This is a genomic window from Streptomyces sp. NPDC001933 (assembly GCF_042890955.1).
In the GTDB taxonomy this organism is placed as follows: domain Bacteria; phylum Actinomycetota; class Actinomycetes; order Streptomycetales; family Streptomycetaceae; genus Streptomyces.
Genome location: NZ_JBIASS010000009.1, coordinates 1 through 57,329, shown reverse-complemented (window position 1 = coordinate 57,329; position 57,329 = coordinate 1). Strand labels below are relative to the sequence as shown.

The following is a 57,329-nucleotide window of genomic DNA, read 5'->3' as shown; positions in this document are numbered from 1 at the left end:
ACTCCCGCGAAGTCTTCCTCCCCACGCGCGTGAAAGGTTCCACCAAGGCCTCGGCAGAGATCACTGTCGTGCCCACCGCCTCGGAGACCTTGCTCGTCCAACGGCAGCATCCTCGGGAACGGCCGGCAGCTGCATCCGGTCAGGGGCGAGGACACCACGCAGCGGGAAGCGGGGCCGCCCGCTTTCATCCCAGCCGGTCCCGTGGGACCAGCGGCAGGAGAGTCCCCATCACCTTCTCAGGATCGGGGACGGAGATCGCCAGCCGGCTGAACGGCGCGCTGCGGTGGAATTCCACACACAGCACCTGTGTGCCAGCCCGCACCAACGTGAAGTCCTGACCCTCCCGTAGGTGCCGGACACCCGCGCACACCTGTCCGGGGATGCAGATGCCCCGATCATGCTCACCACGAAGCGCACGCCACCAGTCGGGCTCGATATGAACCTGGCGCAGCGCCGACACCGGAACCCGCACATTGCGGTGGTGTGCCAGCGCCTTCTCCCGCCAGGACAGGTGTACGACGATATCGGTCCCCTCGACTGTCAACCTCGCCATAGCCTCTCCCTCATGGTCGGAGCGCCCCGGCACATCCCGATGCTTCGGAACCCGCTCCAGTCCTGCGTCGTCGGCCAGATTTACATCGGACCGTCGGATTTCCCTCGGCGCGACACCCCTGCCTCCACGGGACAGTTTCAGGTTCACGGAGGTGCGAACGGCGAGGAGAGCGATGTCGTCGGCGCTTCCGGTGCCGAGTTCGGCGAGGATCGCGTCACAGAAGGTGCTGCGCAGACCGCACGGTGCTCTGCGCTGCCCCGCCTACAGCTCGTTCCCCGACTCCTGGGCGCGCTTGCGGGCCTTGACCCAGTTCTTGATCCGGTAGCCCGGGGGTGTGTTGTTGCCCGGCCGGGGCGGGCTCAGGGTGCGCACGCCGGCGCGGTCCGGGGTGAGAGCTCGTCCCGGCCGTCCAGGCCGAGGCGACCACCACGTGCGCACCGCACACCACCGGCGTGTGCAGGGCCGGCAGCGCGCACCTGGCGGGCGCGACCGCCGAATGCAAGGACGGGACCACCAGCTGCGCGGCGAAGTTCCGCGGCACCTGCAGCCACCATGGCGGCGTCCGCTACTGGTACAAGTAGGCCACGTCCGCCAGCCAGGCGGCACGGCCGGAACATTTGGAGGCCCGGCCACGGACTCCAACGCGGCCGTCCGCCCGCCGCCGGTGGATCGAACGGACCCTCCCGCATGGCGCCACCAGCCTGCACGAGCCGAACGGCCCCGTTTACAACGGAGGCTCCTCAGAACCACCCCCCGCCGACCGCCACCGGGACAGAGCATCACGAGCAGAACAAGTGTCGGGGTGTTCGTTGCCGAGTAGTCGTTCGCGTTCGGCAAGGACGTGCTCTTCGATGGCGTCGTTGGTGCGCCCGGCCTGTCAGTAGGAGACGGCGAGGTTGGCGCGGGCGGTCAGGGTGCGGGGGTGTTCGTTGCCGAGTAGTCGTTCGCGGTCGGCGAGCACGCGCTTTCGCCCGGCGTGTGCCGACGTGTGACTCGGCGGCACGCCAGGAATGCGATCGCGACGGCCACCAGGTACAGCGGTACGAGCAGCACCGCGTTATCGGACGCCTGCTCCACCGTCACGCCCGCGTCGCGGGCCTCACCCTGCAGCATGATGCGGTTCACGGTCAGGACGGTCAGGTGCGTGCCGATCGCCGCCCACAGCTGGGCGTGACACACGGCCGCACGGGCGGCGATCAGGGTCAGGCTGAAGACCGTCAGGAGGATGAGGTAGTCGACCGGGTGCTGCCCCTCCGGGACTATGCCGACGTGGCCCGGCTCGTCACCGGCCAGCCGGGCGATGCCAACCGTCACCAGCGTCGAGGTGCCCGGTACGAGAAGGAAGACCGCCGTGGTGCCGAGCGCCGCCAGTGCGGGCCCGAATCGTCCGCGCAGCGATGTCCACGTGTAGCCGCGCAGCGTCGTCTCCTCGGGCAAGGCTTCAAGCAGGAACGCGACGACGGCGTTGGTGACGAGAAAGCCGACCAGGGTGACGAGGTCCAGCTGCTGCCAGACGAGTAACCCCACGGCCGTGCCCGCGCCCAGGACCAGCGCCGCTGCCGCGGCCGTCACCCCAACGCCGGTGAGGAACGCCCGTAGGCTCGCGCCCGGACTGCCGAAGCCGACCGTCCGGGGGTGTGACAACCGCAGGACGAACGGCACGGCCACGACGGTGACGAGGGCCGCAGCGATCAGCCGGGCGGCCAAGCCACTGGCTCCGGTGGCGTTCGCCAGTACGGGTCCGAGGCCGTTGCCGACACCGAGCGCCACCGCCATGATCAGGCCGCCAGCCAACGCGCGGCCCATGGCCCCGGCGGCCGTGGGCGCGGGTAAGGGGGCGGGTTGTCGTAGGTGTAGCTCGGTCATAGCGCTCCTGGTGACGGTGAGGGCCGACTCCTATCGACAACCCCGTGTGCTTTCCAGGCTCGCCCGACCACCAGTCAGGGGCGTCGTCCGCGCGGACGACCCCCCTATACATCCTTCGACGCAGTGGACGATAAGGGTCGACTGGCCGTTGGCCACCGGCTCCGGGAACACCCAGAGGCCGAGTGCCCGCGCTCATGCGACTGCCGCTCCACCGCCTGGGCGATCGACGGGGCAATGCGGCTCGGAGAATGGTCCACTTTCTTTAGCCACGGAACCGGCAACTCGTACGTGAGGGCGGGGAGCATGACGCCCCCTCCCTCACCCCGAACGAGGCACTGACACTTCCCGTGGCAGAGCGACTGGCGTTCTCGTGGCAGACGACAAGATCGGTGCGACTGAGCCGGACTCGGGCACCGGGAATGCGCTCGCCGGCCCGTGGTCCAGGGGGTGCGTGGCGGAGGGCCAGGGCCGCCGTGCGGCACGCGGAAGGTGGCTTTATCGAGCAGTAGTGAAGTCGCTTGAAGCGGGTCGTCACATGATCGGGGTCCGTCGGCTGTGGCCGCTCGGCCTGTATCCCGGAGCCGGCAACAAGTGGCTGTGCGAGTGCATGGTGTGCGGCAATCGCGTCGATCCCCGATTCCGCTACAAGGGGGGCGCCTCGGCTACCAGGCCGCCCACGGACACCTGTCCCCGCGCGGTATTCGTATGGCTGGTTCAGCAGTCCCATCAGAGTGGTGCGGCTTGGCTTCGCCGGGTGGTCGGTGGATTCACCGGAGGATAACGGTGACGCCGCGGCTCTCGAGGAGTTGCAGGACTTCCTCGAAGTAGGTGAGCTTTCCGCCATGGTCGAGGGTGAAGTTCAATGTATGGCGAGCGATGTCGGCGTCGTGCCAGATCAAGGTGAAGGGCCCGCTGACGCCGCGTTGGCCGCCCAGGCAGTCATTGAGATCGTCGAGCCCTCGGCCGAACCAGCGGCCGGGACTGATGAGTGCTTCGCCCAGCGCGCAATAGAGGCCGGGCTTGTCGGTGATGAATCGTCCGTCAAGGTGATGGGTTCCCCCGGTGCGATCCGGCTCGCCGCCTGGATGAGGGCGTATCAGGTCGAGCCACTCAGCTCGGCCCCGCGTGTCCAGTGAGGCCCACTGGTTGGGCGTCGTTGGGAAGCCCTGGTACCAGGTCTCCCAGATGCGTCGGGTACCCAGCGAGGGTCGATCGTCGTCCCCGCCGTCGGCGAGCGTGATGTCGACCAGGGAACCGCCCAGCACGGACGGACTGACCTTGGCGATCTCCAGACGGACCCAGTGGGACCCCATTTCCCGCCCGAACCGGTCCAGTGCCACCAGTACCCCCCGCTCCTGGGTCCAGGCTTGCGGGTTGCGCAAGGCAGCGAGCAGTGGCTCGCCGGGCTCGCACCCAATGAGCTGCAAGGGGATGGCTGAGCGGACCTTGCGCGGGGCGACGAGACCGTCGATGCTGCGGCATTCGCCGACAGGCCCGCCCCTGTAGTCCTCTTCTGCTACTGCAAAGCACGGAACGGCAGGCATGGTGCCAGGGCCGGCGCCGGGCCAGACCTCGCTGTGTTCGATCACGCCAGTGCCGACGACGACGTCGACGAGGTCCGGATCGGTCGCATTGGGCGAGTGCGAGATGACGACCGTGTCCACCAGGGTCCACGCGAACTGGGGGCCCTTCTCATCTGAGATGTCGACGTCCAGATTGCCCAAAGACCGCGTGGCCTCGTCGGGAAAGGCGAGCACATCGTGCCATGGGCCTGCGGGCGTGCACCCGCGCAGAGTCAGGAGTTCACGTGGCGGCGGCACCGGGTCGGCGAACAGTCCCTCGGCATCGGCGCACCGCCTCCAGAAGTAACTCTCAAGGTCAGCATCCTGGCGGGTCAGAAGGTATCTGACCGGAAAGATGTGATCCCACGTGGCATGGTCCTCGGCCCGCACGAAGCCTCCGAACAGTTGAGCCGACTTGGCGGGTCAACGATACGGAGCAACGTTCCCCGGCCCGACGGAAGGGGCAGTCAGTCTTCCTCAGGATCAACGGTGAGCTGAAGTACCTGTGGCGGGCCGTCGACGCCGACGGTAACGTGCTCGACATTTTGGTCCGGGACCGGCGGGGCACCGCTGCGGCCAGGCGGTTCTTCCACAAACTGCTCAAGAAGACCTGCTGGGTGCCGAGGGCGATCGTCACCGACAAGCTCCGCTCCTACGGCGCGGCCCACCGCGAGATCATGCCCTCCGCAGAACCGCGCCCACAAGGGTCTGAACAACCGGGCCGAGAACAGTCATCAGCCGACGAGGCAGCGCGAACACGCGATGAAGGGCTTCCGCAGTACCGGCGGGGCCCAGCGGTTCCTGTCCGCGTTCAGCGGCATCTCACCGCACTTCCGACCACGCCGCCACCTGATGACCGCCACCCGATACCGCACCGAGACGACCACCCGCTTCGCCATCCGGGGACGAGATCACCGGCGCCACCGACCAGCCCATCGCAGCGTAAGCCAGGCCCCCACCCGACCCCTGCACACCCTGACGCGCCCTCAATCGATCAACACCGCACCAACGTGACAACGTCCTCGCGGGGGCTCCCTCTACTGGCCGTCGAGTTCAGCGAACGCTTCCGCGAACCCCCTTCGCATCCGACTTGTTCGTCGTGCAGGCGCCGGTCCCCCGGCGGAAGACCCGGCAGGTCCACCTCCAGCACCGTGCCCAGGGCAGGTGATCCGATAACGTTGCTGCGGGAACGGGGTTTGTGAGGGATCTTGTGAACCATCGCCGCATTTCAGAGGCACACCCGCGCTGTTCTGCCAGCGGAGAACACCGGCCCGACCGAGCTCGACAACCGCTACGGTCCAGTCCCATGACGATAACGACGCGCACGGTCGAGTACCCGGCCGACGGCCTAACGATGATCGGACACCTTGCGCTCCCGGCCGGTGTCGACCGCCGGCCCGCGGTGCTACTCGGACCCGAGGGCACGGGGCTCAGCGACGTCGAGCGCCGCAGGGCCGATGCTCTCGCCGAGCTGGGATACGTAGCGCTGGCCTTCGACATCCACGGCGGGCGCTATCTGAGCGACCCCGAGGAGATGCTGGCCCGTTGCATGCCGCTGCTCGCTGATCCCGACCGGATGCGGGGCATCGGCCATGCGGCGCTCGACGTGTTGCGCACCGAACCGCGGACCGACCCCGACCGGATCGCCGCCGTCGGCTACGGCACCGGGGGCGCCATCGGGCTGGAACTCGGGCGCGACGGCGTCAACCTGCGCGCGATCGGGACAGTCAACGCAACCACCACGGGCCGACCGGGCGAGACGGTACGCATCCGCTGCCCGGTGTGGGCCGGGGTCGGGTCGGAAGACCCGATCATGTCGCCCGCGCAACGGGACGCGTTCACCGCCGAGATGCAGGCCGCGGGCGTCGACTGGCGCCTCGTGATCTACGGCGGAGCCTTGCACGCCTTCCACCACCCGCCGGTCGACCACCCCGCGGTCCCCGGCGTCGGCTACCACCCACGACACGCGCAGCGAGCCTGGCGCGACGTCATCGACCTGCTCACCGAGTGCCTGCCCGTAACGGGGTGATCTGGTCAGCAACCGCGAGTGCGGAGTCACCTGGACGACCGGCACCGACCGACGTCATGACGCTCGCTACTTCTCAGGGCGCTGCCGTCAAGCCGCCTTCCGCCGACGCACAACGGTCGAAGACGACTGACCGACAACATCAAGTGAGACAACCCCGTGGAAGTGCTGCTGGGAGACAACACCAGCTGAGACTCCGCCGAAGATCTGTCTCACCCCTCTCTGCATCACCCCTGGTCACAGCTGCGGCACGGGCAAGATCAAATGGGACGGGACAGAGATCCGCCCGGCGCTGCTCGGGGAGTTTCGCGGCGCGTTTGCGGACGTTGTCGAGCCACGTCCCGAGCCTGACCACCACGGTCCCGTCAGCGCCGCCCTGACGGCCTGACAGCGCGTCCTCCGTCTCCAGGGTGCTCGGCATGCTTGCGGGGGACTTTCAGGTGCCTTCACGGGCGTAGAACTGCCGTGCCGCCGCGAGATTGAGGGCCCACATGGTGTCCTGTGTCCGTTTTACTGGTCGCTCCTCTTCCCCGACCGGCGTGACCTTGAGGGTGTTCTCCAGGATCCACTGCTGTACCGGCAGCAGCTGCTCCCACCCGAACCGCTGCGCGTTCACCCACCGGCCGAGGTCCTCGCCTTGGACGACGACGTCGCCGTCAAGCGTCCTGGTGGCATGGCGCAAGGCCGGAGTTGCCTGCTGACAAGCGCACCGCGCCTGATCCCGGTGGGCCCGGCTGGCGGCCCACCGGCGAGAAGCTTTCCTGGACATCCGTCAGGACATCCTCACTGCCGCTGCAGCAGTGGACGGCTGACGGAGCATCGGCTGAAGTGTGGTGTGCTCAGTCTGTGAGGAAGGCACCTTCGCGGCAGGCGCGGCAGACGAAGACGTAGCCCAGCTGGCCGCCGAGGTTCATCGCGGTCTGCGTGGAGATCCCTTCCTCCAGATGTGCCGCGAATTCCGTTGTGCCGGTGCAGGAGGGGCATGCGGGCAGTCGGTCGTCCTCGAGGTAGGAGGGGCTGCCTCCGAGTGACCCGAGCACTTCGCGTTGCTTCCCGAATCGTTCTCCGGGTTCCCGCTTCCATCCCGAACGGGCAAGGTCGTATGCGTCAGGCGCGAGTTCGTCGTGGTCGTCGTTCTCTTCGGGATCGAGCGTCACGACGTGGGTGCGGATGGCTGAGGTGGCGGGCAGCAGCGTCGCTCCGGTCTCGGGCACGGCTACCGGCTGCAGTCCCTCCCGGGGAAACAGGTAGACCCGGTTCGCGCCGGAAGCAGCGTCCCAGGATTCACATGCGCCGGGGTCGTTCTGGCACACAAATACCGACAGGACGCCGTCCTCGACAGGGAGATGGGCGAAGAACTGCAGCGGACCTCCGCAGTAGGAGCCGCACATGGGCCAGGTGAATCCTGCAGGAGCCAGCGGCACGCCCCCGGTACGCGGTACGTCGGAGTCGGCCGGTGCGGTGCCGTCGTAGATCATCAGAGTTGTCTGCATGACGCGAGGCTACGGGCGGCCTATGACATAGGAGCCTGCATGCCGTCGGCAATGCGGGCGATCAGGGTGTCGATCACGTCCAGGGCGTCACCCACCCCGGCGGGAGCAGCCCTGGGTGTCCGCGGTGTGTTCAGGACAGCGATCGCGGCATATCGTCACCAGCCGAGTCCTGCGCACCGCTTGTGCATCCCGTCGCTGCGACGACAACTCCGGCCAGTGCCGCATATGCCGGCATGCGCAGTGAACGTCCCCGACCCATCCGTCCCCAGGCTCTCGTCACAGGAAGCACCCCTAACGTTAACGCTCACCTGACGAGCTCACAGATGAGAAACAAGCACCTTGCCGTTTAACGTCCGGCGGCCAGCACCAGCAGCCTGGGAAACCGTGCAACCGTCACTGTCGCTCGGTAGCGAGCGTCAGGTCATGGATCATGAAGTGGAGTTGCACGTCGTCCAGCGACTCCGCCCACAGCCCCTCGGCGTCGAGCACGGAGGCCGCGACCATCCGAGCCTCAGCGACGAGTTCGGGGTCGTACTTGAAGCCTGACCAAGGAAGGACGGGGTAGTCGTTCTTCTCGCCGAACTGCCGCACCCTCTCCATGTCGCCCAGGACGGCGTGCGGGAGTGACTCGTTCGCCCAGGACCACAGCCAGGTCTGCTGGGCAACGCTGACACTGCCGATCACTGTGAGTCGGCCTGTGAGGAAAACCTTGCCGTCGCGCGACCACGTGATCTGCGCGTCGTCCATCGACCAGTCGTATTGCACGTCTCCGGACAGGCCGAAGCGCTCGACCATGAGTGCCTGCCGCGAGCGGGCACGCTCCCGAGCCGCGAGCACGACCGCCTCCCAGCCGGAGTGGTCATGCTTCGAGCGGTCGTCCACGTTGCCTCCTCGTGCAGAACTGTCGGCAAGATCCTGCCACCCCGGCGTGTGGCCAGGACTACCCGGTCCGGACTTGCCAGTGTCCGGATGGCCATGTGTCGCTCATCCTGTTCGTCGGGGGCTTGGTTCCCTTCTGGTGATGCGCGGGCCGGGCGTGTGCCTCACCCGTGGCTAGGACTCTGCCGACATCGTGGCGGGGTGCTGGGTGGCGGTTCTTCGACCCGGGCGGCCTGCCGGGGCCGGGGCGGGTCGGTTTCGGTGCACCGGCTGGGGTGCCGGTCTCTGCCCGCAGGTTCCCGAACCCGCGACGGACCCGGGCAGGGCGAGTCTGTTCGGTTCCGCCGGCCGCTCCCACGGCCGACGCAGATCCCGCGCGAGCGGGCGGGCGAGGCGGAGCTGAGCGTGCGCGGCCAGGACGAGCCATGTCCAGCGGTCCGCGGCCTTTGAGTCCCGCAGTTTGGGCCGGGTCCAGCCGAGAGTCTGCTTGAGCAGTCGGAAGGTGTGCTCCACGTCGAACCGGCGAAGGAACGCCTGCCAACAGCGGTCGACGTCCTGAGGATCGGCGCCGGTGCCCGACCACCACAGCCAGACGGGCTTGTTCACACCGCCGCTGGGCAGCTTCTCGACCGACAGGCGGATCACGGTGCCCTCGATGATCGGCAGCGGCCCTTCGTGATCGCACCATGCCGCCCGGCGGGTGAGACGGGGATGCAGCCGGTCCCACGCTTGCGCCGTCGCCGTCCCATACCTGTCGGTGTCCGTGACGGTGACCGCGTCTGGATCACCCCAGGTCTCGGGCCGGCCGAAGACGAACTCATCGCCATGCTTGGGCGGGCGGCCGCCCTGCGGCAGGCAGATCCACGATGCGGGGCGCGTCGTACCCCGCGTCCAGCACGACCAAGACCTTCGGGTTCCCGTCGCGCCACTGGCCGGCGTCCACGAGACGTTGGACGACGTCTCTGACTTGGTCGGCGGTGACCGCGGCCAAGTCGGCGCCGGGCTCCAGCCGGATCGCGTCCAGCAGTGCGGTCCACGAGGTCCGGCCGGTCTCCGGCGCGGCGACGATCGAGTACGGCCAGCCGGGCACCATCCGGTGCTTGCCCAGGCCCCGGCCGAAGGTATGGCAGAAGGAGCGGTCTGAGGAGGTGTCGGCGTCCGGACGCAACCAAGGGGAGACGTCTACCGCCAGCACCAGCCGACCGTCACCGGCTCGGGGAAGCGGGACACTGGTCAGTGCCTGCCGCAGCCGGGCGACGTCGATCCGACCGTGGTTGATCCCGGAGTACAACGCCCCGTGCCCGCGCCGATGCTCGGGAGCGAGCGCCAGGTCCACGAGGGTGCGGACCGGACCGTCGGCGCACAGCAGCGCGTCGCACAGCTCGAACAGGGCGTCGCTCCGCGCGGTCAGGCATGCGTACAGCTCCGACCGGAACTCCGCCATCACCGTGAACGCGTCTCGTTGAACCTCATGCTGCGGCCACAGCTACGAGCACACCTCGGCCGGCCGCCCGGACGGCCGCTACCAGGGCACCGCCACCGCGACCTGGACCGTCGAGTGGACCGCCCCCGCCCTCGGCGACGGCGGCGAGTTCACCGAGACCCGACAGACCGTGTTCAGCGTGCGCATCGGTGAGGTCCAGGTCCTCAACCAGGCGACCGGGCCCGCCCCGACCACAGCCCCGACCACGGGCCGACGTAGACGGACCACAGCCCCGACCACAGCAGGCCAGGGTCAACACGCTGCTCCTGGACCACGATCCCGGCCGCCGTGTCGTGCACGTCGTTGTTGCAGCGGGCGTGGAACGGTGCCGGACCCCGGGTACGGCCTGCCGGTCGGGGGTACTTACGCTCCCCTCTATGAGATTCCCCAGAATTCTGACAAGCGTGGCCGCGGTGACCCTGCTCAGCGCGGGCTGCGGCACTTCGGAATCCGCCCAGGGCGGCGGCACGGACGACGCGGCGAAGGCCCTGCCGGTTGCCATTACCGGCCCTCAGCCGGACGTGCACATGCGTGGCGGCGACAAGCTCCGGGTCACCCCGGCCCCCGATCTCGGCGCTCCCTTCGTGAAGAAGGTGGAGCACGCGCTGCGCGAGGACGTACTCAGCACCGCCAAGGTCGTCGGTGAGACCAGTGCCAAGTGCCCCGCCGGAGTGACCCAGAAGGCCGGTGCGGTCAGCCAGTGCGTGGTGACGTACGCGGGGGCCGAGATCCCCTACGACGTCAAGATCAGCGACAGCTACACAGCAGGCAGCAGCATCATCTCGTACACCAAGGAGCCCAAGAAGGCGCTCCTGGTCGACAAGCTCGTCTACCAGATGATCAACGAGAAGTACGGCGCCGAGTCCGGGCGCACCGACGCGAGCAAGGTCGCCTGCGACAAACTCCCCGCCGCGAAGGCGTTCGGCTACGGGGCCGACACCGGCTTCACGTGCCAGTACTGGGGCGAGCACGCCAAGAACGGCGAGCCGGGCTACCGGACCGTGCAGATCAAGATCGGCAGCAATAGCTACAGCTACAACTTCGAGGAAGTCGAGTAACACCTGCCGGAGCCTAGGCCGAGGCCCGTGTCTGTCAACGACACCTCTGCGTTCGGGAAGCCGCCGACTTCCCGAACGGGCCTGTACCGGGAGCCGTGTCGAGTGTGTCGAGCCCGGTCGGTTCACGGCACCGAGCCCTTCTGCATATTGGACACGGTTTTCGACCCGATAGACGAGTAGTCGCCGGCCAGGTGCGCCAGCAGGCTCTCGGAGACAGCATCAATCCGCCACCCCCGCGGTGGTCCGCGACACCTGTCGCGCACCCGACACCCAAGAGAAGGGCGGGGTGGAAGGCCGGATCGGCTGGTTCCGCCGAAACCACCTCGTCCCCGTCCCGGAAGTCGGCTCCCTCGCCGAACTCAACGCGATGGTCGAGCGGTGGGATGCCGAGGACGATGACCGCCGCATCCGGTCACGGCCCAGGACGATCGGCGAGTACTTCGATGTCGAACGCCCGCTGCTGCAGCCGCTGCCCGACGAGCCGTTCGGGACTGGACGGCTGTTCAGTCTGCGGATGGACCGATACGCGCAGGTCAGTGTCCGCACGAACCGCTACTCGGTGCCGGTGGGACTGATCGGCCGCACCGTCCGGGTGATGCTGCACGCATCCGAAGTCGTCGTCTACGACGGCCGCAAGGCAGTCGCCCGGCACGAGCGGCTCATCGCTAAGGACCAGGCCCGCCTGGAACTGGACCACTACCTGGAGGCCCTGGTCCGCAAGCCTGGCGCCTTTCCCGGTGCGACTGCGCTGGAACAGGCCCGCTCCGCAGGCAAGTTCACCCCCGTCCACGACGCGTGGTGGGCGGCTGCCTGCAAGGCCCACGGCGACCGGGACGGCACCCGCGCTCTGATCGAGGTCCTGCTGCTGGGGCGGCATCTTCACCACGAGTACCTCGTGGCGCTGGCCGAGGCCGCCGCCCGTGACCAGATGTCGTATCGCGGCTTCCTCGCCGAACTGCTCATGGCCGAATGCGACGACCGGGCCCGCCGCCGTTCGGAACGGCGGATCAAGGCGGCAGCCTTCTCCCGCGAGAAATCGCTGCGGGCCTTCGACTTCGACGCGAACCCCAGCGTCGACCCGGCGGTCATCCACACCCTGGCGACCTGCGAGTGGGTCAAGAAGGGTATGCCGCTCTGCCTGATCGGCGACTCCGGCACAGGCAAGTCGCATCTGCTGATCGCACTGGGCACCGAAGCCGCGATGGCCGGCTACCGAGGCCGCTACACACTCGCCACCAAACTCGTCAACGAACTGGTCGAGGCCGCGGACGAGAAAGTGCTGACCAAGTCCATCGCCCGCTACGGCCGAGTCGATCTTCTCTGCATTGATGAGATGGGCTATATGGAGCTGGACCGCAGGGGCGCTGAGCTGCTGTTCCAGGTCCTGACCGAACGCGAGGAGAAGAACAGCGTCGCCATCGCCTCGAACGAGAGTTTCAGCGGTTGGACCAAAACCTTCACCGACCCCCGGATCTGCGCGGCCATCGTCGACCGGCTCACCTTCGGCGGCAACCTGATCCAGACCGGCACCGACTCCCACCGTCTCGCCCTCACTCAAGCCAGGGCCGCCGCTCAGGGCACTGCCGCAGGCTGACCCGTATGCCGCGCCCTACTGGTGGAGTTCCAGCAAGGGCTACCGACGGTCGGCAGAGAGGCTCTTGATCATCTCGCCGTTGACCAGGATGACGAGACAGCCGCAGCCGCCGATGCAGTATTCGACCTCACCTTCAGATGTGCGGTGGTGGGACCTGAGCGTCCACAACTGCGTTTCCGCCGGAGTCGGCTCGTGACAGACGGGGCAGCGGTCGTCCGACGGCGTGACCGCGGATGCGGGAGTCATGCCACCAACATGGCGTCACTGTCTAAGACACTTCAACCATTACATGGGGCGGGACTCACGAGGGACGAGTGCCGGGGCGATCGGCAGGTCCGACACGCTGAGCGGCGCGGCGCACCGACCAGGCGCCGGCCAGGACTACCAGTGCCATGGCACACAGTTGACGTGCCGTGAGCTGCTCGTGCAGCAAGACGAAACCGACCGCCGCCGCCACGGCGGGGCTCAGTGCGAGCAGCACGCCGAAGGCGCGCACATCGATGCGCCGCAGGACCGTCATATCCAGTGAGTACGGGATCAGGGAGGACAGGAGGGCCACCATGAGCCCGGCGCCAAGGACGGCAGGGTGGGCCGCCACCGTGCCACCGTCTGTGACGGCGGTGATCGGAGTCAGAACGCAGGCACCGCAGGCCAGCGCCAGGGTCAGGCCCGTCCAGTCGGGGAACAGGCGCCCGACCCGCTGACTCAGGACCACATACCCGGCCCGGCACAGCCCGGCGGCGCCTCCCAGCAGCAGCCCGGCGGCGGAGAGCGAGGCTCCCGGGGTGGTCAGCAGGAGTACACCCGCAAGTGCCAGCAAGGCCACCGCGAGGTGCTCAAGCCGACGGGACAGAACGATCGACAAGGTGAGCGGCCCGAGCAGCTCTAAGGTTGCGGCCACCCCGATCGGCAGGCGGCTGATGGCCTGGAAGTACGCCAGGTTCATGGCCGCGAAGACCAGACCCAGTGAGATCGCCGCCCGCCACTGCACAGCCGTGATGTCCCGGAGCCGCGGCCGGACCAGTATCCACAGGGTCGCGGCCGAGAAAAACAGGCGCATACCGGCCAGCGCCGTGGGACCGACGGTCCCATAGGCATCCTTGGCCACGGCCGAACCCGCTTGAAGGCTGACGATCTGAGCCAGCATCAACGCCGGAGCCGTCGCGGCGCCCTGCCACGGTGCGCGGGGGGTCTTCACCGTCGTGCTCCTCCGGGTCCTCTCCGTGGTCAGCGCCGCCAGGCTCTGCCGTGACTGCCGTGCTGGCCACCCGGCCTGCCGCCGCGTACCACCATGGCTCGGACGCCATACGATGGTGTAATTACCTTATGCATTTCAACCATTACGGCGGCGAGGCCGCCCGGCTGGCCGCGGACCTGGTCAACCTGACCGCGCCACCACCCCCCGAGCACCTGGAACCACTACTCGCCACGCACGGCGTGGTGCACCGCACACTCACTGCCGCGCAGGCCGAGGCGATCTGGACATGGAGCCGGCGCCTGGCCGTGTGCTTCGGGCGGCAGGACCTCGAAGAGCGGTGCCAGGCAGTCAATACACTTCTCGCCGACGCCTCCAGCAGTCCCCGGATCTCCCTGCACGATGGCCGACCCCATCTGCACTACAGCGCCACTGGCGCCGACGCAGCCGCGCACATCCGAGCCGTCACCGCAGCCGGACTCGCCTACGTCGTGTGCTCCGCCAGTGCCGAACGGCTGGGGCGCTGCGCGCGCCACGACTGCGGTCTGGCATTCGTCGACACCTCCCGCAACGGCCGACGCGTCTACTGCTCCGTGCGCTGCGCCAACAACGACGCCGTGGCGCGTCACCGCGAGCGGCTCCACCGTGACGCCCGGCCGTCAACTGCACGGAAGACCCGGTGAACGTGACCGTCCAGAACGCCATTTCACTTCCCACGGCAAACGGCGCCACTGGCCTCACCCACCGACATCACACCCCTTCCCAGAGCGGGTGATGTCACTTCTCATCAACATTTTGCGGTCCGGTGATCGACAAGTGCTGCTCGAAGTTGGGTTCTGGTCCAACTTTTGTGGAGCGGTGACGCTCAGTGCTGTTGGACGGCTCTGCGATGGTGATGTGCCACTGCGACCGAGGGTGTGTCGGTGGGGCAGTCGATAATGCCGGTCATGGCAGATCGCAGTCCGGTGCTCCGGATCATTACCTCGGCGGCGCGGGAGTCCCTGAAGCCGCTCGGCCTGGCCCAGCGCGGGCGGTCGCGGCTGTGGATTGATGATCACGGGTGGTGGCTCGGGGTTGTGGAATTCACCCCGCCGCGGATTGCTGGCAGCGGTCTGTACGTCGGTGCGATGTGGCTGTGGCACGACGTGGACCACCTGGCCTTCCATGTAGACGCAGTCCGGATCGGCTTCGAGCTGTTTCGCACCGAGGAGCAGTTCACGCCGCTGGCACTCGAACTCAGTCGGCAGGCGGCTGCGAACGTGACCGCGCTGAGGGAGAAGTTCCCGGCACTGCCGGACGTCGCCCGGTACCTGACGTCGAGGCCGGTGCGGCGGGGATTCTTCTGGGACAGCTTCGACTCTGGGATCGCGGCCGCTCTGGCCGGGGACCCGGACGAGGCCCGCGATCACTTCGAGCGAATCCTTCGAGAGGACGCGCTGGCCCCGTGGATGGTCGAAGCCCAAGAGAAGGCGCGTGAGCTTCACGCGATTGCGGCAGATCGCGACGCTGTGACCGCCTGGGTCACGCGGGCCGTCGACGCATGCCGGAACAAGCTGGGCCTAGATCCCGCGCCGCTCGCGATCAGCTGAACGGCCCCGCTCGTCGAGCGACAGAACTGTGGTCAGGCAAGGAGCACTCGCTTCCGCAGCAGGCCGAAACCGGCCTGGCCGTACATCTGGCGCTTGATCACTTTGATCCGGTTGGCGTGGCCTTCGACGACGCCGGAGCTCCACGGCAGCGTGAGGCCGGCGGTGACGGCGGCCAGGTCCGGGTCTGTCAGTCGCCCCGCTCAGTAGCTGATTCTGATCCATCCTTCTTCAGGACCGCTCTCGGCAGGAAGAAGTGGATGGTCACGAGCGTGAGGCGGAGAGTGCACCCACGAGTGGTTTATGAAGGCAAAATGCGCCCTATGGAGTGACGGTGAGATATACCGGCGTGATCTTTGGGGCTCAGTAGGAGCGCCCTGCGGATCATGTGACCTCCCTGCGCTCATGGCGTTAGGCACACGCAAGCGGGCCGGAGGAAATGACCGCCGGCCATTCAGCTATGAGCAGTGGGAGGCGTACATCGTGTTGACCGGTGACAGCTTCAGCAGTAGCACCTTCGCCATCGAGCTCGGCAAGTTCCAGGTCGAGACCGTCCAGAGCGTCTCGGGACTCCAGTTGGAGCAGGACGTGGCGGCGGTCCGGCAGGTCTCACCGACCGGTGAACTACTCATTCGCAAGCAGCCGGGGGCGCAAAAGACCGGCGAGATCACGATCACCCGAGGCATGGACAAGAGCACCGCGTTCACCGACTGGATCAAGGCCACCCTGGTCAACGCTGACCTCGACCCTGCCCGCCAGAACATCACCATCGCATTGAAGGACGCGAAGAAGCAGACCGTCCGCCGCATCCACCTCACCAACGCCTGGACGTCCCGCTGGGAAGGGCCGTCGCTGGGAGCCTCTGATTCCGGGCCCGCGACGGAACAGGTGACGATCACCTACGAAGACATCACCGTCGAGTAGCAATCGGCTTCTGTCCGGCAGATCACCGCAGGCCTTCTCGACGCTCTCCCCGGAGAGCACCTTTCCGACCTCGACGAACTGCGTGCCCGAGGCGTGCTCGGCACGCGCCCGGGGGCGCCTCCGTCCCCGCGGCGGAGCCTCGGAACCGGCGGCGACGCCACCGACAGGCACTCCGCGACATCGACGGAGCGAGAATCACCGCCATCTCCGAAGACCAACTCGTTCTCGATGACAGGGACTTGTGCCGCGAACGCCAGCACGGTCGCGCCGGATGTCTCGTAGAGGGCGCCGGTCAGCTCGCCGGGGATGCCTTTGCCGCGGTCGGCCTGCTCCCGTTGGACCCAGTTGCGCAGAATTTCCGGCTGCCGCCGAGCTCCCGGGAAATCTCGGTCACGGTCCTGCCGGAGGAGCGGACGAGCGCGATGGCGTCCCGCTTGTACTCCTTCGAGTACCGCTTCGTGTACTTGCTTCTCACTGAGGGGAAGCTTCAACACCCACACGGAAGTAGACGCAAAGTGTTGCCTTGCCCGAACAAGCTGATCTACCAGGAGCCCCGTTCGCTGCTTGCCAACGACTCAGGATCCCTAATGCAACGGTGTTGACGAACACGAAGATGAACGATCGTGGACAGGCGCATGTGGGTGGGTTCGGATACCGGGGTCAGTCCGCAGACGGGTCCATGAGCTGCTCTATCTTGCGCTGGGCGACCAGGTCGAGGCTCTGATCGAGGTCATCACCATAGGTACGCAGGGCCACCTCGAGGTGAGCGGTCATGGCGTCGCTCGCGGCCTTCGGGTCGCGGGCCATGATCGCGTCGAGGATCTCCCGGTGGTACGGCACGCCCTCGCGGAAGACCGAAGGATCGCCCAGGCTGCGGAGCATGAGCTCGAAGGTGAGCGTGGCGATCGACCCGAACATGGCCTCGATCACAGGGTTGCGCGACGCCGCCGCGACCGAGGCGTGGAAGGCGACGTCGGCCCTGGCCCGGGAGACCAGGTCGCGAGCCTCGTCGAAGCGCAGCAGCATCTCCTCGATGAGGCGCAGGTCCTCGGGGGTCGCGTGCTGGGCGGCGAGCGCGGCGGTCTCGCGCTCAAGCATCATCCGGGCGCTGATCACGTCACGCGAGGTTGGCTTGCGCTGCCGGTAAAGCGCGTCGAGCGGGCGGACCGCGTCGGTGATCCGCACGTCGCGGACGAAGCTGCCCCGCCCCGGGACGACCTCGATGATGCCCTGCTGCTCCAGCCCCCGGAGCACCTCCCTGATCATCGGGCGGCTCACGCCGAACCGCTGGGAGAGCACCCGTTCCGACTCCAGCTTCGATCCGGCCGGGTGTTGTCCGGACAGGAGTTCCAGCTCGAGTCGCCTGGCCACGGTCTCCTTGGTCGGCGGGCGTCTGTCGCGCGCGGAGGCGTCTTTGCTTTCCATCATCCCTGCCACGCTACCTTCAAGATCGAGGGGCCGATGCCCTTCGGTAAAATCGATCATTCCTGGTTGAACAACGAACAGCCACCGTCGGCGAGCAGCGTCGTACCGGTGATGTAGTCGGAGTCCGGCGAACACAGGAAGGCTGCTGCCTTGGCCACCTGCTGCGCGGTCTGCGGCGCCCTGAGGGGGATCGCCGTGCTCGCCCGCGCGGCGTAGGCAGGCTCGTTCTCGAACTGCCACTTGGCCAGGCCCGCGGCCACGATCCCGGGTGCGAGAGCGTTGACCAGGATGCCGTGCGGCGCCAGCTCCTTGGCCATCGAACGGGCCAGCATCGCCACCCCCGCCTTGGATGCGCTGTAGGCCGCGATCTCCAGCCAGGGAACCGTGCCTACCCAGGACCCGGTCAAGACGATGCGGCCCCCGCCGCCCTGGGCGACCATGCGCCGGGCGGCGGCCTGGGCGGTGTGGAAAGTGCCGGTGAGGTTGATGCCCAGGTGGCGTTCCCACTGCTCGGCGGTGATCTCCAGGAAGGGGGCGGATTCGACGGTGCCCGCGTTGGCGATCGCGATATCCAGCCTGCCGAGTCGCTCCAGCGCCGCGTCCAGAGCCGGCCGATCCCGTACGTCGGCTCGCACGTAGCTCACCTCGCCATATGCGGAGGCCGTAGTGATCCACTCTTGTGCCTCGTCCGGAGACTTGACGTCGAGCAGCGTGACATGGGCGCCCCGGCGGGTCAGCTCGGCGGCCATGGCGGCGCCGATGTCGCCGGCACCGCCCGTGACCAGTGCGTTTCTTCCCTCCAGGTCCGACATGGAGACCTCCTCAGATCTGGTTAGGCCGGTAAGACCAGAACCACCATACCTGCATGGACGCCACCGCCGCGGCCTGGGCGTCCGTTGCCGATTCGAGATGCGGGAAAGGGTTGACGAACCACCCTTCGGGGCGGAAATCTCACTTGGCATGACTGGTCTTACCAGTCATGCCAATCAGGGATTCGGAAGGGAGAGAGCATGCCACTGTTCGAGGCCGTAGGCGTACGCAAACGCTTCGGCGGGGTCGAGGCCCTCCGCGGCGTCGACTTCAGCGTCGAACCCGGCGAGGTGGTCGGCCTCATGGGCGACAACGGCGCCGGCAAGTCGACGCTGATGAAGGTGATCTGCGGTGCGTACCGGCCCGACGAAGGGGAGATCCGGATGGCCGGCCGCCCGCAGGTCTTCCGTAGCCCCCGTGACGCCGCGGCCTGCGGTATCGCGGTCGTCTACCAGAACCTCGGCCTGGTCGACCAGCGTAGCGTCGCCGCCAACGTGTTCCTGGGGCAGGAGCCGCGCAGGTACGGCCTGGTCGACACCCGCAGGATGCGGGCCGAGGCGCGAGAAGTGCTCACCACCCTGCGTATCCGCATCCCGTCCGTACGGATGCCCGTGGCCGGGCTGTCCGGTGGGCAGCGCCAGTGCATCGCCATCGCCAGAGCCGTGCACCAGGGCGGAGAGCTCGTACTGCTGGACGAGCCGACGGCGGCGCTCGGCCCCGAGCAGCAGCAGAACGTGCTCTCGCTGATCCGTGACCTGCGGGAACAGGGCAAGGCCGTCGTCGTCGTCTCGCACAACGTCGACCACGTCCTGGAGGTCGCCGACCGGGTCGTGGTGATGCGCGGCGGTCTGGTGTCGGGCATGCGCGATGTCGCGGCCACCACGGCGGCCGAGGTCGTCGGACTCATCCTCGGCAACGCGCCGGCGGCTGCGCATGACGGCGCCCCTCACATCTCCGGAGAACTCGCATGACCATCCAGCAGCAGATCGCGATCGCCTACCGGGTGGACGACTCCGGTGGAAGCCTGGCAAGCAGGCTGTTCGGCGCCAGGGAGTTCGGCGTGCTGGCCGCGACCGTGGTGATCTTCCTGGTCTGCGCCGTTGGAGCCGACGGCTTCCTCGCTGCCGACAACTTGCTGTCCGTCGCTCAGCAGATCGCCATCCTTGGCATCGTCGCCACCGGCATGACCTTCCTGATCGTCGTCGGCGAGATCGACCTGTCAGTGGGGTCGCTGCACGGACTCCTCGCGGTGGAGCTGGCCTGGCTGGTGACGAAGGTGGGCGTGCCCGTCGGGACAGCGGCCCCGCTGGCCGTCCTCACCGGTGTGACGATCGGTGTGATCAACGGCCTGATCACCACCCGGTTCAAGATTCCCTCGTTCGTGGTCACGCTGGCCGCGTTGGCGGCACTGCGCGGTGCCGCACTGCTGCTGTCCGACGGTGTGCCGATCCGTGGCTCGCGCAACGAGACGTTCATCCATCTGTTCGCGGGCAGCCCGCTTCCCAACCTTGCCGCGCAGACGCTGTGGATGGCCGCCGTGGTCGCCGTCGGGGCCTTCGTCATGGCCAGGACCAAGTTCGGCTACGACGTCTACAGCGTGGGCGGCAACCCGTCCGCCGCAGCCGGGGCAGGCATCGCCAGTGACCGGGTCAAGGTCATGTGCTTCGCCCTCACCGGGGGGCTGACCGGCCTGGCCTCGGTCATCCTGGTCGGCTGGCTGGGCAGTGCCAACCCCCTCACCGGCAACGGCTTCGAGCTCAGCGTCATCGCCGCGGTCGTCGTGGGCGGCGCCGGTCTGGCCGGCGGTACGGGCAGCGTCCTCGGCACCTTCCTCGGCGCGGTGATCACCGGTGTGATCACCAACGCCCTCGTCCTCTTCGGTGTGGACGGCAACTGGCAGCAGGTCGCCACCGGCCTGCTGATCCTGGGGGCCGTCATGCTCAACCAGTTCGTCGCCAGGCGTTCGGCACACGGCCTGAACGCCTGACCCCCATTCAAACAGGAGAGAACATGGCAACGAACAGCTCGATGTCACGCAGGGGCCTGCTGCTCAGCGGCTCCCTGGCCTCCGCCGGCATCCTGCTCGCCGCGTGCAGCAGCGAGAAGGAACCGTCCGCCGACGCCTCGTCCAGAGGCCGCGCTGCCGACGGCCCGCAGAAGGGCAAGAAGGTGATCTTCGTCGTACACGACAAGAACCCCTTCTTCGCCCCCGTGCAGCGCGGCTTCGAGGACTTCGGCGCGACCATGGGATGGGAGACCCAGTTCATCGGCCCGCCCGCGCCGGACGCCCAGAAGACCGTCGAGCTCCAGGCCAGTGCGCTGAGCGCCAAGCCCGATGGTGTGATCTTCACCCGGATCGACGAGACCTCCTTCGACGCCAACATCAAGCGGGCGACCTCCTCCGGGGTGAAGGTGATCCTCTCCAACGTGGCCAGTGACGGTTACGAGAAGCTCGGCGTCGGCTTCGTCGGGCAGAACTTCGTCAACGCGGGTGACGCGTGCGGCCGTGAGATCGCCAGGTGCGCCAAGAAGCGCACCGGCAAGTCCGAGGGCGTCATCGTGTGTGGCAACTTCGCGCCCGGCAGCACCGCCCTCGAACAGCGCATCCAGGGGATCAAGCAGGGGATCGAGGCGTACAACAAGGAGAACGGCACCTCCTTCAGCACCGAGGTCCTCATCACCAGCACCGACGAGTCCAAGGCCGTCGCCGCCATCGACGCCAAGTACGCCTCGAAGAAGGACAAGATCGTCGGCTGGGCGATGGCGGCCTTCGACCACCAGTACGTGGCCACCTGGGCGAAGAGCAAGAACCTCGTCGGCAAGTTCGCCGTCGGAGGCTTCGACCTGATCCAGCCGGTCCTGGACGGGGTCAAGGACAAGTCGATCGATTTCTCCCTGGGGCAGAACCCGTACGCCCAGGGCTGGATCGCCGCGGCCCTGCTCGCCGAGGAGTTCGACCCCGGCTACCCGGCCAGGACGTACGACACCGGCGCGGAGGTCGTCAACGCCGCCAATGTCGACGCGGTAGCCAAGCGTGAGGCCCGTTTCGCCTGACCCGTACGCCCGCGCGTCCCATGTCCCCCGCAGTTCAGTAACCTTTCGGAAGATCTGGATGAAGATCACTAGTCTTGAGACAATCCGTCCGGCCATTCAGCCCAACCTGCTGTTCGTCCGTCTGCACACCGATTCCGGACTGGTCGGTCTGGGCGAGGCGTTCTTCGGCGCCCGTACGGTGGAGGCCTACCTGCACGAAAGCGTCGCTCCGGTCCTGGTCGGGATGACCGATCCCACGCCGGAGCGGGCCGCGCGAGCGCTGGCACCCTACGTCGGATTCCAGGGATCGGGGGCCGAGACGCGCGGCAACGGTGCGATCGACATCGCCCTGTGGGATCTGCTGGGGCACGCCTCGGGGCTGCCGCTGGTCGACCTGCTCGGCGGAGCCGTACATGACGGGATCGGCATCTACAACACGTGCGCCGGACCCGGTTACGTCGGCACGTCCACCCGGCAGGAGTCCGGCAACTGGGGGGTGAGCACCGCCGAGCGCTACGAGGACCTGCACGCCTTCCTCAACGAGCCCGCGCGGCTGGCCCGCGAGTTGTGGGACGAGGGCATCCGAGGCATGAAGATCTGGCCCTTCGACACCGCCGCCGAGCGGACCGGCGGCACCGACATCTCCCTGGCCGAGCTGGATCGGGCACTCTCGACGGTTGCCGCGGTCCGCGACGAGGTCGGCATGGACATGAAACTGATGATCGAACTGCACGGCCTGTGGAACAGGCCCGCCGCCGAAAAGATCATCTCGGCACTCGCGCCGTACCGGCCGTACTGGGTGGAGGACCCGCTGCGCTCGGACGCTGCCGACGCGTTCGGCAAACTGGCCAAGGTCGACGGCGTGCCGATCGCCACGGGAGAGACCTGCGTGGGACGGCGCGGCTTCAAGCCGCTGCTCGACTCCGGCGGCGTCGACATCCTGACCCTGGACGTCCAGTGGACCGGCGGACTGACCGAGGCGCGCAAGGTCGCCTCGCTGGCCGATGCCTACGGCGTGCCCGTCGCCCCGCACGACTGCACCGGCCCGGCCACCCTGGCCAGCTGCGTGCACTTTGCGTGCAGCCAGCCGAACGGGCTCATCCAGGAGACGGTCAGGGCGTTCCTGCGTACCTGGTACGACGAGCTGGTCACCGGCCTGCCGGAGATCCAGGACGGGCAGGTGCGGCCGGGCCGGGCTCCCGGGCACGGGGTCACCCTGCGCGACGGGGTCGCCGAACGGGACGACGTGGAACGGCGGGTGTCCCGGCTGTGAGAGCGGCCCGCTGGCACGCGCGCCGGGACGTGCGCGTGGAGGAGATACCCACCCCAGTTCCGGCGGCCGGGGAGGTGCTGGTCCGCGTCGAGCTGTGCGGGATCTGCGGCACCGACGTGGAGGAGTACCGCGAGGGACCGCTCGCCATCGACGTGGAGAAGCCCCACCCGCTGACCGGCACCCAGGCACCGTTGGCGCTCGGACACGAAGTGGTCGGCGTCATCGCCGGGCACGGCCCGGGAACGGACGCGAGCCGGCTGCCCGTCGGCACCCGGGTCATCCCCGATGTCGTGCTCGGCTGCGGCATGTGCTGGTGGTGCCGCAGGCACCAGGAGGGGGTCTGCGCGCAGCAGGCGGTACGCGGCCTCAACCTCGACGGAGGGCTGGCCGAGTACATGGTCGCCGACGCGGCCACCTGCGTCCCCGTTCCCGACCACGTCCCGCCGCGGATAGCGGTGCTTGCCGAGCCCGCCGCCGTCGCGGTACGCGCGCTGCGCAAGGCCGGTGACGTGACCGGCGGCACCGCGCTGGTGCTCGGCGCAGGTGCCATCGGACTGCTGCTGACCCGGGTGGCGGTGGCCGCCGGAATCCAGGTCGTGACGAGCGAGACCGCCGATCTCCGCCGGGAGGCGGCTCGCCGAGCCGGAGCTGTGGCGGTCCGGCCGGAGGAGATGGCCGCCACGATCGACCGTCTGACCGAGGGCAGGGGGGCGGACGTGGTGTTCGAGTGCACCGGCCTGCCCTCCCTGCTGCCGGAAGCGATCCGGCACTGCCGGGCCCGGGGCACCGTGGTGATCATCGGGTTCTCCGGCCGGGACGCCGCGGTGCCGCTCGCCGACATGGTGCTCAAGGAGAAGCGCCTGATCGGTACGGCGGCGCACCTGTGGGACGAGGATGTCACCGCAGGAGTACGGCTGCTTGCGTCCGGGGTGATCGACCCGGCCCTCGTACCAGTGCGCGTGGCGTCGCTGGACGAGGTGCCCGCGCTCCTCGCCGTACCCGATCAAGGTGTCTTGAAGGTCGCGATCGATCCGCGCGGCCAGGAGGAGGTCTGATGATCACCGAACTTGACGGCGAACTCGTGCTGCGGAGCAACGCGGACGTGGGGGAGGGGCCGGCCTGGGACACGGTCCGGCGGAGGCTCGTCTGGGTGGACGTCACCGGATGCACGGTCCACACGTTCGACCCCGTCGGCGGCGTGGACCAGGTCGTGGACGTGGGCGTGCACGTCGGCGCCGCGGTGCCTGCGGGTGACGACGGCCTGATCCTCGCGGTACGCGACGGGCTGGCGATGCTGTCGCCCGACGGCGACGTCCGCATGGTCGCCGAGGTGGAGGCCGACCTTCCGGGCAACCGGATGAACGACGCCAAGTGCGACCCCTCCGGGCGGCTCTGGGCAGGCACCATGCCGTACGAGGCCGAACCCGGCGCCGCCGCCCTCTACCGCTACGACGGCCGGAGCGTCGCTCGCGTCCTGACCGGGGTCACGCTGTCCAACGGTCTGGGATGGAGCCCCGACGGGACCGTGATGTATCACATCGACAGCGGAACCCAGCGGGTCAACGCCTACGACTTCGACCCCGCGACGGGCGAGCCGCGTTCGCATCGCGTGGTCGTGACCATCGACCCCGCCGAGGGGATGCCGGACGGCATGACGGTCGACGACGACGGCTGCCTGTGGGTGGCGCTGTGGGGCGGCGGAACAGTCCGCCGCTACACCCCCGACGGCGTCCTGGACCGGATCGTCCGCCTCCCCGTCACCCAGGTGACCAGCTGCGCCTTCGGCGGCCCCGGCGGTGACGTGCTGTACGTGACCTCCGCCGCCCACCGGCTCACCCCCGGCGAGCTGATCGCCCAGCCGCTGGCCGGGTCGATCTTCGCGGCCGAACCCGGAACCACCGGCCGTCCCGCCACCCCATTCCATGGAGCTGACCGATGACACATATCCTGCGCTACGCGAAAGACGGCGAGATCCGGGCGGGGGTGCGAGCGGACGACGGCCTGATCCATCCGCTGCCGCTGCCGCTGGCCGAGCTGTTGCGCCTGAACCTGGACGACCTGCGCGAACTCGTCGAGCGGGCCCTGACCGAACCCTCGGACGGCCCGGCCGAGCCGCTCACGCCGGTCGAGGGCCGGATGGAAGTGTGGGCCGCCGGCGTCACCTACCGTCGTTCCCGCCAGGCGCGGATGGCCGAGAGCGCCGCTGCCGCGGATGTCTACGAGCGGGTGTACGACGCGCCACGGCCCGAGCTGTTCTTCAAGTCCGTCGCCTGGCGGGTGGTCGGCGACGGCGGCACGGTCGCGGTGCGGGCCGACTCCACGATCGACGTGCCCGAGCCCGAGCTGGCCCTGGTGCTCAACACGCACGGCAAGATCGTCGGGTACACGATCTGCGACGACATGAGCTCACGCACCATCGAGGGCGAGAACCCGCTGTACCTTCCCCAGGCCAAGATCTATCTCGGTGGCTGCGCAGTCGGCCCGGCCATCCGCCCGGTGTGGGAGATCGCCGACCCCTACGCGCTGCCGATCCGCATGACGATCCGTCGCGACGGCGCCGTCGCCTGGTCCGGTGAGACCAACACCGGGCAGCTGAACCGGCGACTCGACGACCTGGCCGGATACCTGTTCGCAGCCGACGTCTTCCCGGACGGCGCCGTACTGGCGACCGGCACCTGCCTGGTGCCGGACCTTCCCTTCACGCTCGCCGGGGGAGACATCGTAGAGATCGAGATCGGCGAGATCGGAACCCTGACCAACAGCGTGGTCCGCGGCCTGGCACCCATGCTGGAGTCCCTGGAAGGACCGCTGCAATGAACACTGCGACGAACCACGCCACCCCGGCCGTCGTCTCCGTCGACCCCCGCACCGGCGAAGCCGTCGAGGTGGTCGGCGCCGAGTCCACGCCGGCCGAGGTGGCGGCGCGCTGCGCGGCCGCCGAGTCGGCCGTATCGGCGCTGGCCGCCCTGGGCGTCGCGGGCCGGGCGGCGCTGCTGCGCGACATAGCCGCCGAGCTGGAGAAGGACGGCGAGACGATCCTGGCGCTCGCCGACCGGGAGAGCGCGCTGGGCTTGCCCCGGCTCACCGGGGAACTCGCCCGCACCTGTGCCCAGCTCAGGTTCCTCGCCGACGTCGTCACCGAGGGAAGCCACCTCGGGGTCGTGATCGACCACCCCGACCCGGCGGCCGTACCGCCGCGCCCGGACCTGCGGCGGATGATGGTCCCGCGCGGCCCGGTCGCCGTTTTCGGCGCCAGCAACTTCCCGCTCGCCTTCAGCGTTCCGGGAGGCGACACCGCCTCCGCCCTGGCAGCCGGCTGCCCCGTCGTGGTGAAGGCGCATCCGGCCCACCCGGCGACCTCGCTGGCGACCTATGGCGCGCTGCGCAGGGCCGCCGCCCGCGCCGGGGTTCCAGACGCGGTGAGCCTGGTGCACGGGCAGGCCGCCGGAGTGGCGCTGGTCACCGACCCGTGCGTCACGGCCGTCGCCTTCACCGGCTCGGTGCGCGCTGGGCGGGCGCTGTTCGACCTGGCCGCCGCCCGCCCGGAGCCCATCCCGTTCTTCGGAGAGCTCGGCAGCGTCAACCCACTGGTCGTCACCCCGGCCGGGGCCGCGGAACGCGGTGCGTCGATCGCCGAAGGACTGCTGGGCTCCTTCACCCTCGGGATGGGCCAGTTCTGCACCAAACCGGGACTCGCCTTCGTACCGGCCGGCGAGCACGGGACGGCGCTGCAGGAGGCGCTGGCCGCACGCGGTGCCGACGCGTCGGCCGGTACGTTGCTCACCAGGAACATCCTGGCGGCGTACGCCGAAGGCGTGCGGGAGCTCGCCGCGCAGCCGGGCGTCCAGATACTGGCCGGAGCCGAGGAGCCGCGCGACCTCGCCGGCAGGGCGATGCCCACCGTGCTGAGGGTGCCTGGCGCGATGTTCGGCGAGGCGCTGACCGAGGAGTGCTTCGGCCCGGTAACCGTGCTGGTGGAGTACGCCACGGAGGAGGAGCTCCTCGCCCTGCTCGGCCGCCTTCCCGGCAGCCTCACCGCGACGCTGCAGACGGGACAGGGGGAAGAGGAACTCCCGCGTCGTGTGATCGACGTCGTCGCCCGGCGCACCGGGCGGGTGGTGTGGAACGGTTATCCGACAGGGGTTGCGGTGAGCTGGGCGATGAACCATTCGGGACCGTACCCGGCAGCCACCGACTCCGCACACACCTCGGTCGGCGCCTCCGCCATCCAGAGGTTCCTACGCCCGATCGCCTACCAGGACACTCCGCAACGGCTGCTCCCGCCCGAGTTGCGTGACGACAACCCGCTCGGTGTTCCCCGCCGCGTGGACGGAGTCCTCGCTGTGAAGGGGACGGACACCGCTGATCACGGCACGGAGTTCGGCTCCGATGGGTTCCGGTAGGCGTGATCCGCACAGCAGGCACGGACACCCCGGCGATCACTGATCGCAGAGAACTACATGGTCTGGTCACTCCGTTCGTGCCTGTTCGTGTCTTCACGTCGAACCGCGGGCGAACTCTCTGGCCGGGGCGGAGCTGAAGGCGGTCCAGGAAACTCCCGGCCACGTCTCCTCGATGTTCACCCGCGACACGTACACCAGCTCCGCCCCGTCTCACCGAACGCTTCGGTTTCAGTGAGACGGCGTACCTCGACTCGTGGGAACACTTCGAGTACCTGCGCGTGATCGTCCAGCAGGACGATGCTGTCCCGGGCTGCGACATGTGTTCCATCCGGCGTCTGCACCTGGCTGAAGCTGGGGAAGTTCCCCGACGAACGGATCGAGCGCGTGCGGGGCGTGCTTGCACCCGCCCGCGCCCGTCAAGTTGACACACCCGCCGTCATACGGATTTGCAGCGGCTATCCGAACGCGGCTCCGAGTGAGGTCCAGTTGGTCCAGCCGCCTGCGGTGGTCCAGGTGCGCTGCCACAGCTTGTTGCCGGTGCCGCGGACGAAGACGTAAGTACGACCGTTGACCATGGTCACGGCCGGGGCACCGACGAAGCTGCCGGCATGTCGTCCGCCCAGCGCAGCCCATTCGGTCCATGACGTGCCGTCGAAGACGCGTTGCTGCAACTGGTTGTCGGTGCCGCGGACAAGGACGGTGATGTTGCCGTTGGCATCGGTCGCAGCGCCGGGGCTGTCGAGGAGGATTCCGCCGAGTGAGGTCCAGTTGGTCCAGCTGCTCGTGGTGGTCCAGGTGCGTTGCCACAGCTGGTTGTCGGTGCCGCGGACGAAGACGTCGGTACGGCCGTTGGTCATGGTCAGGGCTGGGGCGCCCGCCAAGGTGCCCGCGTTCGGTCCGCCCAGTGGAGCCCAACCGGTCCATGAGGTGCCGTTGAAGGCGCGTTGATACAGCTGATTGTCGGTGCCGCGGACAAGGACGGTGATGTTGCCGTTGGCATCGGTCGCAGCGCCGGGATCGTCGACGAGGATTCCGCCGAGTGAGGTCCAGTTGGTCCAGCCGCCTGTGGTGGTCCAGGTGCGCTGCCACAGCTGGTTGTCGGTGCCGCGGACGAAGACGTCGGTACGGCCGTTGATCACGGTCACGGCCGGAGTCCCGAAGAAGGTGCCGGTGTTCGGTCCGCCCAGCGCACCCCATCTGCCGGTCCATGAGGTGCCGTGGAAAGCACGTTGAAACAGTTGGTCGTCGCTACCGCGGACAAGGACGGTGACGTTGCCCTTGGTGTCGGTCGCAACGCCTGGGCCGCTCGGACTCGGTGTCCGGCCCCAGGCGTCGGTGGTCGGCACGACTCGTGACCACACCTTGAAGGAGTTCGTACCGCCGGCGGTCTCGAACGGGCCGGGGAACGGAACGCGGGTGTTTCGTTGGAGTCCGAGGAAGTCTGTCGATACCGACATATCTGATCCATCAGGATATGTAAACGTTTGGTTCGGGGTCGGCGCCTTGGCGAGTGATGCGGTGCTCACGAGTGCTTGAGATGCTCGCCACGAATTGTCGCGCGGCACCTTGAGGTACCAGCCGTGCGACGTCTTCGTGAGCGCCGGCGCGTATGCCACCGAGGCAGCGTCTACGCCATTCTGTTCGAGGGCCGATTTCTTTGCGCCCTGAGTGTAGACGTTCGCCTTCATCGTGCTCGGGTAGCCCGGGGTCCCGGAATCCCAGGCCGAGAGGTTGGTCCGGCTGCCGAGGATGTTGTTGATCCACTGCTGAGCGCCGAGTGGGACGGCTGCCAAGTCGGCTGTTGTCGTTGAGTGGGGTTGCATGTAAGGCGTCTGTCGCGTGTCCGGGTTCACTCTCATGGTCCCGGTCACGAGGTTGTGGGCCCAGGCCAACCCGTCCGACGCGGACCAGAGCCCTTCGGGCGACAGCATGACGTTGTTCGCGATGAACAGTGGACCGTGGTCAACCTCGGCAAAGATGTCGCGCACGTTGCCGTGAAAGAGGTTCCCCACGACCCGGGTGCCTTGCGCCATCCAGTCCAACCAGACCCCGGCGAACTCGCCGGCGTTGTAGATGTGGTTCCCGGAAATGACGACATCGATGGCGGCATGGAGCTTGATGCCGGCCATTTCCGCTCCGCCCCAGATCCCCTGGGTGTTGGTGTGGTAGATCTCGTTCCCGGTGATCGTGCTCCCGATCCCGCCAAGAGAGCCCACGACGCCGGTCTGGCCACAGTGGTGGATCGTGTTGTTGCGGACGACGTGGCTGCCGATGTTCGCAAACGACCATCCGCCCGTATTCTGCGCGTCGGAGATCGTCAAGTAGTAGCCTTCCGTCGTGCCGCGGGTGCCGTCGTACTTGTCCGAGTACTTTCCCAGGGCGATGCCACAGCACCTGGAGTAGGCGATCTCGTTGTCTTCGATGATCCAGCCCTTGCACCAGTGCGCACTCACGAGCCCCCACTGCCCCATGGTCGGTGCGGCCCAGTTCGTCGCGGCATTGCGGAGGTTGAAGCCGCGGATCGTGATGTAGTCGTAGTTGGTCGCGGCGGGCTTGAACACCGTGCCTCGAATGCCGACCTCGACCGCCCCTTGGTTGGGGTTGACTCCAGGGAACTTTGCGGTGAGTGTCGTGGAGCCATTCGCGTCGTAGCTCGGCTGGTAGCGCGGCGCAGTTCCCTCCACGAGACCGTCCACGTCTGACCACCAGGACGCGCTCGCCTGCGAGCTCACCGCGGCCAGGTTCGTCGCTTCCGGCAACCAGGCACCGTCGAGGTACACCATTCCCACGCGATGGATTCGTCTCCTGCCGTCGAACCAGTCACCATGGACCTGCTCCGCATACGGGTTGAACCCGTTGAAGTACGAGTTCGGGATCTTGAGCTGCCAGACGTCACCGGAGACCCGGGTCCAGCTCGTGAAGAGGTCGGAGCCGGTCACCGTCACCGAAGCCCCGGCGGCGGCCGCGTAGGTGATCCGCATGTCATCGCCGGTGCCGCCCCGCGGAAGGACGACCTCCTCCCGATAGACCCCGCTACCGACCAGGACAACGTCGCCGGGCCGGGCCTTCTTTGCCGCGGCGTTGATCGTCATCAGTGGAGCAGCCCTCGTCCCGGCCGCGCTGTCACTACCGCTCTTGGAGACGTAATGGGTGGTCCCCGTTGCCGCAGCTGCGGCAACGGGCGAAGCTCCCCGGAGACCCAGGGCGACCCCGGCCGAGGCTGCGGCGCCGACGGCGAGGAACGCCCGACGCGAGACATCCCGGTGTCTGGCGGAGTCTGGTTGCGGCTCGATCATGTTGACCTTCCTGTGGTGAGCTCTGCACCTTTGGTGCTCCCGACTCGCGGGTTTCGCTCTGAGGCAGAAGATGCGGTTGGACCGGTCAGACCAGTAATACTGCTGTGAAATCCCGACTGTCAACGGTTCTCACAAGAGGGGGGCAAAGGAGTTCGTCTTGGCAGTCATCCCGGGCCTGTCGGTCCCACCCCGTGGCCGGGAAAATCGGGGCTGGTGCCCGTCCGGAGGACGTCGATAGAGCCTGGTGCCGAACATTGAGCCCGTTTGGTAGTCGGACGTGGGGGCCGAGCGCAGGAGTCCACTGGGCACTGTCACGTTGCCCCGCTGACAGGGTCGTCCGCTCTCCGGACTCGTCTCCCAACTGCTCAGGGCCGTGCCTCGGGCTCGGTGACGACGAACCCCTCGCCGGTCCAGCGCACGACCAGTTCCCGTCCTCCGTCCGGCCCGCTCCCGGCTGCCCGGTACAGCTCGACCCAGCCCACCAGACTCCAGCCGCGCTCCGCCCAGCACGGGTGCGAGTTGATCAGGCAGGACAGCCGGATCAGCTCCCGGCGCAGCGTGATCGTCTGAGGGCGAGCGGGGGCCGGGGCGGCCTGTTGTTCAGACCCTGGCGGGCAGGCCGGTGCTGCCGGTGATGTGGTTCCGGGTGGTGAAGCGGATGGTCATCTCGAGGCGGTGGCGGCCGGCGGTCATGTGGTGGCGATCGGGTCGGAAGTGGGGTGAGATCCCGGTGAACGCGGACAGGAACCGCTGCGCCCCGCCAATGCTGCAGAATCCTTTCATCGCGCGTTCACGCTGCCTCGTCGGCTGGTGGGAGTTCTCCGCCCGGTTGTTCAACCCCTTGTGGAGCGATGTTCCAGCGAGGGCATCACCTTACGGTGCGCGGCGCCGTGGGCACGGAGTTTGTCCGTGATGAGCACCCTGGGCACCGCCCCGGTCGTTTTGAGGAGCCGGCGGAAGAAGCGCCTGGCCGCGGCCTTGTCACGACGGGCCTGCGCGAGGATGTCGAGCACCATCCCGTCTTGGTCCACGGCCCGCCACAGGTACTTCCACTAACGGTATTGCCTCTTATCAACTACTGACGCGAGTAACGGCCGAGTACACCTAAGGGCTGTCCCGTAATCCCTGGTGGGCGTGCGACGACAGCCACTTCCCCAAGCTCTCGGCTGCGCTCGAGCAGGGGAGACCCCATCCCTCGCCGCGTTGTCGGGACGCCCGAATACATCCAGTATTCGGGCGTCCCTCCGCCTTGCGATGCGCCGCGTCTGACGCCGCACGCTGATCCACCAGGGATTACGGGACAGCCCTTAGCGGTCCCCCGTACACTCCCCGCCGTAGACTTATCAGGGAGCTTGAGCCTTGCCAGACGTCCAGCTCAGGCGGACCCGCGAGATTGATCCCGCGAAGGGCGGCGGGATTGGAGTTTCCTACGGCTCCGGCCATTGCGGGCTCTCTCCAATGAGCGGAAGCTTCTGCCTCGCTTTGTGAGCGGTGGAATCCCCTCAGAAAGGACGTGGGCCAGATGAGCCACCTTGTGAGCCAGGCGCCCATCAGTGACATCACACTGGCCGCTTCGGCTGTGCGCTGGATTTTTCCCCTCGGTATAGCAGTGGTCGTAGTCGCTGTTCTGCTTGGCCTCGTCTGGTGGGACGCGCGCCGTCGGTCTCGGGCAGGACAGCAGGGACCACGGACCGAACGTTTCTCCCGAAGTAGCGAAAACTTGAGGGCTGCAGATGATTTCGGGGAAGGTCTCAGCCCATATGAGATCAACCGCCCCTCTTCGCCAATGGACGTACCCAAGGATGACAACGGTGGGGCTTTTGGCAGTGGAAGGCCCGGCGGCTGACGGGTCGGTGACATCGGCGGCACTTGCCGAGATCACCGCGAGGTCAAGATCTACTTTCTATACCCGCCCTTTGCTTGTCCTGCCTAATCCCTTGTTAAGGGCAGTGCTGGAGGAGATCGATTCGCTCGCGGGGTGAGGCCGACGTACCCGCGCGGCGCCCCCCGGCACGTCAGGGCCAGGTCGGCCGATCAGGTGCCGATACCGCGATTCTGCGTAGTCCCTTCGAGTAATGCGCTACCCATAAAGAGCGAACCGTAACAATAAGGGGCGGGGGTGGAAGGAAGATCGACGGGAGAGTGGTGCATGCCCCTGCGGAGGCGTAAGGCGCAGCTGAAGGCCCGGGCCGGGAAGACGGCGGTCAGTGGTTACGGCGCGGCGGATGGGCGCCTGCCCGTCAGCGAGCTGGCCCTGCAGTTGCTGCGCAAGGCCTTTCCCGACCACTGGTCCTTTCTCCTCGGTGAGATCGCCCTCTACTCCTTTGCGGTCCTGCTCCTCACCGGCGTGTACCTCACTCTGTTCTTCGACCCGAGCATGATGGAGAGCGTCTACACCGGTTCCTATGTGCCCCTTCAGGGGGTGAGGATGACGCAGGCCTACAGCACCACCCTCAACATCAGCTTCGCCGTGCGCGGAGGCCTGCTGATCCGTCAGATCCACCACTGGGCGGCACTCGTGTTCGTCGCCGCGATCGCCGTCCATATGCTGCGGATCTTCTTCACCGGCGCCTTCCGTAAACCGCGGGAGGCCAACTGGATCGTGGGCGTGACACTGTTCGTACTCGCGCTTCTCGAAGGATTCGCGGGCTACTCGCTGCCCGACGACCTGCTGTCCGGTACGGGCCTGAGGACGGCGGCCACCATTGTGGGGTCGATCCCTGTCGTCGGAACGTACCTGGAGCTGTTTGTCTTCGGCGGACAGTTCCCGGGCGATGCCGTGATCCCCCGTCTGTACCCCGTGCATGTCCTGCTCGTGCCCGGCCTGATCGTGGCGCTGATCACCGCTCATCTCATCCTGGTGGTCTATCTGAAACACACCCACTGGGCGGGTCAGGGGAAGACCAACGAAAACGTCGTCGGCTCACCGGCGTTTCCTCACTTCACCGCGAAGACCACAGGTTTTTTCCTCATGGTGTTCGGCGTACTGACGTTGCTGGGCGCTCTCGCCCAGATCAACCCCGTATGGAACTACGGCCCCTACCGCGCCAACCAGGTATCGGGTAACGCACAGCCGGACTGGTATGTCGGGTTCCTGGAGGGCGCGCTCCGGTTGATGCCGCCATGGGAGACCGACATTGCGGGCCACACCATCATGTGGAATGTGTTCATTCCGGCGATCGTGCTGCCAGGCGTGGTCTTCACAGTGCTGTTCCTCTATCCCTTTTTCGAGAAATGGGTGACGGGCGACCGCAGGGAACGCCATCTGTGCGACCGGCCGCGCAACCGGCCGACCCGTACGGGGCTCGGCGTGGCGGCCATCGTCTTCTACGCCGTTCTCCTGGTCGCCGGCGGCAACGACGTCGTAGCCTTCTCGTTCAGGATTTCGGTCGAGGCCATGACCTGGGTCCTCAGAACCGCGCTGATCGCTGCCCCACTCCTGGCCTTCGCGCTGACCAAACGCCTCTGCCTCGCCCTTCAGATGCGGGACCGCCGCCGACTGACCGAAGGCGAGGAGACCGGCCAGGTGACACAGTCGGTGAACGGCGATCTCTCGGAGAGCCGCCGTGGCCTGAACCCGACAGCCCGCTACCGCATCCTGATGCGTGATGTTCCGACGCCCCTGGAGCTCCCCGCGCAGGGCCCGATCTCGATTCGGCGACGGCTTCGGACCGTACTGAGCGGCTGGTACTACGGGGACCTCGTGGAACTGCCCGTCACGGAGGAGCAACGGTCCCGGATCGCGGAGCGGACGACACGGCCGGAGCCGGTCCGCGAACGCGAGGACTGAGAACCACCCTCAGTCCTGGACACGCGCGTACTGGAAGACCATTCCGAACACCCCCGCCAGGGCCAAGCCCAGCCCGATCAGGAACAGCCACAGACCGAACACCACACCGATGGCGAGCAGGGCCGTCCCCGCGGCTGTCAGTGACGGCCAGATGCTGTGCGGAGGAAAGAAGTCCACCGGACCGGACCGCTCGTGGATGTACCCGTCCCCGCGGTCCTCGGGGCGCAGGCCCTTCCTCCGGTAGTTGGTGGCGAAGAAGAACGTGACCAGCAACGCCATGAGGAACGAGACGGTGAGAGCTGCCGTGCCTGTCGGATCACGGGACCACACGGCGTAGAGAACATCGGTCACGAGGAAGAACCCCGCGACCCCGGCGAAGACAATGGCCTCGGTCTTCATCCGCCCGACTCCTCTTCAGCGCCCGATGCGGAGCGGGACCCGCCTCGGCCGAGGCCCGGCTCCTGTTTCTCCGGCGTGAGGGGATGGTGCAGGTCGAAGGCAGGCGAGTCGGAACGCACGCGGGGCAAAGCCCGGAAATTGTGCCTCGGCGGCGGACAGGAGGTCGCCCACTCCAGGGAACGGCCGAACCCCCACGGGTCGTCCACCTCGACCTTGGGCGCGTAACTGCTGGTGCGCCACACGTTGTACAGGAACGGCAGTGTTGACAGGCCCAGCAGAAAGGAGCCGACGGACGAGATCGTATTGAGCAAGGTGAAACCGTCCGCCGCGAGATAGTCGGCGTAACGCCGGGGCATTCCGGCCTCACCCAGCCAGTGCTGCACCAGGAAGGTCAGCTGAAAGCCGATGAACAAGGTCCAGAAATGGATACGTCCGATGCGTTCATCCAGCATGCGTCCGGTCAACTTGGGCCACCAGAAGTAGAAGCCGCCGAACATCGCGAAGACTACTGTTCCGAAGAGCACGTAATGGAGGTGGGCGACGATGAAGTACGAATCGGTGAGATGGAAGTCCAGCGGGGGTGAGGCGATCAGCACTCCACTGAGGCCGCCGAGGAGAAAGGTCACGAGGAAGCCGATCGCCCAGAGCATGGGTGTCTCGAACGAGATACTGCCGAGCCACATGGTGCCGATCCAGTTGAAGAACTTGACACCGGTGGGCACGGCGATGATGAACGACATGGCGGAGAAGAAGGGTAGGAGAACGGCTCCTGTCGCGAACATGTGGTGGGCCCAGACAACCGCCGAGAGCATGGTGATGCTGATCGTGGCCATCACCATTCCGAAATACCCGAACATCGGCTTCCGGCTGAACGTGGGAATGATCTCACTCACCACTCCGAAGAAGGGAAGCGCGACAATGTAGACCTCGGGATGGCCGAAGAACCAGAACAGGTGCTGCCACAGCAGCGCACCGCCGTTCGCGGCGTCGTAAACATGGGCCCCGAACTTCCGGTCGGCTTCTAGGGCGAGCAGGGTGGCGGTGAGCACCGGAAACGCGAGCAGCGCGAGGATCGAGGTGAACAGTACGTTCCAGGTGAAGATCGGCATCCGGAACATGGTCATACCCGGCGCACGCAGACAGACGATCGTAGTGATGAAATTGACCGATGCCAGGGTCGTACTGATCCCCGACAGCACGAGGCCCATAATCCAGAGGTCTCCGCCGGCGCCGGGGGAGAAGACGGCACTGTTCAGCGGTGCGTAGGCGAACCAGCCGAAGTGGGCCGCGCCGCCGGGCACCACGAATCCGGACACCACGATGATTCCGCCGAAGAGGAAGAGCCAGTAGGTGAGCGCGTTGAGGCGGGGGAAGGCGACGTCGGGTGCGCCGATCTGAAGCGGCATGATGGCGTTCGCGAAGCCGCCGAACATCGGCGTGGCGAACAGCAGCATCATGATGGTGCCGTGGACAGTGAACAGTTGGTTGTACTGTTCCGCGCTGACGATCTGCAGTCCTGGCCGGGCCAGCTCTGCGCGCATGAGCATGGCCAGCACTCCGGCCAGCAGGAAGAACCCGAACGCGGTGACTATGTAGAGATTGCCGATGACCTTGTGGTCGGTGGTCGTCAGCCATCCCATGAGTCTCACACCGGCATTGATACGCTTGTTGGCCATCGGCGCGGCCGACGCGGCTTCCTGCAGGTCCTGCGCCATCGGTTCTTCGTCCCTCCCGGTTGACTCGATGGTGGAGCCTGCCACCGTGGACGGACCGTACGACTGGCGGTGACACCTCGAATTTCACCAATTCACCCGTGTTCCGATCGGGTGTCCCAGGGGCCCGCATCGTCCAGGATGCCCGGCGGTCATGAGCCGGACCGTCGTCACGTCCGGTGCGAGCGCCGGGGGGGTGCCCCTATCTCTTTGGTCAAGGTGGATGGGTGCTGTTTTAGGGCGTCTGGAACGATGTGCCCGTGCATGTTGATGATGAGACGGTGGCAGTGGGCGGGAACGGAGCGGAGTGGACGGGTGCGGTGAGTCAGCGTCTCCGTTGCTGTGTCTGTGGCAGGTCGACTGACGGCGCCGAGGACTATGTGCTCGTCGAACTGACGGCGCAGTTCTCTGACGCGCGCCAATGGCTGGGTGCGCATGCGGAGCACCTGAACTCCGTCCTTGCGGAGGGGTTCTCCGTGGAGGTTCACGATATGTAGGGCTGCCGCCATGGGCCTGCATGATCTTGGTTCGCAGGCGGGGCCGGTTGCCCTCAGCTCGCTCCGGGTGTCCGGGGTTCGTAGAAGGTGCCGTCTCTGAGCATGGCGAACAGGACGTCGGCTCGTCGTCGGGCGAGACAGAGCAGGGCTTGGGTGTGGTGTTTGCCCTGGCTGATTTTCTTGTCGTAGTAGGTCCGTGATGCCGGGTCGGCCAGGGCGGCGAAGGCGGAGAGGAAGAAGGCCCGTTTGAGCTGCTTGTTTCCTCTCCTGGAGGGCTGTTCGCCACGGATGGACGACCCTGAACTGCGGGTGGCCGGGGCGAGGCCGGCGTAGGCGGCGAGGTGGCCGGCGGTCGGGAAGGTGCTGCCGTCGCCGACCTCGATCAGGATCCTGGCCCCGGTCCTGACGCCGACTCCCGGCATCGAGGTCAGGACCTTGGAAAGAGGGTGGTCCTCCAGGAGTTCCTCGATCCGCCCGGCCAGCAGCTTGCGCTGGTCGAGCACGGCCGTCAGCGAGGCGGCCAGGCTCGGGACGATCAGCGCGGCAGCCTCGGTCCCCGGGACGGTGACGGTCTGCTCGTCCAGCGCGGCGAAGATCTCCTCGACCAGCCGCTCGGCCATCCGCGGTGCCTTCGGCCGCAGCAGGGTCACCAGCCGCCGACGACCGGCCTTGCGTATCTGGGCCGGGGAGCCGAACCGTTCCAACAGCGTGAGGACGGCCGGGTGCTGCAACCGCGGCCCCAGCACCCGTTCCAGCGACGGATAGATCTGGGTCAGCAGGCCGTGCAGCCGGTTCGCGACCCGGGTGGCCTCGCCGGCCAGGTCGTCGTCGAATCCGACGATCATCTCCAGCTCGGCGATCGTCTCGTCCTCGCCGTCGATGGCTCGCAGCGTGTGCGGCATCGCGCGGGCCGCGTCGGCGATGATGAACGCGTCCCTCGCGTCGGTCTTGGCCTCACCCGGGTAGAGGTCGGCGATCCGCCGCATCGTCAGCCCGGGCAGGTAGGCGACCGGGCAGCCCATGTCCCGGGCGACCGCCAGCGGCAGAGCCCCGATCGAGGCCGGCTGGTCGACCACGACCAGCACCGTCCCGTGCTTGGCCTGCAGCTTCGCGAACAGCTCGCGGAGCTTGGGTTCGGTGTTGGGCAGGCGCTTATCGAAGGCTTTCTTGCCGGCCGGGGTGACGGCGGTGGCGTGGTGTTCGCCCTTGCCGACGTCCAGGCCGAGGAAGACGTCGATGTCGCCGGTGTCGATCACGTGCAGGCCCCTCCATCACGCTTTCGTCCGGCCTCGCCTCGGCACCGAGCTGCCACATCCACGTTACGGAGAGCTCTTCCGGCTCGGGTGAAGCCGGGGCTCAAGCCCCTCATCAGCGGTCCGTCGATGCCTCCGGGCCCGGTGACACCACCCCCCGGATCATGAACAACAAGGGGGGGAAGTCATGCCGGGCCCGAAGGCCGGTAGCCCCATTGCGGAGCCACGAAAAAGGTAACGGGGGGGCGACTGGTTGACGGCGCGTCTGTTCGGGCGGGCATGCGCGACTGTGCTTTGGCAGCGGACCAGCTGTTCCGGCCCCGCAGCAGGTCCGCGAACCGGGCGGAACGGAGGGAAGATACCACCAGCCGGATCGGCCGGGGTTCACCCAAGGCCGTCGGCGACCGAACCGGACCTCTGCTTCCTCGTCGGCCGCCGCGTCCTGCGCGTCATGGCGGTCGGCCGGGACCGGCCGCCCGTCCGAGCCGGTCGATGGCGGCCGGGTCACTGTGATGCTGCGGGAGGTCCCGACCCGTTACGCGAACCCGGCGAGGATCCGGAACGGCGCGTCCTGTCGACCCTGGCTGTCCGTGATGTGGTGCACGTACAGGTGCGAGTCCTGGTGGCACAAGTACAAGTCGGGGCGTTGTAAGAGCGGAAAGAGATCCACGTCCGGTCCGCCGGCCCTGGCACGATGACGAAGGTGGCCTCGTGGCGGAACGGCTTTTGGCCACCGGGGTCCGAAGACGCAACGTACGACTTCCCGCAACTTACCGACCCGTTCTGTGGCTGTTCGTGACGTTCGTTTGGCCCATGTCCTGAATCGTTGCGGAGCCGTTGACCGTCGTGTACGCGACGTGCGTCATGGGGACAAGGGGCGTGTGTGAGCCGGGGGTTGGTGGGTACAGGCGGTGGAGCACGGGGATGGAACCCGCGTATTCACGATCGTCTGGCCCGATGGCGGGGTGCATGCCCAGGCGGATCGGTTCTTGCGATTGCGAGAGCCCGGAACCGACCGGACGTACGCGTACCTGCTGGTTGATCACTTGAGGTGGCTGGAGCGGGAGTATCTGCCGCTGGGGTCGGTGACGCTGGCGGACCTGCAGCGGTACATGGGGGCGGTGGAGGCGAAGACGCCAGGCCCGTTCGGGCTGCCGTGGCGGGAGGCGAAGTGCCCGTACGTGCAGTCGACGCTGTCGCTGACAGCCTCCCGCTTGAAGGGCTTCTACCTGCACCAGGCCGCGCTCGGCGTGAATGAGGAACTCGGCAGGCAGCTGGATCGCACGCGCCTGCCAAGCCGCGCGGACCGCAATAGGGCCCTGCTGGGGCATGTGAAGACGTCGATGCCGAGCAACCCGCTGCCCCCAAGTCGGGTGCGCCGACGTCATCCGAAGATGGTGCCGGAGGGAGCCAGGGACATGCTGCTGTCCTCGGTGTCGTCCGCCCGTGACCAAATGGTGGTGAACTGGCTGGCCGACGGTGGCTTCCGCATCGGCGAGCTCTGCGGCTTACACCTGGCAGATCTCCATCTGCGGGAAAATGCGGGCTGCGGCCAGTGCCGCTCCTGGGCATCCCGAACGTCACGACCGCAGGGCCGACCCACATCATCGACCAACTCACCATCAAGGACGGCCAGGCGTCGTGAGCAGCACCCTCATTCCGTTCATCCGTGAGTTCGTCAAGGCGCCGACCGTGGTCGCCTCCGTGATTCCGAGCAGCAAAGCCCTCGCCCGGCAGGTCGCATCCCCGATTCCGTCCACGGGCACCCGGTCGTCGTGGAACTCGGCCCCGGCACCGGCGCGTTCACGCGGACGATCCAAGAGCGACTCGACGGGCGAGGCTGGCACATCGCCCTCGACGTCAACGAGCGCTTCACCGCCCTGCTGACCGAACGCTTCCCCGCCGTCGATGCGCTCACCGCCGACGCCCGCGACCTCCCCGCCCTCCTCACCGAGCGCGGCCTGAGCCAGGCTGATGCCATCGTCAGCGGCCTGCCGTGGGCGTCGTTCCGGCCCGAGCGGCAGCGCGAACTGCTCGACGCCGTCGTGCACGCCCGGTCGCCACGGGGAGCCTTCACGACATTCGCCTGCATCCACGCCCGCCGATCCACACCGGCTTGCCGTCTCCGCCGGTCCTTGGCGGATCGATTCGAGGAAGTCGTCCTCGGCCGGACAGTGTGGGCGAACCGGCCACCCGCCCTGGTCTACCACTGCCGCCGCCCCCGGCACCAGGATGGCCAGATCACCAGACGGTCGGTATGCCCGGCCGTGCCGTGCCAGCAGGTCGATCCGAGGCGGGAGACATCGATCCCGCGATCAGCACCGCCGGTGAGAGGGAGCAGGACCCCAGGGACGTCGGTTAGGCGTCCACGCCAGCCAGTGTGGGCGATGCGGCGCATCGAAGTCGGTGAGCTCCCGGCCGGTCGACCTGGCCGACTGCGACGCCCCGCCATCCGCATCGTCCGCAACCCCTGCCGACGAGGCACGGTCCACGCACACGCCCCTTACAAGCCACTGCCAAGCAGGTGCTTCTGAAACTCGGGCTCTGGCTCAGCTTCCGTGATCGGTAACGGTGAGTTACTGGGCTTGGCCTGTCTGTTCGCAGGCCCGTACCGAGTGCGGCGGGTACGACACCTGCGTCATGGAGCGCACTGACAGGCTGTGCAAGCAGAACGCGAAGGCGATCGCGGAGTCGATGAAGAAGGCCAAGGAGTCCGACGCGGACCCGCTGTACCAGCAGGCCCGTACCGAGTGCGGCGGATACGACACCTGCGTCACCGACCGGGTCGCCAAGCTCCGAGACCAGAAGAAGACGACCACCGCCACGACCACGACGCCTACCGGGCAGCCCAAGCAGTCCCAGAAGAAGACGCAGATCCCGGACTACCGGGGCAAGGGGGGCGTCAAGGCCTCGGCTGCCTGAGCCTGCGGATCGATCCTGAGCCCTGGACATCCAGGCCTGGGGTCCGGGTTCAGGTTCCTGGTCTCAGCTTGATCCTGACGTTCGCGACGATCGTCGCGAACGTCAGGATCAGGGCGGACTTGGCTGGAGCGCGCGTTGACTCGGTAGTGAAGGACCCATTCCTGATCGTCCTCGTCGGCATACCTCCGTGGCGCCGACGGAGACGTCTTCGGCGACTGGACCACCGCCCGGAGACCGGGACGGGAGGCCCTGTTACATCGGCGCTACTCGGACCAGGTCGGCCAGCAGCGCCGCGAAGAGGTGCGGGCGGCTGAAGTATCCGACGTGCGAGGCCGCCAGTGTGCGGACGTCGAACGGGTTCTCGGGCGTCAGCTCGTCCGCCTTACGGATCATGTAGTCCTGCACTGCCAGAGGGATGCTCAGATCCTGGGAGAGGCGCACGAAGGTGTGCGGAACCTTCCCCCATTGTGCAGACCGGGCCACCGCGCCCTCCTCCAGTACCGCGTAATTCTCGTCCGGGTCCATGGAGTCCAGCAGCATCCGGAACTGGTGGTCGGTGGAGTCCGCCATGACGGCGGCCTTGAGCTGAGAGAACAGCTCGGGGTCGGCATGCGCGGCGCGCCAATTCAGCCGCACCACCCCCTGGTTTCCTGTGCCCGGCACGGTGATCCGTTCCGCTGCGGCGTCCAGCAAGTTGTTGTCGAGGACGTCCCACTCCCCGGTCACCATTGCAGGGTTGCTGAGGCAGACCGCGGAGAAGTAGATGACACGGTCGAGGAGTTCGGGCACGGCGTTCGCGACGGCGGTGACGGTCAGGCCGCCGAAGCTGTTGCCCGCCAGGACCAGGGGCCCCGATGGGGCGAGCCGGTGCAGGACGTCCACTACGTGGCGCACGTTGTCCCGCAACGTGATGCCGCGCATCGGGGACGGGGCGGTGGCCAGCGCCGCCAGGTCCTGCGGCTGCTGGTAGTAGGCGGCCGGGTGGTCGGCTGTGTCGCCGTGACCGGGCAGGTCGACGGCGTAGGAGCGGTGCCCGTGCAGGGCCAGTCCGTTCTGCAACGGTCCCCAGGCCCGGGCGTTGCTGGACCCACCGGGAACGAACACGAAGGTGGGGTGTGAGGTGGTGCGCATGAAGGAATCCTCGTCATCCTGAGGCGAACGGTGAACAGTGCGCGGATGACCAGGTGCCGGCGAACGCTCGCGTCAGCACCGAGTCCGGGACACCGAACGGATGCGCAGGGACTGCCAGTTGTGTATGACCGAGTACATGATCGGGACGTTAGACCCTGCCGGGCGCACCCGCCACCGAATTGCCGGCCACCATTGAGCGTGATGCTCTTTGTTTGGCCCGGTCATGTGGTCACTCTTTGCGGAGGTTGTCGTCGGGGGCGTCGTCGGCCAGGCCGGCCAGTGCATGAACTCCACCGAGCCGGACTGCGGGCCGCCACCGGGACAGCGCACCACGAACAGCACGAGTGTCGGGGTGTTCGTTGCCGAGCAGCCGCTCGTACTTGGCGAGGACGTGTTCGAGCAGGTTGGTGGCGTCGTTGGTGCGCCCGGCCTGCTGGTAGGAGGTGGCGAGGTTGGCGCGGGCGGTCAGGGTGTTGGGATGTTCGTTGCCGAGGAGTCGTTCGCGGTCGGCGGCCGCGGTCTTGTCCCGCCGATTCTGGAGAAGGATGTCGAGCACGTTGCCGTCGGCGTCGACGGCCTGCCACAGGTACTTCAGCTCGCCGTTGATCTAGATGAAGACCTCGTCCAGGTGCCATTTGTCCCCGCGCCGGGGCCGCTGCCGGCGCAGGCCGTTGGCGTAGGCCTGCCCGAACTTCGCGCACCGTCGCCGGACGGTCTCGTGGGAGACGATCACGCCGCGCTCGAGCATCAGCTCCGCTACTTCGCACTCAACGGCACTGACCATGGGAGCTCTCGGTGTACGCGTCTCGTTCCGCACCCCATAAGTCGACGGGGTGCGAGCAGGCCCGGCAGGCGACTGCTGGGCTTTCGGTCTGTCTGGGGGTGTTCCCACCCGTGTTCCCACGAGAACACGGGTGGATGAGGATCCGGGGAGATTCGGGCAGATGAGTGAAGATGCGGGCTGAAGCTCGGTGTTCGCACAGGTCAGGGAAGAACTGCAGGTCAGAGGCCCTGTAAGGGGCCCACCTGGGGTCGCCTCCGGCCCGGAAGCCGGGGTGGGTCTGTTGCGGCCCGGCGGTTCAGCCGGCCTCGCCGGGGCACTGCGTCTGGGCAGGCCGGGCCGACTGCGGCGCCGGTGCGTTCGTCTTGCGTACCGGCTGGAAGTAGTGGGTCAGCGCCCAGGTGCCCACGCGGTTGCCGGCCCGGCAGCCAACGATGTCCGCCGTACGGGAATGGATGCCTCCCCACACGCGGGCATTGATCAGGTCCCTGTTGACGTCGTCAGCGGACTCGTAGAGCCGGGTGGTGCCGGTGATCTCGGAGGGAACGTAGAGGTCGGGACGCGAGGTGCCGAGGACGCCGGTCACGGCGCGCATCACTGCTGCGGCGACGGTCGTGTGGCCGGCGACGTAGTCGGGATGGGGCGGTGTGACGAGCAGTGGCTCCCAGGCCGGGTCCGCCGTCGTCGCGGGGTTGCCGTCGGTGTCGGCCAGGCGGATGCCGCTGATCGGCCTCCAGAAGGCGTAGTGCAGCTTCGCGTCCCATGCGGTGATGACGGCGTCGGTCGCCGACGCGTTCGCCGCGGCGAACAGCCGCGCCGTGGTGGCGGCGCCGAGCCCGTGCCGGGCGGCATAGTCCCGCAAGGCCGTCTGGACCTGCACCACCAGGTTGCCGCTGAAGAAGAGGGCGGTCTCGGTCTGCTGCGGGGTTCTGCCTGAGCCGGTCTTCGACCCCATGGTCTTCAGCTCATTGACGTCGTGGGCGTACCGAGCCGAGGAGAGCGCGGGCGGCCTGCCGGGGCGGAACTGTTGCGGGGAGGTGAGCAGCAGCGGGCGGAGCTCGGCGAGCCAGGTGTCGATGAAGGGCTGATGGGTGGGCGGGGTGGGCCTCCAGACCCCGGGAGCGGGCGACGCGGTGAAGGGTACATCCGCGAACCGGCCGTCATTCTCGCGGAGTTCGACGATGTGGGCGGCGGCGCGCTTTCCGAAGGCGACACCCTGGTCCTTCGCAAGGCCCTCGGGAATCCCGGAGAGGGAGTCGGCGTAGGCGGCGTCGAGCCCGCTCTTGAAGGCGGAGAAGTAGGTGAGCAGCACGTCGTGAGCCGCCGTTGCGGCCGCCGCCGCGGAGGATGCGGTGGCGGGGCCGCGTTCCCGCCACTCGTACGGGGCGTAGCCACCCTCGATGCCGACCACGGCGTTGTAGACGGCGACGGAGACGAACCCGTGCCAGACGGCGCCCTGCCCGGAAGGACGGGCACCCAGGCTGGCGCGGATCGTCTCGGTGGCGATGGCGTTCCAGTCACGAACCACGGCTGCCGGGTCCGAAGCAGCTGCTCGGCGGGGATCGGCGGCGCTCGGACCGGTCATGGCCGTGAGCCCGACGAGGGCGAGCATCGTGACGGCGCCGATGACATCCCGGATACGTGAACGCGGAGTAGGAGGAGGTGGAACAGGGTGGTTCTGCCGCACAGCGCACTCCCTTGGGTTGGTTCAACCGGATTAGCAGCGGGCGGGAGCGCGATCAAGATCAATCGCCGTGACCGGGGCGTAGTAAGCCGAAGGAGGCGCGCTGCGTAGTCTGTATTGCCCTGTGAGGTTGGGTGTCGCCGGTCGGTGGGTCTGCGTAGGGAGGGCTTCTGTGAGCTGGGGTTTCGCGGGTTGACTCGGTGATCTTCCGTTCGGGGGGTGGGGTTCCAAGTCTGTTGTGAGGCCTGCCTGTTCCTGCGTCCGGTGGGGTGACGGTGGCGGTGACCTGGGTTTTGTGGGTGCTGCACAGGTTGGTTGGGTGAGTGTAGGGGGCCTGTGCAGATCTACTGCCGGGCCGTAAGGCAGCCGGGGCTTCCGCGTACGTCCCGGGCCGCCCGGCCTGTGTTTCCGGCTCAGCGTCGGTTCGGTCGTGCTGTTATCGGCCTGGACGCCTGCGTGTGGGGCGGTTGGTGCGTGGTCAGTAGTGTTCCTCTGCGAGGTGGTCGAGCTGGATGACCTCGAGGGACGCTTTGGTGATGCGTTCGCTGCCATCCATGATCGCGCCGAGCGCTGCCTGGCGGACCAACCGGGAGAGGCTACGGCGCCGGCGGAGCGGAAGCCCTTCATCGCCCGTTCGCGCTGCCGGGTGGGCTGGTGCGAGTTCTCCGCACGATTGTTCAGACCCTTGTGGGAATGGTGTTCGACGGAGGGCATCACCTCGCGGTGGGCAGCGCCGTAGGAACGGAGCTTGTCGGTGACCACCACACGCGGCACCGAGCAGATCTTCTTGAGCAGTGTGCGGAAGAAGTGCCGGGCCGCGGCCTTGTCCCGGTGGCCCTGGAGAAGGATGTCGAGCACGTTACCGTCGGCGTCGACGGTCCGCCGCAGATACTTCTGCTCGCCGTTGATCTTCACGAAGGCCTCGTCCAGGTGCCACTTGTCACCCGGCCGTGGCCGGCGTCGGCCCAGCTCATTCGCATAGATCTGGCCGAACTTTGCGCACCACCGCCGGATCGTCTCGTACGAGACGATCACGCCGCGCTCGAGCGTCAGCTCCTCCACCTCACGGAATGACAGCGGGAAGCGGAAGTACAGCCACACGCAGCGGGAGGTCGCCTCGACCGGGTACCGGTGCCCCTTGTACGACGGCGGAGTACTGCCCACGGACAATTCCCCAGAATGACCAACCCGAAGATCTTCCCACCCTGTCAGTCAACGTGACAGTGCCGGGGGAAGTCATGCCGGACCTGAAGGCCGGAGGCTCCATTGCGGAGCCAACGAAGACGGTATCGGGGGGCAGGAGCGGTGAGTCGTCGCCTACTCGTATCGCGCGAGCAGCTCCGTGTACGCACCCTCCGCCTGCCGGCCGGCGGCTATGCCTTCAGGGGCCAGGGCTAGGAAGGTGTCCGTGCTGCCCGAGTGCAAGATCCGACCTTCGGACAGGACCGTGACGTGATCGGCGTCCTCGGCCAGATCGGCGACGTCATGCGTGGACATGAGCACGCTCACCTCATCGCTGAGGCCAAGCAGGAGGTCCCGGAAGATCCGGCGCTGATGGGGATCCATGCCGGCGGTCGGTTCGTCGAGCAGGAGAACCCGGGCACCGTGCACGAGGGCGGCTGCCACACCGACTCGTCGCAACTGTCCGCCCGACAAGTTCGCCGTCTTGAAGTCGCTCTGCTCCGTCAGTTCCACCCGAGCCAGCACGCGGCGCGCCGCCTTCCAGGCATCACTGCGGGTCATGCCCTTCAGCCAGCCGACGTAGGCGAGGGCGCCGGTGTAGCCGGAGGAGGCCGAGTGCTGTCGTCGTGGGCAGGAGTCCGCCCTCACCGCAGGGCAGACTGCACGCCCGCGATCCGCCCCGAGAGAGGCTGGGGTGCGGGTCGGTCGCCGGCCGGTGGGGCGGCGGGCTGTCGCTCGTTGATCAGGCGCTGGGCCAGCGCAGCTCCCCGACGGCGCCCGCCCTTGAGGTAGGCGCGCGCACGCTGACGGGTGTCGTCGGGCCACGACGCCAGCGGCATCAGGTGCTCGACAACGACGCTGGCGGCCGTGAACGGGTCTGCCAGGTACGGCACGACCACGTCGCGATACCGGGTCGGTCGCAGCGGTTCCTCACGTACCCGCACCACCATCCAGCCGGGCCGGTGGTGTTCTACGGCCTCCGCCTTGAGCCGATCGCGTTCCTCGGCGTCGCGGTGCCAGTACGAGCCGTCGAACTCCACGGCCACGGCCTGGTCGCGGTCCGCTGGGAAGAGCATGTCGAGCCGGTAGCGGCCGTGCGGCGTCTGCAGCGGGTACTGCTGCTCTCCGCCTGTGAGGACGAGCTGGAGTTCGGCGAACACTTCCGTCTCCTGCCGGGAGACGCTTGTCCGCTTCCGGCAGCGTGGGCAGCCCTGCCTGCCCATGAACACGTGCGCCACTTGGGCGGACCAAGGTTCGTGTCCGGCGGGGCACAGCCACCAGACCGGCACGTTGGCCCCGGCGGTCACCTCCGCCGGGGTGAGGGACTCGTTCAGGGACGGGTGCCACAGCGCCGCGATCTCGAGGCTCTCGCGCGACAGCGCCTGGTAGCGCACCCGGCCGGAGCAGGAGGGACACGCGGCCATGCCGCGGACGCGGTGGAACATCTTGGCCCGGAACTCGTCAGCGCACACGGTGCACTTCCACCATGGGCTTCAGGCCCTGGCTGTCGTGGGTGTTGGCGGCGGAGATGCCGACGACCAGGGGCAGTCCGTTCGCGTCCGACAGGACGTGCATCCTGGAACCCGGTTTACCCCGGTCCACGGGGCTCGGGCCTGTGAGTTCGCCCCTTTTTTGGCCCGTACGTGGGCGGAGTCGAGGATCACGCGGGTCACGTCGAGCAGGCCGCACTCGTCGATGCGGTCGAGCACCGCCTCGTGCAGCCGACCCCAGACACCGGCTCTGGACCAGATGACGAAGCGCCGGTGTGCAGTCGACTTCGAGACCCCGAAACACGGCGGCAGAGCCCGCCGTGCACACCCGCTCACCAGCACGTAGACGATCGCCGCGAACGGCGTCTCATCAGGCGTGTCCTGCGTCCCCCCGCCCTGCGGCCGCACCCTCGACGGCGGGATCAACGGCTTCGCGATCTCCCACAGCCCGTCCGGAACAATCCCACTCCACGTATCCCGCCCCATGAACAACCCAATGAGTGATCACCACATAGGACACGGTCTTAACACGGAGGCTCCCCAGAACCACCCTCTGCCGACCGCCACCGGGACAGCGCACCACGAACAGCACGAGTGTCGGGGTGTTCGTCGCCGAGTAGGCGCTCGTACTCGGCGACCGTGTGTGCCAGCAGGTTGATCGCATCGTTGGTGCGCTCGGCCTGCCAGTAGGAGGCGGCGAGGTTGGCGCGGGCGCTCAGGGTGTCGGGGTGTTCGTTGCCCAGCAGCCGCTCGCAGTCGGCGACCATGTGTTCCCAGTACGTCGAGGAAGCGCTGTGGAGGTGAGCATTGAGGAGGCTTGCTCCCGCGCGGTAGAGCACGGGGTGGGAGTCGGGCGTCCATAGGGACTCTCCGACATGGGTGGTGAGGGAGTCCGTGTTGGCGCGTAGCATGCTGGCCAGTTCGCGCTTGGCGTGGTCAGAGTCTGGCCATATCTCGACGAGGGCATCGGCGGCGGTGACGGCGGTCGCCGGCTGCTGGTCCTGAGGGATGGTCTCGCGTACGGCCCGGGCGGTGAGTGCGTGGATGCGTACCGCGCGGAGGTGGTCGGTGGAGTCGTACGTGATCAGTCCTGTCGAGGAGCCGCAGCGCTGCGGCTGCCTCGTCACCAGTGACGGTCCGTGCCGCGCTTCTGCGCCGGCGGCGCAGGGTGAGGGTTCGTCGGGCTGGGGCGGCGGGCTGCTGCTGGGTGAGGTAGGTGAGGAAGGCGTTGGTGGTCCATAGGTCGGTGGCCTGTCCGGCGGGGTCGAGGTAGGCGGTGATGCGGAGGGCGGTGCGGGCCTGGGGGCCGTGGGGGTCCTGGTCGGTGGCGTCGAGGGCGAGGAGCAGGGTGGTGACCTGCAGGCCGTAGCGTTCGGTGTCCGCCCAGTGCGGCAGAAGCTCGTCCAGGTGCGTGGCGCGGTCGCCGCCGAGCGGGTCGCCCCTGCCGGGTGGACTTAACCTGCCCTCGGCCTGGGCCGCCTGGCCCCTGATAGGGGCTCCGGACTGATACCTGGATTCGGGTACATCCCGTGACTGATGACCAGCACGTATGACTACCTGTCACACCCGCTTGCATTCTGGGATCATGAGGCGGGCATCAGCCCCTACCCCTCCGGAGCACCGCTGTGGCAGTACGCCGCCTCGCCCCTATCGCCGCCGACTTCCTGATGGCCTCGCTCGCTGCCTGCCTCGGCCTGCTGACCGTGCCTGAAGGCCACGCCCTGAAGGTCCTGGCTGCCCTCCAGGTCGACCCCGCCGCCCTGCGCGAGACGGTCCTCGCCCAGACCGCCCTGGAGGGGTCGTGACTGCAGGCCGAATCACCGCGGTGAGCCGCAACGCCTTGTACTCGTTCAGCAAGCCCAACCACGCCTCCATCACCCTGCTCGCCGGTCTCGGTGTGGAGGGGGACGTCCACGCGGGCGAGACGATCCGCCACCAGTTCCGCATGACCTACGAGCCGGACCTGCCCAACCTGCGCCAGGTCCACCTGATGCACGAAGAGCTCTTCGAGGAACTCGCGCTCAAGGGCTTCGAGGTTTCCGCAGGCCAGCTGGGCGAGAACATCACCACCCGCGGGGTGGACCTTCTCGGCCTGCCCACCGGGTCCTTGCTGCGGCTTGGAGCCGACGCAGCGGTCGAGGTGACCGGACTGCGCAACCCGTGCTCGAAGATCAACGACTTCCAGACAGGTCTCCTGGGCGAGATGTTCGCCCTTGACCCGCTCTCCGACGAGTTCACCTTCAAATGCGGCGTCATGGGCGTGGTCCGCCAGACCGGGACCATCCGGCCCGATGACCCCGTAGTGGTGGAACTCCCAGCCCATCCGCACCGCGCGCTGGAGCGCGTCTAGCGTGTCTCCCTGATCTGCTCGTCGGTAGATCGGATGTGTCTGTCTGGTGGGTGATCACTGATGGGATGTGGGACCGGATCGAGCCGTTGATGCTGGCCGATCCGGTCCGTGGTCGGCGATGGGCCGACCATCGTCGAATCCTTGAGCCCGAACTCGGCGAGGTGGAACGGATCGTCAGGGCGGAGCAGCTCGCCCGGCGCGCCGCCGCCGGCTCAGGGAGGTGATGGGCAGGGCCGCGATGCGGGCGAGGTGCTGGCCGAACAGGAGGAGTACCGCGCCGGCAGCCCGGACATCGAGGGGGAGGGCGGTGTCGGTCAGGCACTGGTGGAGGAGCTCCCAGTGGGAGTCCTCGTTGAGGCCAACCGGATCCTTCTTGGGTCGGTGGGGCACCAGGAGCGGGTGGCTGTGGCCGCGGTGTGCGGCCCAGACCACGAAGTCACGGACCTCGTAGCGCGTGCTCGGAGCGTCGGCGAGCCAGGCGTCGACCTGGTGCTGGGTGACGTCCGCGAGGCCGAGTCCTTGCTCGCGTATGGCGGTGAGGAAGGCCACAGCAGTGTTGATCCGGGTGTAGGCCCAGCGGATGCGGTGCTTTGAGCCTGCGGGCCGCGGGCTCGCCCTGCGGGCGCGGGGCAGCAGCGACCAGCGGACGTAGGGGGAGAGGAGCAGGGCGTGTTCGGGGTGGCGCTTCACAGTCCGGGCGAGGTGGCGCTCGATGCGGGCCACGAGTTCGTCCCGCTCGGGCAGTACTTGGTAGGTGACCAGGATGCCACGCAGGTAGTCGATGGTCTGGGCGTCGCCGCGGCCCACGTCGCGGGCAAGGCCGTCCAGGTCCTCGTGGGTCGGCGTTCGTTCGGCGGCGGCGAGGTCGGCAAGGAGCCGGGCGGAGTGGGAGTTACGGACCCAGTTCAGTACGGTCCTCGTCGGCCAGCGCGGCCCCCATGGGCTCGAACCGGCTGCGCGCCGCTGCGGGCACGGCGTCGAGGAGGGCGTCGAGCTGGTCGTGGAGGGTGCAGCGGTCACACAGCCCTCGCACCATGTAGGAGCGCGGATCTCCGCAGCGCGGGCAGGCGTACGGGTCCGTGTGTCCCGCGCACGGGCCGCAGACGCGGCGGTTGTCCCGCCGGGCGATCAGCACCCGGGTCCGCTCGCACGCCGGGCAGGTGCCGGGGGTGGTTCGGGCATAGCGATAGCAGGGCTTGCAAACCGGGCCGAGCGGCCAGCGGGCGCACACCTCGGCGTTGGCGGCGCACAGTGCACAGGGCGCTGACGGCCGGGGCCTGCATGTGGTGCACGGGTCCAGGTGGGACGGTCTGCCGCACGCCGAGCAGGACCGGGTCGCGGCGACTTGGCGACGTCGGCACGGCGCGCACGTCTGGTGCGAGGGTCTCGCCCGGGTCTCGCCGCAGGCCGCGCAAGGCTGCACGGGCTTCCTCGTCGATCTGCGTCTCGTGTTCGGGGCGCACCCCGGTCCGGCCGTCGAGGCCCTCGCGCAGGATGTCGGCGTGCCCGGTATGCCGGTTGGTCTCGCCGAGGACATGGGCCATGACGGCGAACAGGTTCGTGTTGGGACAAGGCTCCGGCCACCACGGCACGTGGCCGGGGGCGTCGAGGGGAAGCTCGTTGATCGTCGCGTCAGAGTGTTCGCACGTGCGTCGGTAGAACCCGATGATCTGATCGCGGGTCTCGTCCTCGGTCGCCCACAGATCGTTGCCGTTGTAGTCCTGCCACCGGGGCAGCGGTTCCGGGGAAGGGCGGTCGAAGACCTCGCCGAAGTACCTGGCCTCGACGGTGGCCACGTGTTTGACCAGGCCGAGGAGGTTGGTCCCGGTCGCTGTCAAAGGTCGGCGGGCGTCGTATTCGGACAAGCCGTCGAGTTTCCAGAGCAGCGCCTTGCGGTCCCGCCGCAGTCTCCTGTGCAGGTCGTGCTTCGCGAATTCATCGATCATGCGGCATGAACCTTCCACGGGCTGCTCGCGGTCTCAAGATCCCGTACGTGGTCCACAACGGCCGACAGAGCCGAGGCTTAGGACTCCTTACACAATGAACTACCGGGAGTGACTGTCTGTCAGAGAGACGTGGGGTGGGGGTGGGGTGCGTGACGGCTCGCGGCCGACTCGACCGGCGACGGTTACTGCGCAGGAGAACTACACGCATGCTGTTCGGTGCCGTTCTCTGATCCCGTTGAGCAGTTCGGGACGGAGACCGGGGAGGTGGGCGGGTGCCAGGTGAGAATCCAGCCGGCGGTAAGCGCCGCCGCACCGCCTGCCAGGGCGATTGCGCCGCCTGTTCCGATGCCTGCGGCCACCGCGCCGAAGCAGGCCGGCCCGACGCCCTGCAGCGTCATGCTGCCGGAGCCGAGCAGACCGAAGGCCTGGCCCTGGCCATCCTGCGGCAGGGCGTCCAGGAACGGCCGTTGCAGGCCGAGACCGTAGGCGAATCCCAATCCGCAGAGCAGCAGCAGACAGGACGAGACGCCCACTCCGGGCTCGGCAGCGAAGCCGACCAGAGGCAGTCCCATCAGCGCAATCAACGGGACTACCAGTCGCTCCCGGGTGGGCGGCCGTAGCAGTCGGCCCACCAGAAGGTCACCGACAAGCATGCCGACCGGCAGACACCCCATCAGCACCGCGTACCAGCCGGGCGCGAAGTGGCGTCCTCCCGCGTAGGCGACGAGCAGGCCTTCCGCACCCGCTACGAAAGCGGTCGGTAGCCACTGCGCCAGCATCAGTCGTCGCACCGTGCGTCCGCGCAGCAGCAGCCCGGCACCGTGCAGGCTTGCACGGACGGCCCCGCCATCGCCCCGAGCGCTGCCGGGTGTGCTGCCCAACACTCCTGGCTGCAGCCGGGGTAGCCGGAGGCGGATAGCGAGCGCGCAGCCGAGGTAGAGGACGGCGCTTACCGCGAGCGCCCGGTGCGGGCCGAGTACCGCGACGACCGCACCTCCCAGCGCCAGGCCGAACAATTGCGCGCCGGAGGCAGCGATGTTGTTCAGTGAACGGCCCAGTACATAGGCGTCGCCCTCCAGCGACTGCGCGACCAGCCGACTCGACGCGCCGTGAAACACCGGTGTGGCGAGGGCGACCAGCGCCACGACACCGAGGCTTGCCGCGATCGGCATCCGCACCAGGGCGAGCAGCAGGGCGGCGGCGCACGTCAAGGCGTAGCCGCCGGTGATGAGCGCGCGGGCCGGCAGCCGGTCGGCCAGTGAGCCCAGCAGCAGCGAGCCGAACAGCTGCGGGATGAAGCCGATACCGAAGGCCAGTGCGCTCAGCAGCGCGGAGCCGGTAGCCGAGAAGACCAGCACCGAGAACGTGGTGATCCGCAGCGCGTCCGCAGTGATCGCGACGGTTCGGGTTGAGAAAAGCAGCCGGAATCGCGGCTCGGCCAGCACCTCCCGGTAGGTGGCACGGTGGTTGCCCTGCGCGGGTTCGGCGGTTGGGGTCATGACGCCCAGCCTCGCCGTGCGCCCACCCCACCCAACAATGATTCGTCGCTCGACGAATCGGAACGGACGTCCTGCGGTAACGTCGCAGGGTGCTCCGCTTCGAAGTCTCCGTCGAGGACCTGCTGCGCAGCCGCTTCGCACTCTCCCCCGCGATGGACCTCTGCTTCCTGCTGCGCTCGCTCGCCGGCCAAGACCGGCCGCTGCCGCGAGCCTGGGCCACCCGGCTCCTGCCGGCCTTTGAACGGCTTCGCCGCGAGAGCGAACTGAACGCCGTCCTCGCCCTGCACAGCCCCCAATCCGGACCGAACTTCGTCGCCCCGCCCCCGCGCGGCCTCAACCAGACCTGGGCAGACGACCTGGCCATGATCCGGGCCACACCGCTGGAAGCGGCCCGCCACGAAATCGCCACCAACGCGACTGGCCCGTCCGCCCGCGATCCCCGCGTACGCGCAGTGCTGGACTCGACGGACGCCGCCTCCAGGATCGCCGAGGCGATGGACCAGGCATGGCACGAGCTGCTCGCCACGGACTGGCCGCAACTGCGCGCGATCTGTGAGCGCGACGTCGTGCACCGGGTGGGTGTGATCGGCGAACACGGATGGGTCACGACCATCGAGAGCCTGCACCCGAGCATCGCCTGGCAAGCCGGCGGTATCGAGATCGGCCACTTCCCCCAAGTCGGAACAGTCCGCCTCGCCGGCGACGGGCTCCTGCTGATCCCTTCGGTCTTCGTCGCGAATATCGCCGCCCACCTGGAAGACCCCTGGCCCAGGACCTTGATCTATCGTGCCCGCGGCACCGCCGCCCTGTGGGGCGAACAGGAGAGCGTCCCCCGACCGGACGCCCTGACCGCTCTGGTCGGCCGGGCCCGAGCCCGGCTGCTGTTGGCGCTGGACGCCCCGGCCAGTACCAGCCACCTCGCCCGAAGCCTCGCCATGACGCCCGGCGCGGTAGGAGACCACCTCGCCATCCTGCGAGGCGCGGGACTGCTCGTCCGCGCCCGGTCCGGACGGTCGGTGCTCTACCGGCGCACCCCACTCGGCGAGGCACTGGTAGGCAGTACGGGCTGATGGATCAGATCAGCACTGCTTTTGAGGCGCCGCCAGCAGGCGATTGCGCGCCCGAGGGTGAGGAAGGCCTGGTGGATGTCGGCGCGGATTTCCCAGCGGATACGCGGCCGGCGCAACCAGCGCAGAAGTGCGAAGGCCGCCCGGACCGTGATCAATCTCACCGATAGCCGCTGTACCGATGTGCTCCGAGGCCGGAGCTCACCGGAACCCACCCGAGCGACACCGCCCCCGATGCCGAGTGATTCTCACAAACGTTCCTTTGCGCGAGCAAGATCAATATCGGGCCACCGGGCCCCCGCCGATCCCGGATTCGCTCGCAGAACCCGTTCTCACCCAAAAGCGGGGCAGACCCCCTTCTGAGACTTGCATTATGGGAAAACCCAGGCTCATGACGGTTCCTCAGCAGCCTTCCCCGACCGACCGACCGACCGGCCGGCCGGACGCGGACGATGTCGAACAGCACGCCTGCCCGAAGTGCGATGCGCAGCCCGGCTCGCCCTGCCGCTCACGCGGCGGCGCGGTCGCCTCCGCCTGCCACACCCGCCGCTTCACGATGGTGCCCCGGCTGAAGAAGGCACCGCGGGTGCCGACCCCGGCCGACCGGGCGCTCCGACCGCTGCTGCGGAGTGAGGCGAACCCCGCCGCTCTGGTACAGAAACCGGGCGGACATGGTGCATCGGCGCACCAAGCGCCCGCCCCATCAAGCTGAACGACTGCCCCTCGCGCCGACGTCGCCAGATCTCATCCTGTTGAGCCGGCGAGAACCCGTAGTCACGCACCTGTGCCTCGACCACGTGATCACCCGGGGGTGGTGCGTTGATCACTTGAGGGTGCCTTCGTTTGTGGAGTAGTGGTCGGGGCAGAGGTGAACCAGCGACTGGGCGATACCCGGTTCCCATGCTGTACTCAGAGACGATCGGAGAGTGAGTGACCAGATGATCGAGCGTTCCCATCGCTCGGTGGCAGCGAGCCCGCCGTCCTGTGCCGATCCCGTCTTCGCCGAGGCGATGGATGCACGCCTGTGGAGGTGAGCGCGTGAGTTCTGAGGGGTTTCAGCACGTCAAAGTCGGCGACATCGATATTGCCTACGTTGAGTCCGGCCAGGGGGAACCGCTGGTTCTGTTGCATGGCGGGGAGAGCCATAGGGGGCAGTTTGATGCCTTCCGCCCCCTGTTAGGCGCTGGAATCCTGGCCATCAGCTTCGACCAGCGTGACACCGGTGACACACTCAACGGGCCCGAGCCATACGACATCGTTCGGCAAGCCGCTGACTGCGCCGACTTCCTTGCCGCGCTGGGATTTGAGCGCGCGCACGTTATGGGAGTGTCGTACGGCGGAGCGATCGCCATGCACCTGGCGATCCACTACCCCCAGCGGGTCGCGTCTCTCATACTGTCAGGCGCCACCCCGAGCTGGACCATGACCGAGAGCCTTGGTGACCGCATTGCCGCCATGGGGCCGGACGCGCGGGCGCAGTTCGCGCTGGACCTGCTCCTCACACCCGAGGGGCAGGCGAACGACCCGCAGCTCGTCGCCGACGCCAAGCGCGCCCTGCGGGGGCGTCCCGTAGACGCCGACGCACGCCGCATGACAGCGATTCAGAACCACGACTGCACTGCCCGGCTGCATGAAATCACGGCTCCTACTCTCGTGCTGCATGGCGCGGAGGACCCCATCGTCCGCGCTCAGGTCGCCGAACTCATGGCATCGGAGATCCCTGGCGCACGTCTGGTGATCCTGCCGCGTACTCGGCACGGCATCACCATCGAGGCCCGTGAGCAGGCCGCACGCCTGGCGCGCGACTTCGTGCTGAGCCATGCCGTGGGTACAGCCAGCACCGGAAACGGAGGCTGACAGGAGCGGTCACTGCGCGGTCGGACGTCGTTGCGGTTGTGGCGGAAGCCGAGTTGGCGCTGTATCGGCCTTGCGCGGCCTCCCGACGTGCCTCACGGAGCACGGACCACTCGGCGAAGGGGCGGATGACCCGGCGGCGGGCCGCGAAGGTGTTGCACGAGCTGACACTCACGGCTCTGCCTTCCCCACGACTGTCTGACCCAGCTGTCGATCTCAGTGGCTCGGGAACCCCGCTCTCCTTCAGCTCCGCTACAGCGAGAACTGCCAGGCGGTATGGTCGCGGATCGAGCGGGGGCGCCCGGGCGACCTGGATACGGCAGAGGTCACCGGGCGTGCCAAACGCACTGCCGAGATCGAGTACGGGGACGACAAGTTCACCAGCATGGTGAGTGTGGGCGACGGCGAGTTCCAGGTCACCGCCTGTGCGGTCCCCAAGAGCAGCGATGAGAGCACTTACGAGCGCTACTGCATCCACGCGACCGAGGCGGCCGCCTGGCGGTGACCTGGAGGGCGCGTCAGCAGGACCAGGTGTGCGACCTGAGGTAGGTACCGATTCCGGTCCCTGCGGAGGTCGTCACGAGGAGGTCCTGGATCCTGGCGCTGAATGGCTCCGACCTCACAGGGATGTCGCACAAAACGGGTCCGATCGCTCCGTGTATTAATGGGTGCCCGTGGAGGACCTAGAAGCGCTCCTCACCAGGCGTCTCAACGCCCCAGTAGCCGGGGCGGCAATAGTCTCCCCACTCGTCGTAGACCTTTGCATAGGGGTCGTCCTCGACGTTGCTCCGCGGGTCCGCCCACCCCCCGTTTGAGCCGAACTCCTCAGCCTCAGTGGCCAGGATCTCCTTCAGCTCTGCGTTCCGAGCCTCCCCTGCCGCCTTACTCATCTGCTCTGAGTAGTCAGAGGCGCTCTCCCGATCCAACCCCACTAACAGCACACGTTTGGCCGCCTCATCAGCGATCCGACACGTTTCCCGGTTCGCTTCCTTATCGGTCGTCACGAAGCCACCGAAGTCACCGATGCTGGTGATGCCAAAGAACGCGAGCACAGCCAGCAATGAAACCGTGATCCCAAGCCAGGTTCCTGCCCGCGCGGCAACCTTTAACGCGCTGCCGTCCCCTGAGCCACTTTCGTCGGACACTTGCCCGCCCGTCCGGCCGCCGTGGGCATTGGTACTGCCCACAATGGTGGGCGGCTCGGTCGGCTTGGGCGGTGTCGGCGTACAAGTGAACGTCCCCACCCGCGTACGGATGAAAAGGGACAGTTGTTGATGCGTTGAGACCTGCTGCTCGGCACTCTGCTGCTTGGT

The 57,329-nt window shown here is 67.7% G+C and carries 46 protein-coding genes and 12 pseudogenes; 27 read left to right on the top strand and 31 right to left on the bottom strand.

The window, feature by feature from the left end; translation table 11 throughout:
• Positions 1-184: 184 nt before the first annotated feature.
• Complete coding sequence (locus tag ACFYY7_RS22435; RefSeq protein WP_388663831.1) at positions 185-553, bottom strand: hypothetical protein; 369 nt, start codon at positions 551-553, stop codon at positions 185-187.
• A gap of 452 nt (positions 554-1,005) precedes the next feature.
• Between ACFYY7_RS22435 and ACFYY7_RS22430 the strand changes: the two genes are divergently transcribed.
• Positions 1,006-1,134, top strand: coding sequence for a DUF3761 domain-containing protein (locus tag ACFYY7_RS22430; protein WP_388663829.1), 129 nt, complete (start codon positions 1,006-1,008; stop codon positions 1,132-1,134).
• 328 nt (positions 1,135-1,462) lie between these two features.
• On the opposite strand, the gene ACFYY7_RS22425 is transcribed toward ACFYY7_RS22430, so the two are convergent.
• Positions 1,463-2,419, bottom strand: a complete 957-nt coding sequence (locus tag ACFYY7_RS22425) for a type II CAAX prenyl endopeptidase Rce1 family protein (protein ID WP_388663828.1) — start codon at positions 2,417-2,419, stop codon at positions 1,463-1,465.
• A gap of 767 nt (positions 2,420-3,186) precedes the next feature.
• Positions 3,187-4,371 (bottom strand): barstar family protein, encoded by a 1,185-nt coding sequence (locus ACFYY7_RS22420; protein WP_388663827.1) that lies wholly within the window; start codon positions 4,369-4,371, stop codon positions 3,187-3,189.
• An 80-nt stretch (positions 4,372-4,451) separates the two neighbouring features.
• Here ACFYY7_RS22420 and ACFYY7_RS22415 point away from each other — a divergent pair.
• Positions 4,452-4,821 (top strand): annotated as a pseudogene (locus ACFYY7_RS22415) (transposase); the annotation flags it as partial.
• A 466-nt stretch (positions 4,822-5,287) separates the two neighbouring features.
• Positions 5,288-6,010: a dienelactone hydrolase family protein gene (locus ACFYY7_RS22410; RefSeq protein ID WP_388663825.1), complete on the top strand. Its 723-nt coding sequence runs from the start codon at positions 5,288-5,290 to the stop codon at positions 6,008-6,010.
• Between the two features lie 433 nt (positions 6,011-6,443).
• On the opposite strand, the gene ACFYY7_RS22405 is transcribed toward ACFYY7_RS22410, so the two are convergent.
• The 4 genes and pseudogenes from ACFYY7_RS22405 to ACFYY7_RS22390 form a co-directional block, all read right to left on the bottom strand.
• Positions 6,444-6,689: a hypothetical protein gene (locus ACFYY7_RS22405; protein ID WP_388663823.1), complete on the bottom strand. Its 246-nt coding sequence runs from the start codon at positions 6,687-6,689 to the stop codon at positions 6,444-6,446.
• A 157-nt stretch (positions 6,690-6,846) separates the two neighbouring features.
• On the bottom strand, positions 6,847-7,500 hold the full coding sequence (locus ACFYY7_RS22400) for a hypothetical protein (protein ID WP_388663821.1): 654 nt from the start codon (positions 7,498-7,500) through the stop codon (positions 6,847-6,849).
• A 393-nt stretch (positions 7,501-7,893) separates the two neighbouring features.
• The gene (locus ACFYY7_RS22395; RefSeq protein WP_388663819.1) at positions 7,894-8,382 is read right to left on the bottom strand and encodes a DUF6882 domain-containing protein; all 489 of its coding nucleotides are present in this window, start codon (positions 8,380-8,382) and stop codon (positions 7,894-7,896) included.
• Positions 8,383-8,440: 58 nt separating this feature from the next.
• Positions 8,441-9,823: pseudogene (locus tag ACFYY7_RS22390) on the bottom strand (transposase).
• Between the two features lie 416 nt (positions 9,824-10,239).
• Here ACFYY7_RS22390 and ACFYY7_RS22385 point away from each other — a divergent pair.
• The 3 genes and pseudogenes from ACFYY7_RS22385 to istB all read left to right on the top strand — a co-directional run.
• Positions 10,240-10,920 carry a hypothetical protein gene (locus ACFYY7_RS22385; protein WP_388663818.1) on the top strand — a complete coding sequence of 227 codons (681 nt, stop codon included), beginning with the start codon at positions 10,240-10,242 and terminating at the stop codon, positions 10,918-10,920.
• A 367-nt stretch (positions 10,921-11,287) separates the two neighbouring features.
• Positions 11,288-11,587 (top strand): annotated as a pseudogene (locus ACFYY7_RS22380) (IS21 family transposase); the annotation flags it as partial.
• A 234-nt stretch (positions 11,588-11,821) separates the two neighbouring features.
• A pseudogene (gene istB / locus ACFYY7_RS22375) lies at positions 11,822-12,514 on the top strand (IS21-like element helper ATPase IstB); the annotation flags it as partial.
• 39 nt (positions 12,515-12,553) lie between these two features.
• On the opposite strand, the gene ACFYY7_RS22370 reads toward istB, so the two are convergent.
• Both ACFYY7_RS22370 and ACFYY7_RS22365 read right to left on the bottom strand, forming a co-directional pair.
• The gene (locus ACFYY7_RS22370; protein WP_388663816.1) at positions 12,554-12,760 is read right to left on the bottom strand and encodes a hypothetical protein; all 207 of its coding nucleotides are present in this window, start codon (positions 12,758-12,760) and stop codon (positions 12,554-12,556) included.
• A gap of 55 nt (positions 12,761-12,815) precedes the next feature.
• Positions 12,816-13,712: a DMT family transporter gene (locus tag ACFYY7_RS22365; protein ID WP_388663814.1), complete on the bottom strand. Its 897-nt coding sequence runs from the start codon at positions 13,710-13,712 to the stop codon at positions 12,816-12,818.
• Between the two features lie 128 nt (positions 13,713-13,840).
• Here ACFYY7_RS22365 and ACFYY7_RS22360 point away from each other — a divergent pair, with 128 nt between their 5' ends.
• The 3 genes from ACFYY7_RS22360 to ACFYY7_RS22350 all read left to right on the top strand — a co-directional run bounded on the left by ACFYY7_RS22360 (position 13,841) and on the right by ACFYY7_RS22350 (position 16,219).
• The gene (locus ACFYY7_RS22360; RefSeq protein WP_388663812.1) at positions 13,841-14,392 is read left to right on the top strand and encodes a CGNR zinc finger domain-containing protein; all 552 of its coding nucleotides are present in this window, start codon (positions 13,841-13,843) and stop codon (positions 14,390-14,392) included.
• A gap of 264 nt (positions 14,393-14,656) precedes the next feature.
• The gene (locus ACFYY7_RS22355; protein ID WP_388663810.1) at positions 14,657-15,298 is read left to right on the top strand and encodes a hypothetical protein; all 642 of its coding nucleotides are present in this window, start codon (positions 14,657-14,659) and stop codon (positions 15,296-15,298) included.
• A 480-nt stretch (positions 15,299-15,778) separates the two neighbouring features.
• Positions 15,779-16,219 (top strand): phage tail protein, encoded by a 441-nt coding sequence (locus ACFYY7_RS22350; protein ID WP_388663808.1) that lies wholly within the window; start codon positions 15,779-15,781, stop codon positions 16,217-16,219.
• Between the two features lie 292 nt (positions 16,220-16,511).
• Here the strand turns inward: ACFYY7_RS22350 and ACFYY7_RS22345 are convergent, their stop codons facing one another.
• The 3 genes from ACFYY7_RS22345 to ACFYY7_RS22335 form a co-directional block, all read right to left on the bottom strand.
• On the bottom strand, positions 16,512-16,694 hold the full coding sequence (locus ACFYY7_RS22345) for a transposase (protein WP_388663806.1): 183 nt from the start codon (positions 16,692-16,694) through the stop codon (positions 16,512-16,514).
• A 185-nt stretch (positions 16,695-16,879) separates the two neighbouring features.
• Positions 16,880-17,647, bottom strand: coding sequence for a FadR/GntR family transcriptional regulator (locus ACFYY7_RS22340; RefSeq protein ID WP_388663804.1), 768 nt, complete (start codon positions 17,645-17,647; stop codon positions 16,880-16,882).
• Positions 17,648-17,700: 53 nt separating this feature from the next.
• A complete protein-coding gene (locus ACFYY7_RS22335; protein ID WP_388663802.1) occupies positions 17,701-18,456 on the bottom strand; it encodes an SDR family NAD(P)-dependent oxidoreductase in 756 nt (251 codons plus the stop codon).
• 198 nt (positions 18,457-18,654) lie between these two features.
• Here ACFYY7_RS22335 and ACFYY7_RS22330 point away from each other — a divergent pair, with 198 nt between their 5' ends.
• Genes ACFYY7_RS22330 through ACFYY7_RS22295 form a run of 8 tightly spaced genes read left to right on the top strand, consistent with a single transcriptional unit; the run spans position 18,655 to position 27,163 of the window.
• Positions 18,655-19,425: an ATP-binding cassette domain-containing protein gene (locus ACFYY7_RS22330; protein ID WP_388663800.1), complete on the top strand. Its 771-nt coding sequence runs from the start codon at positions 18,655-18,657 to the stop codon at positions 19,423-19,425.
• Entirely contained in the window at positions 19,422-20,441 is a 1,020-nt protein-coding gene (locus ACFYY7_RS22325) for an ABC transporter permease (RefSeq protein ID WP_388663798.1), read from the top strand. Before ACFYY7_RS22330 ends, ACFYY7_RS22325 begins: the two co-directional genes overlap by 4 nt.
• Before the next feature lie 23 nt (positions 20,442-20,464).
• On the top strand, positions 20,465-21,508 hold the full coding sequence (locus ACFYY7_RS22320) for a substrate-binding domain-containing protein (protein WP_388663796.1): 1,044 nt from the start codon (positions 20,465-20,467) through the stop codon (positions 21,506-21,508).
• A gap of 58 nt (positions 21,509-21,566) precedes the next feature.
• Complete coding sequence (locus ACFYY7_RS22315) at positions 21,567-22,760, top strand: mandelate racemase/muconate lactonizing enzyme family protein (RefSeq protein ID WP_388663794.1); 1,194 nt, start codon at positions 21,567-21,569, stop codon at positions 22,758-22,760.
• 35 nt (positions 22,761-22,795) lie between these two features.
• The gene (locus ACFYY7_RS22310) at positions 22,796-23,815 is read left to right on the top strand and encodes an alcohol dehydrogenase catalytic domain-containing protein (protein ID WP_388663792.1); all 1,020 of its coding nucleotides are present in this window, start codon (positions 22,796-22,798) and stop codon (positions 23,813-23,815) included.
• Positions 23,815-24,699 (top strand): SMP-30/gluconolactonase/LRE family protein, encoded by an 885-nt coding sequence (locus ACFYY7_RS22305; protein WP_388663790.1) that lies wholly within the window; start codon positions 23,815-23,817, stop codon positions 24,697-24,699. The genes ACFYY7_RS22310 and ACFYY7_RS22305 overlap by 1 nt, the downstream gene beginning before the upstream one ends.
• Positions 24,696-25,577 carry a fumarylacetoacetate hydrolase family protein gene (locus ACFYY7_RS22300; RefSeq protein WP_388663788.1) on the top strand — a complete coding sequence of 294 codons (882 nt, stop codon included), beginning with the start codon at positions 24,696-24,698 and terminating at the stop codon, positions 25,575-25,577. The genes ACFYY7_RS22305 and ACFYY7_RS22300 overlap by 4 nt, the downstream gene beginning before the upstream one ends.
• Positions 25,574-27,163, top strand: coding sequence for an aldehyde dehydrogenase (NADP(+)) (locus ACFYY7_RS22295; protein WP_388663787.1), 1,590 nt, complete (start codon positions 25,574-25,576; stop codon positions 27,161-27,163). Before ACFYY7_RS22300 ends, ACFYY7_RS22295 begins: the two co-directional genes overlap by 4 nt.
• Before the next feature lie 455 nt (positions 27,164-27,618).
• Here ACFYY7_RS22295 and ACFYY7_RS22290 read toward each other — a convergent pair whose 3' ends face one another.
• Positions 27,619-30,255 (bottom strand): right-handed parallel beta-helix repeat-containing protein, encoded by a 2,637-nt coding sequence (locus ACFYY7_RS22290; RefSeq protein ID WP_388663785.1) that lies wholly within the window; start codon positions 30,253-30,255, stop codon positions 27,619-27,621.
• A gap of 804 nt (positions 30,256-31,059) precedes the next feature.
• Positions 31,060-31,508: pseudogene (locus ACFYY7_RS22285) on the bottom strand (DDE-type integrase/transposase/recombinase); the annotation flags it as partial.
• 1,100 nt (positions 31,509-32,608) lie between these two features.
• On the opposite strand from ACFYY7_RS22285, the gene ACFYY7_RS22280 reads away from it, so the two are divergent.
• Positions 32,609-34,249, top strand: a complete 1,641-nt coding sequence (locus tag ACFYY7_RS22280; protein ID WP_388663783.1) for a cytochrome bc complex cytochrome b subunit — start codon at positions 32,609-32,611, stop codon at positions 34,247-34,249.
• Between the two features lie 9 nt (positions 34,250-34,258).
• Here ACFYY7_RS22280 and ACFYY7_RS22275 read toward each other — a convergent pair whose 3' ends face one another.
• The 4 genes from ACFYY7_RS22275 to ACFYY7_RS22260 form a co-directional block, all read right to left on the bottom strand.
• Positions 34,259-34,648, bottom strand: coding sequence for a cytochrome c oxidase subunit 4 (locus ACFYY7_RS22275; RefSeq protein WP_388663781.1), 390 nt, complete (start codon positions 34,646-34,648; stop codon positions 34,259-34,261).
• Positions 34,645-36,324 (bottom strand): cytochrome c oxidase subunit I, encoded by a 1,680-nt coding sequence (ctaD, locus tag ACFYY7_RS22270; RefSeq protein ID WP_388664205.1) that lies wholly within the window; start codon positions 36,322-36,324, stop codon positions 34,645-34,647. Before ctaD ends, ACFYY7_RS22275 begins: the two co-directional genes overlap by 4 nt.
• A gap of 586 nt (positions 36,325-36,910) precedes the next feature.
• Positions 36,911-38,113 carry an IS110 family transposase gene (locus ACFYY7_RS22265; RefSeq protein WP_388663779.1) on the bottom strand — a complete coding sequence of 401 codons (1,203 nt, stop codon included), beginning with the start codon at positions 38,111-38,113 and terminating at the stop codon, positions 36,911-36,913.
• Between the two features lie 501 nt (positions 38,114-38,614).
• Complete coding sequence (locus tag ACFYY7_RS22260) at positions 38,615-39,049, bottom strand: AbfB domain-containing protein (RefSeq protein WP_388664203.1); 435 nt, start codon at positions 39,047-39,049, stop codon at positions 38,615-38,617.
• Here ACFYY7_RS22260 and ACFYY7_RS22255 point away from each other — a divergent pair.
• The 3 genes from ACFYY7_RS22255 (at position 39,022) to ACFYY7_RS22245 (ending at position 41,032) form a co-directional block, all read left to right on the top strand.
• A complete protein-coding gene (locus tag ACFYY7_RS22255) occupies positions 39,022-39,783 on the top strand; it encodes a hypothetical protein (protein WP_388663777.1) in 762 nt (253 codons plus the stop codon). The genes ACFYY7_RS22260 and ACFYY7_RS22255 overlap by 28 nt on opposite strands.
• Positions 39,784-39,885: 102 nt before the next feature.
• Positions 39,886-40,644 (top strand): class I SAM-dependent methyltransferase, encoded by a 759-nt coding sequence (locus ACFYY7_RS22250; RefSeq protein WP_388663775.1) that lies wholly within the window; start codon positions 39,886-39,888, stop codon positions 40,642-40,644.
• Between the two features lie 106 nt (positions 40,645-40,750).
• Positions 40,751-41,032, top strand: a complete 282-nt coding sequence (locus tag ACFYY7_RS22245; RefSeq protein WP_388663773.1) for a hypothetical protein — start codon at positions 40,751-40,753, stop codon at positions 41,030-41,032.
• 252 nt (positions 41,033-41,284) lie between these two features.
• Here the strand turns inward: ACFYY7_RS22245 and ACFYY7_RS22240 are convergent, their stop codons facing one another.
• The 9 genes and pseudogenes from ACFYY7_RS22240 to ACFYY7_RS22200 form a co-directional block, all read right to left on the bottom strand.
• Entirely contained in the window at positions 41,285-42,163 is an 879-nt protein-coding gene (locus ACFYY7_RS22240; RefSeq protein WP_388663771.1) for an alpha/beta hydrolase, read from the bottom strand.
• A 229-nt stretch (positions 42,164-42,392) separates the two neighbouring features.
• A pseudogene (locus tag ACFYY7_RS22235) lies at positions 42,393-42,623 on the bottom strand (tetratricopeptide repeat protein); the annotation flags it as partial.
• A gap of 15 nt (positions 42,624-42,638) precedes the next feature.
• A pseudogene (locus ACFYY7_RS22230) lies at positions 42,639-42,947 on the bottom strand (DDE-type integrase/transposase/recombinase); the annotation flags it as partial.
• Positions 42,948-43,242: 295 nt separating this feature from the next.
• The gene (locus ACFYY7_RS22225) at positions 43,243-44,529 is read right to left on the bottom strand and encodes a vanadium-dependent haloperoxidase (RefSeq protein WP_388663769.1); all 1,287 of its coding nucleotides are present in this window, start codon (positions 44,527-44,529) and stop codon (positions 43,243-43,245) included.
• A gap of 696 nt (positions 44,530-45,225) precedes the next feature.
• Positions 45,226-45,792, bottom strand: a pseudogene (locus tag ACFYY7_RS22220) (IS6 family transposase); the annotation flags it as partial.
• 153 nt (positions 45,793-45,945) lie between these two features.
• Positions 45,946-46,458: an ATP-binding cassette domain-containing protein gene (locus ACFYY7_RS22215; RefSeq protein ID WP_388663767.1), complete on the bottom strand. Its 513-nt coding sequence runs from the start codon at positions 46,456-46,458 to the stop codon at positions 45,946-45,948.
• On the bottom strand, positions 46,455-47,234 hold the full coding sequence (locus tag ACFYY7_RS22210; protein WP_388664201.1) for a zinc-ribbon domain-containing protein: 780 nt from the start codon (positions 47,232-47,234) through the stop codon (positions 46,455-46,457). The genes ACFYY7_RS22215 and ACFYY7_RS22210 overlap by 4 nt, the downstream gene beginning before the upstream one ends.
• A 40-nt stretch (positions 47,235-47,274) precedes the next feature.
• Positions 47,275-47,786, bottom strand: a pseudogene (locus ACFYY7_RS22205) (IS5 family transposase); the annotation flags it as partial.
• A gap of 38 nt (positions 47,787-47,824) precedes the next feature.
• Positions 47,825-48,427 (bottom strand): tetratricopeptide repeat protein, encoded by a 603-nt coding sequence (locus ACFYY7_RS22200; RefSeq protein ID WP_388663766.1) that lies wholly within the window; start codon positions 48,425-48,427, stop codon positions 47,825-47,827.
• Between the two features lie 498 nt (positions 48,428-48,925).
• Here ACFYY7_RS22200 and ACFYY7_RS22195 point away from each other — a divergent pair, with 498 nt between their 5' ends.
• The 3 genes and pseudogenes from ACFYY7_RS22195 to ACFYY7_RS22185 form a co-directional block, all read left to right on the top strand.
• Complete coding sequence (locus ACFYY7_RS22195; RefSeq protein WP_329595597.1) at positions 48,926-49,105, top strand: Clp protease N-terminal domain-containing protein; 180 nt, start codon at positions 48,926-48,928, stop codon at positions 49,103-49,105.
• A complete protein-coding gene (locus ACFYY7_RS22190) occupies positions 49,102-49,650 on the top strand; it encodes an MOSC domain-containing protein (protein WP_329595596.1) in 549 nt (182 codons plus the stop codon). Before ACFYY7_RS22195 ends, ACFYY7_RS22190 begins: the two co-directional genes overlap by 4 nt.
• A 35-nt stretch (positions 49,651-49,685) precedes the next feature.
• Positions 49,686-49,796: pseudogene (locus ACFYY7_RS22185) on the top strand (IS5/IS1182 family transposase); the annotation flags it as partial.
• Between the two features lie 28 nt (positions 49,797-49,824).
• Here ACFYY7_RS22185 and ACFYY7_RS22180 read toward each other — a convergent pair.
• The 3 genes and pseudogenes from ACFYY7_RS22180 to ACFYY7_RS22170 form a co-directional block, all read right to left on the bottom strand.
• On the bottom strand, positions 49,825-50,670 hold the full coding sequence (locus ACFYY7_RS22180) for a hypothetical protein (RefSeq protein ID WP_388663764.1): 846 nt from the start codon (positions 50,668-50,670) through the stop codon (positions 49,825-49,827).
• Between the two features lie 389 nt (positions 50,671-51,059).
• Positions 51,060-51,596, bottom strand: a pseudogene (locus tag ACFYY7_RS22175) (DinB family protein); the annotation flags it as partial.
• A 182-nt stretch (positions 51,597-51,778) separates the two neighbouring features.
• A complete protein-coding gene (locus ACFYY7_RS22170) occupies positions 51,779-53,095 on the bottom strand; it encodes an MFS transporter (protein ID WP_388663762.1) in 1,317 nt (438 codons plus the stop codon).
• Between the two features lie 89 nt (positions 53,096-53,184).
• Here ACFYY7_RS22170 and ACFYY7_RS22165 point away from each other — a divergent pair, with 89 nt between their 5' ends.
• The 3 genes and pseudogenes from ACFYY7_RS22165 to ACFYY7_RS22155 form a co-directional block, all read left to right on the top strand.
• Positions 53,185-54,165, top strand: coding sequence for a winged helix-turn-helix domain-containing protein (locus ACFYY7_RS22165; protein ID WP_388663760.1), 981 nt, complete (start codon positions 53,185-53,187; stop codon positions 54,163-54,165).
• 1,035 nt (positions 54,166-55,200) lie between these two features.
• On the top strand, positions 55,201-56,019 hold the full coding sequence (locus ACFYY7_RS22160; RefSeq protein WP_388663759.1) for an alpha/beta fold hydrolase: 819 nt from the start codon (positions 55,201-55,203) through the stop codon (positions 56,017-56,019).
• A 250-nt stretch (positions 56,020-56,269) separates the two neighbouring features.
• Positions 56,270-56,521, top strand: a pseudogene (locus ACFYY7_RS22155) (hypothetical protein); the annotation flags it as partial.
• Between the two features lie 178 nt (positions 56,522-56,699).
• On the opposite strand, the gene ACFYY7_RS22150 reads toward ACFYY7_RS22155, so the two are convergent.
• Positions 56,700-57,329: hypothetical protein (locus tag ACFYY7_RS22150; RefSeq protein WP_388663757.1), on the bottom strand; the 630-nt coding region annotated here is incomplete at its 5' end.

Bases quoted from the DNA above. Each gene is read 5' to 3' on its own strand.
- ACFYY7_RS22435 (WP_388663831.1), bottom strand. From the start codon at position 553: ATGGCGAGGTTGACAGTCGAGGGGACCGATATCGTCGTACACCTGTCC.
- ACFYY7_RS22425 (WP_388663828.1), bottom strand. From the start codon at position 2,419: ATGACCGAGCTACACCTACGACAACCCGCCCCCTTACCCGCGCCCACG.
- ACFYY7_RS22410 (WP_388663825.1), top strand. From the start codon at position 5,288: ATGACGATAACGACGCGCACGGTCGAGTACCCGGCCGACGGCCTAACG.
- ACFYY7_RS22400 (WP_388663821.1), bottom strand. From the start codon at position 7,500: ATGCAGACAACTCTGATGATCTACGACGGCACCGCACCGGCCGACTCC.
- ACFYY7_RS22385 (WP_388663818.1), top strand. From the start codon at position 10,240: ATGAGATTCCCCAGAATTCTGACAAGCGTGGCCGCGGTGACCCTGCTC.
- ACFYY7_RS22370 (WP_388663816.1), bottom strand. From the start codon at position 12,760: ATGACTCCCGCATCCGCGGTCACGCCGTCGGACGACCGCTGCCCCGTC.
- ACFYY7_RS22360 (WP_388663812.1), top strand. From the start codon at position 13,841: ATGCATTTCAACCATTACGGCGGCGAGGCCGCCCGGCTGGCCGCGGAC.
- ACFYY7_RS22355 (WP_388663810.1), top strand. From the start codon at position 14,657: ATGGCAGATCGCAGTCCGGTGCTCCGGATCATTACCTCGGCGGCGCGG.
- ACFYY7_RS22340 (WP_388663804.1), bottom strand. From the start codon at position 17,647: ATGATGGAAAGCAAAGACGCCTCCGCGCGCGACAGACGCCCGCCGACC.
- ACFYY7_RS22335 (WP_388663802.1), bottom strand. From the start codon at position 18,456: ATGTCGGACCTGGAGGGAAGAAACGCACTGGTCACGGGCGGTGCCGGC.
- ACFYY7_RS22330 (WP_388663800.1), top strand. From the start codon at position 18,655: ATGCCACTGTTCGAGGCCGTAGGCGTACGCAAACGCTTCGGCGGGGTC.
- ACFYY7_RS22325 (WP_388663798.1), top strand. From the start codon at position 19,422: ATGACCATCCAGCAGCAGATCGCGATCGCCTACCGGGTGGACGACTCC.
- ACFYY7_RS22320 (WP_388663796.1), top strand. From the start codon at position 20,465: ATGGCAACGAACAGCTCGATGTCACGCAGGGGCCTGCTGCTCAGCGGC.
- ACFYY7_RS22315 (WP_388663794.1), top strand. From the start codon at position 21,567: ATGAAGATCACTAGTCTTGAGACAATCCGTCCGGCCATTCAGCCCAAC.
- ACFYY7_RS22305 (WP_388663790.1), top strand. From the start codon at position 23,815: ATGATCACCGAACTTGACGGCGAACTCGTGCTGCGGAGCAACGCGGAC.
- ACFYY7_RS22300 (WP_388663788.1), top strand. From the start codon at position 24,696: ATGACACATATCCTGCGCTACGCGAAAGACGGCGAGATCCGGGCGGGG.
- ACFYY7_RS22295 (WP_388663787.1), top strand. From the start codon at position 25,574: ATGAACACTGCGACGAACCACGCCACCCCGGCCGTCGTCTCCGTCGAC.
- ACFYY7_RS22290 (WP_388663785.1), bottom strand. From the start codon at position 30,255: ATGACGATCAACGCCGCGGCAAAGAAGGCCCGGCCCGGCGACGTTGTC.
- ACFYY7_RS22280 (WP_388663783.1), top strand. From the start codon at position 32,609: ATGCCCCTGCGGAGGCGTAAGGCGCAGCTGAAGGCCCGGGCCGGGAAG.
- ACFYY7_RS22275 (WP_388663781.1), bottom strand. From the start codon at position 34,648: ATGAAGACCGAGGCCATTGTCTTCGCCGGGGTCGCGGGGTTCTTCCTC.
- ctaD (WP_388664205.1), bottom strand. From the start codon at position 36,324: ATGGCCAACAAGCGTATCAATGCCGGTGTGAGACTCATGGGATGGCTG.
- ACFYY7_RS22245 (WP_388663773.1), top strand. From the start codon at position 40,751: ATGGAGCGCACTGACAGGCTGTGCAAGCAGAACGCGAAGGCGATCGCG.
- ACFYY7_RS22240 (WP_388663771.1), bottom strand. From the start codon at position 42,163: ATGCGCACCACCTCACACCCCACCTTCGTGTTCGTTCCCGGTGGGTCC.
- ACFYY7_RS22225 (WP_388663769.1), bottom strand. From the start codon at position 44,529: ATGACCGGTCCGAGCGCCGCCGATCCCCGCCGAGCAGCTGCTTCGGAC.
- ACFYY7_RS22210 (WP_388664201.1), bottom strand. From the start codon at position 47,234: ATGGCCGCGTGTCCCTCCTGCTCCGGCCGGGTGCGCTACCAGGCGCTG.
- ACFYY7_RS22170 (WP_388663762.1), bottom strand. From the start codon at position 53,095: ATGACCCCAACCGCCGAACCCGCGCAGGGCAACCACCGTGCCACCTAC.